Annotated in this window: 50 protein-coding genes (1 of these 50 running past the window's edge); 24 read left to right on the forward strand and 26 right to left on the reverse strand. The window is 69.4% G+C overall.

What is annotated here, in order from left to right:
• Positions 1-102 precede the first annotated feature (102 nt).
• Genes ACYVGI_RS17250 through ACYVGI_RS17260 form a run of 3 tightly spaced genes read right to left on the reverse strand, consistent with a single transcriptional unit; the run spans position 103 to position 2,200 of the window.
• A complete protein-coding gene (locus tag ACYVGI_RS17250) occupies positions 103-1,335 on the reverse strand; it encodes a UDP-N-acetylmuramate dehydrogenase (RefSeq protein WP_460633820.1) in 1,233 nt (410 codons plus the stop codon).
• The gene (locus tag ACYVGI_RS17255; protein WP_460633821.1) at positions 1,335-1,754 is read right to left on the reverse strand and encodes a MaoC family dehydratase; all 420 of its coding nucleotides are present in this window, start codon (positions 1,752-1,754) and stop codon (positions 1,335-1,337) included. The genes ACYVGI_RS17250 and ACYVGI_RS17255 overlap by 1 nt, the downstream gene beginning before the upstream one ends.
• Positions 1,754-2,200 (reverse strand): FAS1-like dehydratase domain-containing protein, encoded by a 447-nt coding sequence (locus tag ACYVGI_RS17260; protein WP_460633822.1) that lies wholly within the window; start codon positions 2,198-2,200, stop codon positions 1,754-1,756. Before ACYVGI_RS17260 ends, ACYVGI_RS17255 begins: the two co-directional genes overlap by 1 nt.
• Positions 2,201-2,688: 488 nt before the next feature.
• On the opposite strand from ACYVGI_RS17260, the gene ACYVGI_RS17265 reads away from it, so the two are divergent.
• A complete protein-coding gene (locus ACYVGI_RS17265) occupies positions 2,689-3,483 on the forward strand; it encodes a tyrosine-protein phosphatase (RefSeq protein ID WP_460633823.1) in 795 nt (264 codons plus the stop codon).
• Between the two features lie 58 nt (positions 3,484-3,541).
• Here ACYVGI_RS17265 and ACYVGI_RS17270 read toward each other — a convergent pair whose 3' ends face one another.
• The gene (locus ACYVGI_RS17270) at positions 3,542-4,273 is read right to left on the reverse strand and encodes a MarR family transcriptional regulator (RefSeq protein WP_460633824.1); all 732 of its coding nucleotides are present in this window, start codon (positions 4,271-4,273) and stop codon (positions 3,542-3,544) included.
• 236 nt (positions 4,274-4,509) lie between these two features.
• Between ACYVGI_RS17270 and ACYVGI_RS17275 the strand changes: the two genes are divergently transcribed.
• A complete protein-coding gene (locus ACYVGI_RS17275) occupies positions 4,510-5,172 on the forward strand; it encodes a DUF4097 family beta strand repeat-containing protein (protein ID WP_460634154.1) in 663 nt (220 codons plus the stop codon).
• Positions 5,173-5,229: 57 nt separating this feature from the next.
• Positions 5,230-6,045, forward strand: coding sequence for an alpha/beta fold hydrolase (locus ACYVGI_RS17280; protein ID WP_460633825.1), 816 nt, complete (start codon positions 5,230-5,232; stop codon positions 6,043-6,045).
• A 110-nt stretch (positions 6,046-6,155) separates the two neighbouring features.
• On the opposite strand, the gene gap is transcribed toward ACYVGI_RS17280, so the two are convergent.
• From gap to ACYVGI_RS17295, 3 genes are all read right to left on the reverse strand, one after another.
• Positions 6,156-7,151, reverse strand: coding sequence for a type I glyceraldehyde-3-phosphate dehydrogenase (gap, locus tag ACYVGI_RS17285; RefSeq protein WP_460633826.1), 996 nt, complete (start codon positions 7,149-7,151; stop codon positions 6,156-6,158).
• Positions 7,152-7,329: 178 nt separating this feature from the next.
• Positions 7,330-8,265 carry a GlxA family transcriptional regulator gene (locus ACYVGI_RS17290; RefSeq protein WP_460634155.1) on the reverse strand — a complete coding sequence of 312 codons (936 nt, stop codon included), beginning with the start codon at positions 8,263-8,265 and terminating at the stop codon, positions 7,330-7,332.
• Between the two features lie 97 nt (positions 8,266-8,362).
• Entirely contained in the window at positions 8,363-9,376 is a 1,014-nt protein-coding gene (locus ACYVGI_RS17295; RefSeq protein ID WP_460633827.1) for an alpha/beta fold hydrolase, read from the reverse strand.
• Positions 9,377-9,546: 170 nt separating this feature from the next.
• Here ACYVGI_RS17295 and ACYVGI_RS17300 point away from each other — a divergent pair, with 170 nt between their 5' ends.
• Together ACYVGI_RS17300 and ACYVGI_RS17305 are read left to right on the forward strand one after the other, a co-directional pair.
• A complete protein-coding gene (locus ACYVGI_RS17300) occupies positions 9,547-10,275 on the forward strand; it encodes a FadR/GntR family transcriptional regulator (RefSeq protein WP_460633828.1) in 729 nt (242 codons plus the stop codon).
• 10 nt (positions 10,276-10,285) lie between these two features.
• Positions 10,286-11,548 carry an alpha-hydroxy acid oxidase gene (locus ACYVGI_RS17305; RefSeq protein WP_460633829.1) on the forward strand — a complete coding sequence of 421 codons (1,263 nt, stop codon included), beginning with the start codon at positions 10,286-10,288 and terminating at the stop codon, positions 11,546-11,548.
• Between the two features lie 85 nt (positions 11,549-11,633).
• Here ACYVGI_RS17305 and ACYVGI_RS17310 read toward each other — a convergent pair whose 3' ends face one another.
• The 3 genes from ACYVGI_RS17310 to ACYVGI_RS17320 form a co-directional block, all read right to left on the reverse strand.
• Positions 11,634-12,164: a hypothetical protein gene (locus ACYVGI_RS17310; RefSeq protein WP_460633830.1), complete on the reverse strand. Its 531-nt coding sequence runs from the start codon at positions 12,162-12,164 to the stop codon at positions 11,634-11,636.
• 22 nt (positions 12,165-12,186) lie between these two features.
• Positions 12,187-12,759, reverse strand: a complete 573-nt coding sequence (locus tag ACYVGI_RS17315) for a hypothetical protein (RefSeq protein ID WP_460633831.1) — start codon at positions 12,757-12,759, stop codon at positions 12,187-12,189.
• Between the two features lie 162 nt (positions 12,760-12,921).
• Positions 12,922-14,436: an MFS transporter gene (locus ACYVGI_RS17320; protein WP_460633832.1), complete on the reverse strand. Its 1,515-nt coding sequence runs from the start codon at positions 14,434-14,436 to the stop codon at positions 12,922-12,924.
• Between the two features lie 138 nt (positions 14,437-14,574).
• On the opposite strand from ACYVGI_RS17320, the gene ACYVGI_RS17325 reads away from it, so the two are divergent.
• The 4 genes from ACYVGI_RS17325 (at position 14,575) to ACYVGI_RS17340 (ending at position 18,940) form a co-directional block, all read left to right on the forward strand.
• Positions 14,575-15,138 (forward strand): TetR/AcrR family transcriptional regulator, encoded by a 564-nt coding sequence (locus tag ACYVGI_RS17325; protein WP_460633833.1) that lies wholly within the window; start codon positions 14,575-14,577, stop codon positions 15,136-15,138.
• A 62-nt stretch (positions 15,139-15,200) separates the two neighbouring features.
• Positions 15,201-16,940: a cation:proton antiporter gene (locus ACYVGI_RS17330; RefSeq protein ID WP_460633834.1), complete on the forward strand. Its 1,740-nt coding sequence runs from the start codon at positions 15,201-15,203 to the stop codon at positions 16,938-16,940.
• A gap of 46 nt (positions 16,941-16,986) precedes the next feature.
• The gene (locus ACYVGI_RS17335; protein WP_460633835.1) at positions 16,987-17,433 is read left to right on the forward strand and encodes a Fur family transcriptional regulator; all 447 of its coding nucleotides are present in this window, start codon (positions 16,987-16,989) and stop codon (positions 17,431-17,433) included.
• A gap of 13 nt (positions 17,434-17,446) precedes the next feature.
• Positions 17,447-18,940 (forward strand): catalase, encoded by a 1,494-nt coding sequence (locus tag ACYVGI_RS17340; RefSeq protein ID WP_460633836.1) that lies wholly within the window; start codon positions 17,447-17,449, stop codon positions 18,938-18,940.
• Positions 18,941-19,065: 125 nt separating this feature from the next.
• Here the strand turns inward: ACYVGI_RS17340 and ACYVGI_RS17345 are convergent, their stop codons facing one another.
• Positions 19,066-19,962 (reverse strand): Vgb family protein, encoded by an 897-nt coding sequence (locus ACYVGI_RS17345; RefSeq protein WP_460633837.1) that lies wholly within the window; start codon positions 19,960-19,962, stop codon positions 19,066-19,068.
• Positions 19,959-20,666, reverse strand: coding sequence for a PhzF family phenazine biosynthesis protein (locus tag ACYVGI_RS17350; protein ID WP_460633838.1), 708 nt, complete (start codon positions 20,664-20,666; stop codon positions 19,959-19,961). The genes ACYVGI_RS17345 and ACYVGI_RS17350 overlap by 4 nt, the downstream gene beginning before the upstream one ends.
• A gap of 94 nt (positions 20,667-20,760) precedes the next feature.
• On the opposite strand from ACYVGI_RS17350, the gene ACYVGI_RS17355 reads away from it, so the two are divergent.
• Positions 20,761-21,864 carry a LacI family DNA-binding transcriptional regulator gene (locus ACYVGI_RS17355; protein ID WP_460633839.1) on the forward strand — a complete coding sequence of 368 codons (1,104 nt, stop codon included), beginning with the start codon at positions 20,761-20,763 and terminating at the stop codon, positions 21,862-21,864.
• Positions 21,865-22,280: 416 nt separating this feature from the next.
• On the opposite strand, the gene ACYVGI_RS17360 is transcribed toward ACYVGI_RS17355, so the two are convergent.
• On the reverse strand, positions 22,281-22,712 hold the full coding sequence (locus tag ACYVGI_RS17360; RefSeq protein ID WP_460633840.1) for a hypothetical protein: 432 nt from the start codon (positions 22,710-22,712) through the stop codon (positions 22,281-22,283).
• A 295-nt stretch (positions 22,713-23,007) separates the two neighbouring features.
• On the opposite strand from ACYVGI_RS17360, the gene ACYVGI_RS17365 reads away from it, so the two are divergent.
• Genes ACYVGI_RS17365 through ACYVGI_RS17390 form a run of 6 tightly spaced genes read left to right on the forward strand, consistent with a single transcriptional unit; the run spans position 23,008 to position 30,348 of the window.
• Positions 23,008-24,675: an ABC transporter substrate-binding protein gene (locus ACYVGI_RS17365; protein WP_460633841.1), complete on the forward strand. Its 1,668-nt coding sequence runs from the start codon at positions 23,008-23,010 to the stop codon at positions 24,673-24,675.
• A gap of 4 nt (positions 24,676-24,679) precedes the next feature.
• Positions 24,680-25,660: an ABC transporter permease gene (locus tag ACYVGI_RS17370; RefSeq protein WP_055889970.1), complete on the forward strand. Its 981-nt coding sequence runs from the start codon at positions 24,680-24,682 to the stop codon at positions 25,658-25,660.
• On the forward strand, positions 25,657-26,607 hold the full coding sequence (locus tag ACYVGI_RS17375) for an ABC transporter permease (protein WP_460633842.1): 951 nt from the start codon (positions 25,657-25,659) through the stop codon (positions 26,605-26,607). Before ACYVGI_RS17370 ends, ACYVGI_RS17375 begins: the two co-directional genes overlap by 4 nt.
• Positions 26,604-28,295, forward strand: a complete 1,692-nt coding sequence (locus ACYVGI_RS17380; protein WP_460633843.1) for an ABC transporter ATP-binding protein — start codon at positions 26,604-26,606, stop codon at positions 28,293-28,295. Before ACYVGI_RS17375 ends, ACYVGI_RS17380 begins: the two co-directional genes overlap by 4 nt.
• A complete protein-coding gene (locus tag ACYVGI_RS17385) occupies positions 28,292-29,158 on the forward strand; it encodes an alpha/beta fold hydrolase (protein WP_460633844.1) in 867 nt (288 codons plus the stop codon). Before ACYVGI_RS17380 ends, ACYVGI_RS17385 begins: the two co-directional genes overlap by 4 nt.
• A gap of 17 nt (positions 29,159-29,175) precedes the next feature.
• The gene (locus ACYVGI_RS17390) at positions 29,176-30,348 is read left to right on the forward strand and encodes a glycoside hydrolase family 1 protein (RefSeq protein WP_460633845.1); all 1,173 of its coding nucleotides are present in this window, start codon (positions 29,176-29,178) and stop codon (positions 30,346-30,348) included.
• A gap of 73 nt (positions 30,349-30,421) precedes the next feature.
• Here ACYVGI_RS17390 and ACYVGI_RS17395 read toward each other — a convergent pair whose 3' ends face one another.
• Together ACYVGI_RS17395 and gabT are read right to left on the reverse strand one after the other, a co-directional pair.
• Positions 30,422-31,915 (reverse strand): NAD-dependent succinate-semialdehyde dehydrogenase, encoded by a 1,494-nt coding sequence (locus tag ACYVGI_RS17395; protein WP_460633846.1) that lies wholly within the window; start codon positions 31,913-31,915, stop codon positions 30,422-30,424.
• Positions 31,912-33,267, reverse strand: coding sequence for a 4-aminobutyrate--2-oxoglutarate transaminase (gene gabT, locus ACYVGI_RS17400; protein WP_460633847.1), 1,356 nt, complete (start codon positions 33,265-33,267; stop codon positions 31,912-31,914). Before gabT ends, ACYVGI_RS17395 begins: the two co-directional genes overlap by 4 nt.
• 94 nt (positions 33,268-33,361) lie before the next feature.
• On the opposite strand from gabT, the gene ACYVGI_RS17405 reads away from it, so the two are divergent.
• On the forward strand, positions 33,362-34,963 hold the full coding sequence (locus tag ACYVGI_RS17405) for a PucR family transcriptional regulator (RefSeq protein WP_460633848.1): 1,602 nt from the start codon (positions 33,362-33,364) through the stop codon (positions 34,961-34,963).
• A gap of 120 nt (positions 34,964-35,083) precedes the next feature.
• Here the strand turns inward: ACYVGI_RS17405 and ACYVGI_RS17410 are convergent, their stop codons facing one another.
• Entirely contained in the window at positions 35,084-39,793 is a 4,710-nt protein-coding gene (locus tag ACYVGI_RS17410) for an SdrD B-like domain-containing protein (RefSeq protein WP_460633849.1), read from the reverse strand.
• Positions 39,794-39,916: 123 nt separating this feature from the next.
• Between ACYVGI_RS17410 and ACYVGI_RS17415 the strand changes: the two genes are divergently transcribed.
• Entirely contained in the window at positions 39,917-40,840 is a 924-nt protein-coding gene (locus ACYVGI_RS17415; RefSeq protein WP_460633850.1) for an aldose 1-epimerase family protein, read from the forward strand.
• Positions 40,841-41,138: 298 nt separating this feature from the next.
• Here ACYVGI_RS17415 and ACYVGI_RS17420 read toward each other — a convergent pair whose 3' ends face one another.
• Positions 41,139-41,759, reverse strand: coding sequence for a TetR/AcrR family transcriptional regulator C-terminal domain-containing protein (locus ACYVGI_RS17420; RefSeq protein WP_460633851.1), 621 nt, complete (start codon positions 41,757-41,759; stop codon positions 41,139-41,141).
• 87 nt (positions 41,760-41,846) lie between these two features.
• On the opposite strand from ACYVGI_RS17420, the gene ACYVGI_RS17425 reads away from it, so the two are divergent.
• On the forward strand, positions 41,847-42,842 hold the full coding sequence (locus tag ACYVGI_RS17425) for a nitrilase-related carbon-nitrogen hydrolase (RefSeq protein ID WP_460633852.1): 996 nt from the start codon (positions 41,847-41,849) through the stop codon (positions 42,840-42,842).
• Positions 42,839-43,858: an agmatine deiminase family protein gene (locus ACYVGI_RS17430; protein ID WP_460633853.1), complete on the forward strand. Its 1,020-nt coding sequence runs from the start codon at positions 42,839-42,841 to the stop codon at positions 43,856-43,858. Before ACYVGI_RS17425 ends, ACYVGI_RS17430 begins: the two co-directional genes overlap by 4 nt.
• A gap of 156 nt (positions 43,859-44,014) precedes the next feature.
• Here the strand turns inward: ACYVGI_RS17430 and ACYVGI_RS17435 are convergent, their stop codons facing one another.
• From ACYVGI_RS17435 to ACYVGI_RS17445, 3 genes are all read right to left on the reverse strand, one after another.
• The gene (locus ACYVGI_RS17435) at positions 44,015-45,367 is read right to left on the reverse strand and encodes a flavin monoamine oxidase family protein (RefSeq protein WP_460633854.1); all 1,353 of its coding nucleotides are present in this window, start codon (positions 45,365-45,367) and stop codon (positions 44,015-44,017) included.
• A 127-nt stretch (positions 45,368-45,494) separates the two neighbouring features.
• On the reverse strand, positions 45,495-46,745 hold the full coding sequence (locus ACYVGI_RS17440; RefSeq protein WP_460633855.1) for a low temperature requirement protein A: 1,251 nt from the start codon (positions 46,743-46,745) through the stop codon (positions 45,495-45,497).
• Between the two features lie 116 nt (positions 46,746-46,861).
• Positions 46,862-47,713: a helix-turn-helix transcriptional regulator gene (locus ACYVGI_RS17445; RefSeq protein WP_460633856.1), complete on the reverse strand. Its 852-nt coding sequence runs from the start codon at positions 47,711-47,713 to the stop codon at positions 46,862-46,864.
• Positions 47,714-47,794: 81 nt separating this feature from the next.
• Between ACYVGI_RS17445 and hxlB the strand changes: the two genes are divergently transcribed.
• Both hxlB and hxlA read left to right on the forward strand, forming a co-directional pair.
• The gene (hxlB, locus tag ACYVGI_RS17450; protein WP_460633857.1) at positions 47,795-48,397 is read left to right on the forward strand and encodes a 6-phospho-3-hexuloisomerase; all 603 of its coding nucleotides are present in this window, start codon (positions 47,795-47,797) and stop codon (positions 48,395-48,397) included.
• Between the two features lie 57 nt (positions 48,398-48,454).
• The gene (gene hxlA, locus ACYVGI_RS17455) at positions 48,455-49,078 is read left to right on the forward strand and encodes a 3-hexulose-6-phosphate synthase (RefSeq protein ID WP_460633858.1); all 624 of its coding nucleotides are present in this window, start codon (positions 48,455-48,457) and stop codon (positions 49,076-49,078) included.
• A gap of 77 nt (positions 49,079-49,155) precedes the next feature.
• On the opposite strand, the gene ACYVGI_RS17460 is transcribed toward hxlA, so the two are convergent.
• The 6 genes from ACYVGI_RS17460 to ACYVGI_RS17485 are packed head-to-tail and all read right to left on the reverse strand — an operon-like array spanning position 49,156 to position 55,296.
• The gene (locus ACYVGI_RS17460) at positions 49,156-49,824 is read right to left on the reverse strand and encodes a hypothetical protein (RefSeq protein WP_460633859.1); all 669 of its coding nucleotides are present in this window, start codon (positions 49,822-49,824) and stop codon (positions 49,156-49,158) included.
• A complete protein-coding gene (locus ACYVGI_RS17465) occupies positions 49,821-50,822 on the reverse strand; it encodes a TIGR03557 family F420-dependent LLM class oxidoreductase (protein ID WP_460633860.1) in 1,002 nt (333 codons plus the stop codon). The genes ACYVGI_RS17460 and ACYVGI_RS17465 overlap by 4 nt, the downstream gene beginning before the upstream one ends.
• Positions 50,819-51,757 (reverse strand): ribokinase, encoded by a 939-nt coding sequence (locus tag ACYVGI_RS17470; RefSeq protein ID WP_460633861.1) that lies wholly within the window; start codon positions 51,755-51,757, stop codon positions 50,819-50,821. Before ACYVGI_RS17470 ends, ACYVGI_RS17465 begins: the two co-directional genes overlap by 4 nt.
• The gene (locus ACYVGI_RS17475; protein ID WP_460633862.1) at positions 51,754-52,767 is read right to left on the reverse strand and encodes a zinc-dependent alcohol dehydrogenase family protein; all 1,014 of its coding nucleotides are present in this window, start codon (positions 52,765-52,767) and stop codon (positions 51,754-51,756) included. Before ACYVGI_RS17475 ends, ACYVGI_RS17470 begins: the two co-directional genes overlap by 4 nt.
• A gap of 35 nt (positions 52,768-52,802) precedes the next feature.
• Positions 52,803-54,242 (reverse strand): amidohydrolase family protein, encoded by a 1,440-nt coding sequence (locus tag ACYVGI_RS17480; RefSeq protein ID WP_460633863.1) that lies wholly within the window; start codon positions 54,240-54,242, stop codon positions 52,803-52,805.
• Positions 54,235-55,296, reverse strand: coding sequence for an LLM class flavin-dependent oxidoreductase (locus ACYVGI_RS17485; protein ID WP_460633864.1), 1,062 nt, complete (start codon positions 55,294-55,296; stop codon positions 54,235-54,237). The genes ACYVGI_RS17480 and ACYVGI_RS17485 overlap by 8 nt, the downstream gene beginning before the upstream one ends.
• Positions 55,297-55,412: 116 nt before the next feature.
• On the opposite strand from ACYVGI_RS17485, the gene ACYVGI_RS17490 reads away from it, so the two are divergent.
• Together ACYVGI_RS17490 and rbsD are read left to right on the forward strand one after the other, a co-directional pair.
• A complete protein-coding gene (locus tag ACYVGI_RS17490) occupies positions 55,413-56,432 on the forward strand; it encodes a LacI family DNA-binding transcriptional regulator (RefSeq protein WP_460633865.1) in 1,020 nt (339 codons plus the stop codon).
• A 72-nt stretch (positions 56,433-56,504) separates the two neighbouring features.
• Positions 56,505-56,804, forward strand: partial view of a D-ribose pyranase gene (rbsD, locus tag ACYVGI_RS17495; protein WP_460633866.1) — the 5' portion only. It continues 126 nt past the right edge of the window; 300 of the gene's 426 nt are visible here — the first part of the coding sequence; the start codon lies at positions 56,505-56,507; its stop codon lies beyond the right edge, outside the window.

Below are 56,804 nucleotides of genomic sequence, written 5' to 3' on the forward strand. Positions count from 1 at the left end.
CGGGCGGCGCGTTCGGCAGGAGATTTCGCCAGATTCGCGGCTGTTCTCCGTTCGTACGGAGACGGCGCAGGCGTGTCGCGCAGAATCTCCTGCCGAAACGGGTCAGAGAGTGATGCCGAGCAGCACGGGTTCCGGGTGGAGGATGACGCCGAACTCGGACTGCACGCGGGCCTGAACGTACGAGGCGAGCTGCGTGACGTCGGCCGCGGTCGCCCCTCCGCGGTTCGTGATCGCGAGCGTGTGCTTGTCCGAGATCGCCGCGCCGGAACCCGGCAGGGAGAAGCCGCGGCGGATGCCGGACTGCTCGATCAGCCAGGCGGCGCTGAGCTTCACCGAGTACGGGCCCCCCGCCAGGCTCGGGATGTCGCCCGGCCACACGCCACCGGCCTCCAGGCCGAGCACACGATCGGGTTCCGGTGGAGTCACCGACCACCGCGGCGCCGTGGCGGGAAGCGAGCGGGCGAAGTTCTCGGAGACGATCGGGTTGGTGAAGAACGAGCCGGCGCTCACGGAGTCCTGGTCGTCGGGGTCGAGCACCATCCCCTTCGACGCGCGCAGACCGATGACCGCGCGACGCAGTTCGGCGACAGGCACCCGGGAGCCGAGCGCGACGCCCAGCGTGTCGGCGAGCTGCGCGTACGCGATGGGTGCGCTGAGCGGCGCTCCGAGGCCGCCAGGCTGGTTGCCGTCCACGAGCTCGAGGTCGACGGACAGCACGACACCCCGCATCCCCTGCTTGAGCACGGAGGTGCGGTAGCCGAGGCGCAGGTCGGCGCGCGACATGCTGCGCAGCTCCCCCGCTCCGGCGTCGAGGAACTCGATGCCGAGCAGCGCCGACTCCAGCTCTTGCCCGTACGCACCGATGTTCTGCACCGGTGCAGCGCCGGTCGATCCGGGGATGCCCGACAGCGCCTCGATGCCGGACCAGCCGTTGCGCACGGTGTGGGCGACGAGCGCATCCCACGGCTCGCCCGCCTGCACCCGCAACCGGATGCGTCCGGCCGGCGCGTCGAGGCGTTCGATGCCGCGCGTGACCACATGGATGATCGTGCCATCGAACCCGTCGTCGCTCGCGACGGTGTTCGAGCCCCCGCCGAGGAGCGCCCACTCGCCTCCCTCGTCCCACACGCCGCGTGCGGCCGCGACCAGGTCGTCGCGCGTGAACGGTTCGAGCAGGCGCTCTGGCACACCGCCGACCTGCATCGTGGTCAGCGTCGACAGCGCAGGCGTGTGCGAAGTCTGCAGCGCTGGCGTTTGCGAGGTCTGCGGCGCTGGCGTGTGCGCCGGGTTGGAAGCGGCCGCCGGGGCTGGGTTCTGCGGGGTGTCGTCGGCCATCAGGCGAACGTGACGCGGACCTGCGCCTTGCCGAGCACCGTCGCGTCGGCGAAAGTCACCGTGAGGTCGATGCGGGCGGCACGAGCGTCCGCATCCACCTGGCCGACCTTGGCGACGACGGACACGTCCGCACCCTCTGCCGGGTCGACGACCACCGGGCGGGTGAAGCGCACCTGGTAGTCGGCGACGCGTGCGGGGTCGCCTGCCCAGTCGACGACCGGCTGCACGGCGAGACCCATCGTGAGCATCCCGTGGGCGATGACGCCGGGGAGGCCGACAGCCGTCGCGATGTCGTCGCGGTAGTGGATGGGGTTGAAGTCGCCGGATGCTCCGGCGTAGCGCACGAGGGTGTCGCGCGTGAGGTGGTAGCCCTGCTCGGCGACGACGTCACCGACGGCGAGGGTGTCGAACTCGGGCATCACTCGTCTCCTCGAACGACCAGGGTGGACACGGCGGTGACGACATGCTCGCCGTCCGCGCCGACGATGACGGACTCCGCCGTGACCATCGCGTGCGCGCCGAGAGACTTGACGCTGGTGACGGTGAGGGTCGCGGTGAGCTCGTCGCCCGCGACGACGGGACGCGTGTAGCTGAACCGCTGGTCGCCGTGCACCACGCGGGTGAAGTCGATGCCCGCATCCGGTTCGGCCAGCAGTTGTGCGAGTGTCTGCTCCTGAACGACCACCGGGAACGTCGGCGGCGCCACCAGGTCGGCGTGTCCGGCCGCCTGCGCAGCCTCGACGTCGAAGCTGATCGGGTTGGTGGCGAGGACGGCCCGCGCGAATTCGCGGATCTTCTCCCGCCCGACGAGATAAGGACTGGTCGGGGCGAACGTCCGCCCCTGCAACTCTGGGTTCACTGCCACCCGCCCATTCTACGGATGCGCCCGAGCGCTCGAGCCCAGGGTTTCTCACCTTTAGAGCGCGCAATAGGGTGAAAAACCCTGTGCTCGATTGCGGCGGACGGGAGCGAGCGGAGGCAAAGAAGAACCCCGGCGGCCGAAGCCACCGGGGTTCTCGTGCTGGTGCTACTGCCTACTGGCAGCTATCGCACTGCAGCAGGTCCATGGGGTCGACGGGAACCGAGTAGCCGCCAACACTGTCGCTTTCGTAGTCCATGATGGCCTCCCCTAGAAGTCTCGTTGTGCTCCGCGTCTTGCGGTGTTCACCCACTATATAACCCGAATGACACGATTGTCATTCCACTACATGTAGTGTTTTCAAACTTTTTTGGCGATACCTCGATTTTATGCGGAACCACCGACATCCGGCCCGTGTCGCGACGCGCCGTACCTGCCATGATCGTCGGAAACGCACCCGCACCCGCATCCACGATGTTCGAGAGAGGCGACGAATGAGCGACCAGTACGGCAGGAAGGTCTCGATCCCGACCGCACCGAACCTGCGCGACCTCGGGGGGCTTCCCGCCGCGAGCGGTCAGCTCCGGCGAGGCGTCGTCTATCGCTCCGCCACCCTCTCCTCGCTGAGCGACGCCGACATCCCGCAGTTCGCCGGGCTCGGCATCGAGACGGTGTACGACCTGCGCACCGTCGACGAAGTCGCCGCCTCTCCCGACCGGCTGCCGGAGGGGACGCGCAGCGTCGAACTGGATGTGCTCGCCGACAGCTCACTGAGCGTCGCTGCACGCTTGGGCGACCTCTCCGCAGACCCGCAGGCGTTCGCCGCGACGCTCGGCGACGGCAAGGCTGAGCGGCTGTTCGAGGAGACGTATCGCGACATCGTCCGGCTGCCGTCCGCGCTCGCGTCGTATCGCGCGCTGTTCCTGGGCATCCTCGACGAGAGCCGGGAGGGAACCGCCCTCTTCCACTGCACCACCGGCAAGGACCGCACGGGGTGGGCAGCGGCGTCCATCCTCACGCTGCTCGGAGTGGACGAGACGGCCGTCTACGAGGACTACCTGCAGACCAACACCGACCTGCTGCCAGCGCTCGAACCGGTGCTCCAGCGAGCAGAGGCTGCCGGTGTCGACAGAGACGTTCTCCTGCCGGTGCTCGGGGTCCGCGAGAACTACCTGCACGCCGCCTTCGACCAACTCGACGAACAGTTCGGCACGATCGAGCGGTACGCGAAGGACGGCCTCGGGCTGACCGCATCCGACATCGAACGATTCCGGGCGCTCTTCGCCTGACGAGAACCCGGAGCGACCCGCGCCGTCGCCCGCAGGGGTCTTCCGCTAGCGCCGCCCGTCACCGCTCCCGCGGCGCATCCACCTCTCGTCCCGTGCCGAGCAGCCCACGAGCCTGCTCGGCTGCGCGGGCGATGCTCTCGCCGACGAAGTCCATGAAGCGAGCCATGTTCTCGAGGCGCACCCCGGCCGGGCTGTCCGGGCCGAGCAGGCGCACGCCGTCGCGCGCCGTCGCGGCGATCTGAGCGTTCGATCTGGCGGCGGCGATCATCGACTGGTACCAGACGTCGGCGTCGGCGATGTAGCGCTCCCTGCGTCCGTCGCCACGCTCCCGGATGACCAATCCTTGGCTCTCCAGCAGCGCGATGGCCTTCGAGATGGATGCGGGGCTCACCTCGAGCCGTCTGACCAGCTCGGCCGCGGTGAGGCTTCCGGCGTCCGTCGTGTACAGACTGGTGAGGATGCCGGCCGCCACGCGCGGCAGTCCAGACTGCATGAAGAGCGTGGTGAACGTCTCCTCGTACTCGCGCACGGCCGGTGCGTCGCGCCCGTCCGACCGTTCGTCGCGTCGCGCGCCTGGCGCCGTCGCGCGACGCTGGTGCGCGCGCTGCTCCGTCGCCCTCTGGGCGAGGTCGGCGCGGTATCCGCCTGGCCCGCCGTTGCGCATGACCTCGCGGGTGACCGTCGACGTCGGGCGGTCGAGGCGGCGGGCGATCTCGGCGTATGCGAGGTCGTCGGCGAGGCCGAGCGCGATCTGATGGCGTTCCTGCCGGGTGAGCCTGCCTGCTGGCATCGGGTCGCCTCTCTCTCTCGCGATGGGACGAGCGTAGCGTTCAGCGACACGTCAGTGCAACGCATCCACCTCGCGCAATTGCGTTAGATTCTGGATCAGTGCAACGATTTATAGCTTTTGGTCTGCGTTTTTACTCTTATAACGCAATCTTGTTGTTCCCAAATCACTGAACGCAACGTAGCGTTTCCACTATCAGAAACATTCACCGGCACCAACGAGCACAGGAGTTGAGCACAATGCAGACCTTCGACACCCCGACCCCCGTCACCACCGTCATCGACGTCCCTGCCGGCCACCTGCGGTTCATCGCAGCCGACCGTGCGGACACCCGCATCGAGGTCAACCCCGTCGACGCATCCACGGCCCGCGACGTCGCAGCCGCCGACCGCACCACGATCGATTTCGCCGACGGCGTCCTCCGCGTCGCGACGCCGGAGAGGCACGCGGCCTTCGGCCCCAGCGGCTCCGTCGAGGTGACGGTGCAGCTTCCGGCCGGGTCGAACATCCGGGCGAACGGCAGCGCGGAGCTGCGCGGAGCCGGCAGCCTCGGCGACGTGGCCGTCGACGGATCGTTCGGCCCGATCAAGCTCGACGAGGCGACGGCCGTCCGCATCAGCGCTCTCGACGGCGATGTCGTCATCGGCCGCCTCACGGGCCCAGGCGAGATCACCACCGCCAGGGGCGACGTGCGGATCGCGGAGGCCCACCGAGGCGACGTGGTCGTCAGCACGCAGCTCGGCAACGTGTCGGTCGGCGTTCCCTCCGGCGTCACGGCCGGACTCGACGCGGGGACGCCGTTCGGCCGCATCAGCAACACCATCGCGAACAGCGGCGGCGCTCCCGTGCTGCAGATCCGCGCGACCACCGCATCCGGCGACATCGACGCGCACACCGTCTGACCGGCGCGCACCTCACCGACGAAGCCCACCACCGCCCAGCAGAACCAGGAGAAGATCATGACGAAGAGCAGCGCCACCTCGACCAGCGCGCCCTGGACCGGCATGGTGCCGGTCGACGACACAGCCCTCGCGGTCACCGACACCGGCGGCTCCGGAACCCCCGTCGTCTACCTCAACGGCCAGTTCGCCACCCAGGGATACTGGCGCAGGGTGATCGCCGACCTCGGACCGGCCTGGCGGCACATCACCTACGACGAGCGGGCGCGCGGCAGGAAATCCGGCACCTCCGCCGACTACTCCTTCGAGGCCGCCGTACGGGATGTGGATGCGGTGCTCGCTGCACGCGGCGTCGACCGTGCGCTCGTGGTCGGCTGGTCGTACGGTGCGTACGTCGCTGCGCACTGGGCCAACCGCAACCCGGCCCGCACGATCGGGGCCGTGCTGGTCGACGGCGCCCAGCCGTACGACTGGCTGGACGCCGCTATGGAGGACCGCATCCGCACGCTGTTCCGCCGAATGGGCTGGTTCACTCCGCTGCTGCGTCCCACCGGGCTCACGCCGCGGATGAGCGCAGCTCAGCAGGCGGAGAGCAACATCGAGCTCGGCAGGCTCGGCAGCACGAGCGAGCTCGGCCCTGTGCTGGACGGCATCGTGGTGCCGACCAGGCACGTCGTGGCCTCCGGAACCTCGCTCGGCAGTCGCGGCGACGAGCAGGAGGTCATCCGCGCCGGACTCGACGCTGTGGTCGCGCGCAACCCGCACATCGCGATCAGCGCGAAGGTGCCGAGCAACCACGGCGCGATCCTGCGGAAGGATCACGCGGCGGTCGCTGCGGCCGTGCGTGAGGTCGCGGCGCTCGGCGGAGCGGAGTGACTGCCCACCGCAGCGGAACTGCCATCACGAAGGAGGGCCGCATCCCGCGTCGTATCGGACGCCGGCTGCGGTCCTCCTTCGCGCGCGGACGGTGTGGGCGCTGCCCGACCTCAGGATGCGAGCAGCTCCAGCGTGTCGACGACGCGGTTCGAGAAGCCCCACTCGTTGTCGTACCAGGCCACGACCTTGACGTGCTTCCCGCTCACCCTGGTCAGTGCGGCGTCGAAGATCGAGGATGCGGGCTGGCCGGCGATGTCGGAGGACACCAGCGGCTCGTCCGCGTACTCCAGCACGCCGTTCAGCGGACCAGCCGCCGCGTCCCGGTATGCGGAGAGCACCTCGTCGAGCGTGACCTCGCGCGACACCGTCGTGTTCAGCTCGACGATCGAGCCGACAGGCACCGGCACGCGGATGGAGTCGCCGGAGAGCTTGCCGTCGAGGTTCGGAAGCACCAGGCCGATCGCCTTGGCTGCGCCGGTGGTGGTCGGCACGATGTTGACGCCGGCGGCGCGTGCTCGGCGGAGGTCGCGGTGCGGACCGTCCTGCAGGTTCTGCTCCTGGGTGTACGCGTGCACCGTGGTCATGAAGCCGTGCTCGATCCCGGCCAGGTCGTCCAGCACCGAGGCCAGAGGCGCGAGGGCGTTGGTCGTGCACGAGGCGTTCGAGACGATGAGGTGGGTCTCCGGGTCGTACGCGTCGGTGTTCACGCCGTACGCCAGGGTGACGTCCGCGCCGTCGGAGGGGGCGCTGACCAGGACGCGCTTCGCACCGGCGCGGAGGTGCGCTCGGGCGGCGTCCGCCGAGGTGAAGCGGCCGGTTGATTCGAGCACGATGTCCACCCCGAGCTCCGCCCATGGCAGGTCGGCCGGCTCGCGCTCCGCCAGCACCCGGATGCGGCGGCCGTCGACCACGAGGTCGGTCCCGTCCACCTCGACCGCGCGGCCGAGACGTCCGAGGGTGCTGTCGTACTTCAGCAGGTGGGCGAGCGTCTCCGGGGCGGTGAGGTCGTTGACGGCGACGACTTCGAGGTCGCTTCCCCGCTCCAGGAGAGCGCGGAGCGTGTTGCGTCCGATGCGGCCGAAACCGTTGATGGCGATGCGGGTCATGGGAGTGGGATTCCTTTCGTTCCGCATCCCATGCTGCGAGCGCCGCGGCGCGCGGAACAGTGGCGTGCACGACACGGTGCGCAAGGATCTCGCCGCGTTGAATGCCAGCGGTCGCAAGGATCGCGCCACGCGCTCCCTCCGCATCCACCCGCATCCACCCGCATCCAGGTGGCCGGTGTCAGGCCGAGAACGTGTGCCGGTACTCGGTCGGCGACGTGCCCAGGATGCGCTGGAAGTGCAGCCGCAGGTTCGCCCCGCTGCCCAGGCCCACCCGGGCGGCGATCTGCTCGACACCGAGGTCGCTGCGTTCCAGCAGCTCGCGCGCCAGGTCGACGCGGGCACGCAGCACCCACTGCATCGGCGTGTAGCCGGTGTCCTCGACGAAGCGCCGCGAGAACGTCCTCGCTGAGACGTTCGCGTTGCGCGCCAACTGCTCCAGGGTGAGCGGCTCCGCGAGGTGCTCGAGCGCCCACGCGCGCGTTCCGGCGAACAGGTCGCCCAGCGGCTCCGGCACGCTGCGCGGAACGTACTGCGCCTGTCCCCCGCTGCGGTACGGCGCCGCGACCAGCCGCCTGGCGACGCGGTTGGAGAGCGCGACGCCGTGGTCGCGGCGCACCAGGTGCAGGCACAGATCGATCCCGGATGCGGCGCCCGCCGAGGTCAGCACGTCGCCCTCGTCGACGAACAGCACGTTCTCGTCCACCCGCACCAGCGGATGCCGCCGGGCGAGCGCCCTGGTGTAGTGCCAGTGCGTCGTCGCCCTCTTCCCGTCGAGCAGTCCCGCTGCGGCGAGCGCGAACGCCCCGGTGGAGATGGCGGCGAGCCGCGCGCCGCGCTGGTGGACGGCCCGCAGTGCGGCGACCACCGCAGCAGGCGGCTCGGTGGTCGCCGGCTCCCGGTAGCCGGGCACGAACACGGTGTCCGCATCGTCGAGGGCGGCGAGCCCGTCGGCCACGTGGTAGGACAGCCCGTCGCCCCCGGTGACGAGCCCGGGCGCCGCGCCGCAGACCCGCACCTCGTACGGCATACTCGGCCGGTGCGAGAACACCTGCGCCGGGATGCCGACGTCGAGCGGTTTCGCGCCGTCGAGCACGAGCACGGCGACCCGGTGGATGCTGTCGGTCACGGTGGCCTCCGGTTGCGATGGGATCTGCGGCGATGGATGCGTGGCGGTGCGATGCACTATCGCAAGCATCCTGCCACCAACGGCGCTATCCCGCGGCCAGGAACGCCTCGGTCGTCGCCGCGATCTCCGCAGACTTCGTGTGGTGGAGGTAGTGCCCTGCCTTCAGCCGCACGAGCTCACTCCGGTCTGAGGCGGCCGCCTGCTCCTCGTGCAGCGCCAGCCAGCCCGGCACGTCGGTGTTGTCGTCCTGGACGAACAGCAGGAGCGGCAGGTCCTTGGGGAACGACAGCTTCTGCGCATCCCGGAAGTTGGCGGCGAAGTGCTCCATCTCGTTCGCGTATGTCGCCGTGAAGCCGTTGCGCAGCGACAGGATGCCCATCTGCCTCTTCTGGTCGTCGGTGAACGGGAGACCGTCGTACGGATCGCCCGGCGCCGCGGCGAGCACTCTGATCAGGCCGAGGGACTTCGCCGTGCGCAGCGCGTCGATCGGGAACTCCTGGTCCATCCCCGGCTGGGTGGGCACGCTGCTGTCGATGCCGACGAACGCCGTGACTTCGTCGCGGTAGCTGTTCACGTACTCCAGGCCGTAGATGCCGGCGATGGAGTGCCCCATCAGCACGTACCTGTCGATCGACAGCCGCTGCAGCGCCTCGTGCACCTCGCTGGCGATGTTCGCGCTGGTCCGCGCCTTGTCGGTCTCGTCGCTCAGGCCGTAGCCGAACGGCTCGACCACGACCACGCGGTAGTGCGGCTTCAGCTCGGCGACCAGCGGGGCGAAGTCGAGCACAGGGGATGCGGTGCCGAAGCCGGGCAGGAGCACGACCGTCTGGTCGCCGCTGCCCTGCACATCCACGTTCATCTTCTTGCCGTCGACGTCGACCAGGCGGCCGTACCGTTCGATGTCGTTCGCCTCGGAGGCGCTGGCGATGGCGTTGACGGTCGTGGTGCCGATCAGCCCGACCACCACGACGGCGAGAATCCCGCCGAGGGACAGCAGGGTGACCTTCCACCCCTTCCTCCTGCGTCGGGTCTTCGTGGGTTCCTGGGGCGGTGGCGTGCTGTCGGCTGCCGGGGTGGATGCGGTCGGGCTGTTGCTCATGCTTCGACGCTACGGGCGGCAGTGGCGCCGGCGGATCGCGCGGCGGTCCCACGGGCATCAGACCGTGGGACCATCCGTTCGCCGCGCGTCCTGGACAGGGTGGCGCGCGCACGTTACTGTGGACTGACCACATGGTCTGACCACATGGCAGACCCACACGAGGGAGTGAGATGACGACCGAACCCCGCGCCTGGGAGGGCGTGCTCGCGTCGATCGAGGGCCGCCTCGTCGACGGCGACCTGCGGCTCGGCGACCACCTCCCGCCCGAGCGTGCGCTCGCGGCCGACCTCGGCGTCGCCCGGTCGAGTGTTCGCGAGGCGATCCGCGTTCTCGAAGCAATGGGGCTCGTCCGCACGCAGACCGGGTCAGGACCGAGCTCCGGCGCGATCATCGTCGCCAGGCCGGTCGGCGGGATGCAGGCCCTCATGCGACTGCAGGTCGCGGCCAGCGGGTTCCCCGTCGCCGACGTGGTGCGCACCCGTCTGCTGCTGGAGACCTCCGTTGCCGTCGACCTGGCCGAGCGGCCGGACGACGTCGACCTCGCAGAGGCGGCTCAGCTCCTCGACGCGATGGACGTCCAGAGCCTCACCCCGCAGGAGTTCCTGGCGCTCGACGCCCGCTTCCATCTCGCGCTGGCCGAAGCCTCAGGCAACACGGTGGTCGCGGCGATGATGGCCGGGCTGCGCAGCTCCATCGAGAGCTATGTGATCGGCGGAGCGGAACGCATCCCGGACTGGCCGGCGATGGCGGACCGGCTGCGGCAGGAGCACCGAGGAATCCTCACCGCGATCGGCGCCGGCGACCCGGCGGGATCGCAGACCCTCGTCCACGACCACATCAGCGGTTACTACCGGGACGCCTCCCCCGCGGCGTCCACCATCCACCACGAGACGCGTTAGGCAGCACAGTATGGTCACTCGCCAGGTTCCCAAGCCCGCCGAGCTCCTCGAGCTCATGAAGTTCAAGAAGCCGGAGCTCGACGCCAAGAAGCGCAGACTCCAGGGCGCGCTCACCATCGACGATCTGCGCAGGATCGCCAAGCGCCGCACCCCGAAAGCCGCGTTCGACTACACCGAGGGCGCTGCAGAGGGCGAGCTCTCGCTGGCGCGCGCGAGGCAGGCGTTCGAGGACATCGAGTTCCACCCGTCGATCCTCCGCGACGTGTCCACCGTGGACACCTCGTGTTCGATCTGGGGCGGTCCGTCGGCGCTGCCGTTCGGGATCGCGCCGACCGGGTTCACGCGGCTGATGCAGACGGAGGGCGAGACGGCCGGGGCAGGGGCGGCGGCCGCGGCGGGCATCCCGTTCACGCTGTCGACGCTGGGGACCACCTCCATCGAGGATGTGAAAGCCGCCAACCCCGCCGGCCGCAACTGGTTCCAGCTCTACGTGATGCGCGACCGCGAGATCTCATACGAGCTGGTCCGCCGCGCCGCGGCCAACGGCTTCGACACCCTGTTCTTCACCGTCGACACCCCCGTCGCCGGAGCCAGGCTCCGCGACAAGCGCAACGGCTTCTCCATCCCGCCGCAGCTCACCCTCGGCACGATCGTGAACGCGATCCCTCGCCCGTGGTGGTGGTACGACTTCCTCACCACCCCGAAGCTCGAGTTCGCGTCGCTCTCCGCGACAGGCGGCACGGTCGGCGATCTCCTCAACGCGGCGATGGACCCGTCGATCAGCTTCGACGACCTGGCGATCATCCGCGACCTGTTCCCCGGCAAAATCGTGGTGAAGGGCGTCCAGAACGTCGAGGACTCCCGCCGCCTGGTCGACCTCGGCGTCGACGGCATCGTCCTCTCCAACCACGGCGGACGCCAGCTCGATCGCGCCCCCATCCCGTTCCATCTGCTCCCCCAGGTGGTGCGCGAGGTCGGCGCCGACACCGAGATCGCGATCGACACCGGCATCATGAACGGCGCAGACATCGTGGCCGCGTACGCTCTCGGCGCGAAATTCACGCTGATCGGGCGCGCGTACCTCTACGGCCTGATGGCGGGAGGCCGCGCCGGCGTCGACCGCACGATCGAGATCCTGCGCGACCAGATCGTGCGCACAATGCAGCTGCTGGAGGTCGCGAGCCTGGACGAACTGAGCCCGAAGCACGTGACGCAGTTGCAGCGGCTGGTGCCGGTGGTGCAGGGGCACCCGGTGGATGCGGGGGTGCGGTAACGGCGAGAGATACCAGTAACTGCGGCTGAATCGCGCAGTTTCGGCGCAGTTACTGGTATCTCGCGGTGGCGCGCCTCGTGCGCCGTTACCGCCGCAGCGCGGCGGGACGCGGCAAGCCGAGCTCTTCGAGCAGGTCGCCGAGCATCCGGTCGAGTTCGTAGCCCGCCTGGGTGATCTTGTTGTTCCCGAGGCTGACGAGCTGCGAGCTCGGCTGGTCGACGGTGAGGATGGTGCCCCCGTTTCGGCCCGCGTGCAGCTCGATCCTGGTCGGCGTGTAGAGCATCGCTGCCGGATCGTGCCGAAACACTCTGGACGCAGTCACGTAGTCGCCGATCAGATAGCTCGCGCTCGGGATGTCCGCCCCACCGATCCGCATGATCGGCGTCGGGTAGTGCCGCCAGAACGCGACGAACCGGTGGATGCCGTCGCCCTCCGCCTCCTGCGCGAATCGCTTCCACTCCGCACCGTCTGCCACGAGTTGCTCGAACCGGGCTGCATCGACCAGCGGCACCTCCGCCTCGAACGTGCGCCGCAGCGTCTCGAACGGAACGTGAGCCTCGATCTCGATCCGGTTCACCGTCACCGGCACGAGCCGGTCGGAGGCGTGGAAGGTCATGCGTCCATTCTCCGGCAGGGTGTCACCGGCGCCGCTTGCGCACAGTGCGGGCGCGGCGGAGGGACGCGAGGTCGCGACGGAGCGCATCCAGTCGTTGCGGCTTGCCAGGGTCGTCCCCTCCCACCGACTGGATGCGGACGGTCTCCTCCACCACGCCCGACAGCTCCCGCCACGCATCCAGCCGGGACTCCTCGACGATTCCGGCGAGATAGTCGGCGTCGGTCGCGCGCTCACGGAGGGCTGCCGCCGTCGCCCTGGCGAGGGCCTCCCGCCGGCGGAGGTTGAGGGTGTCGGCGGTGCGGTAGTCGTGGGTGTGCTCAGCGCGGCCGTCCTGCACTTCTGCCCAGGCCTGCTCGCGCACGATGCGAGCCTCGGACGCGTCCGCCTCGTCGGCCAGCCGCAGCACGGCCGCAGCCGCGACCTCGGCGAAGTGGGCGGCGTCGAACGCGCTGTCTGTGGTGAGCAGTTCGGTCATCATCCGGTTGCGCACCGCCATGCGCACGGCGTAGTCCGCGATCAGCAGTCCTTCTTCGAGGGCGTGCGCGAGCGTCGTCGGCTTCGGGGAGTCCAGCGCGCTGCCGTCGAATGGGCGCATGTGCGCCCTGCGCGACCGACGCCCGCGGCCGAAGATCCCCATCCTGGCCCCCTTCTCTCACCGCATCCAGTGTCGCACCGCGCCTCCGACGCAATCGAGCCCGCAGTTATTCACCGCAAAACGCGTTCTAAAGTTGAAAAACTGCGGGCTCGATGGCGTCGGTCAGGCGACGGGGGCGAGGTCGGGGGCGGGGGCGGGCTCGGGCTCGGCCGCGAGGGCGAGCGCAGCCGCAGGCGCGGGCACAGGCGCGGGCGCGACCGCAGGCTCGGCCGCAGCCGCAGGCTCAGGCGCGGCCGCCGCGCGCGGAGCGCGCATCAGCACCATCGCCGCCACGGTCACCACGAGCGCTCCGGCCGACAGTAGCCCGGCCACCACGAAGCCCTCGCTGTAGCCCGCCTCGGTCGGCAGCCCGTCCGCAGCGGTGGAACCGGTGACGAGCGCCGTCATCACGGCCGCCCCGATCGCCGAGCCGACCGTGCGGAGGTTGGCGTTCATCCCGCTGGCCACGCCGGTCTGCGTGGCTGGAACGCTCTGCACCACCACGCTGGTGATGGCTGCGTAGACCAGGCCGAGGCCGATTCCGAACACTCCGGATGCGGTGGCCACCTCCGCGAGGGTGCCGTGCAGCAGCCCGAGCGAGATCGCGGCGAGCGCCATCAGCGCCGCGGCGAGCACGATCTGGGTGCGGAAGCTCACCCAGCGGGCGAGCGGTCCGCTGAGGAACCCGGTGACGGCCATCGTGACGAGCATGGGGAGCATCAGCATCCCGGATTCGGCGACCGATGCGCCCAGCCCGTACCCGGTGGAGACCGGCGTCTGCACGAAGCGAGGGAAGAACGCGAACACAGCGAACATCGACGCTCCGACGAACACCGCCGCCGCGTTCATCGACCACACGCCCGGCTCGCGCATCAGCCGCATGTCGACCAGCGGAGTGCGGGAGCGCAGTTCCACGACGATCCAGGCGGCGAGCAGCAGCGCCGCGGCCGCGAACAGGCAGACGACGACGGGCGACCCCCAGCCCCACTGCGCGCCCGTGCTGAGCGGGAGCAGGAGGGCGACGAGCCAGCCGGAGAGAAGCACGGCCGACCATGGGTTGACCCCGCCGACGGCGCGCGTCGGGGATTCGGGGATGACGAGCAGCGCGAGCACCGCTCCGGCGACCGTGAACACGGCGGGCACGAGGAACAGTCCTCGCCAGCTGAGCACGTCGGCGAGCGGCCCGGCGAGGACTGTGCCGAGTCCGCTGCCGATGGCGATGATGGATGCGATGGCGCCGATCGCGGACGGCAGGCGGTGCGCGGGGAACTCGTCGCGGATGATGCCGAACGCGAGCGGGAACATGGCTCCGCCGAGTCCCTGGATGATGCGGGCGCCGATCAGGACGCCGATGGTCGGCGCGACGGCGGCGACGACGCTGCCCAGTGCGACGGCAAGGAGGGCGAGCACCAGGATGCGGCGCTTGCCGACCATGTCGCCGACACGGCCGAGCAGCGGCGTGGCGACGGCGGCGGAGATGAGCCACGCGGTCATGGTCCAGGTGACACCGGCTGTCGTGGTGCCGAGGTCGGTCTGGATGACGGGAAGGACGGGGACGACGAGGGATTGCAGAGTGGCGAAGGAGCCTGCGCTCAACGCCAGGACGGCGAAGGTGAGGCCTGGGCGGGTTCGAGACATTGAGTTCTTCCGTTCTCGAGGGGTGTGGCCGATGCAGAATTCGGCTAGAATGGAGGCTGGCTCCGATCGGAGGTTGCCTCCGCTTTCAATACAGTAGCGGAGGGTGCCTCCACTTTGCAACCCCTTCCGGAGGAGAAATTGGCCAGCACCGCCCCGACCGCCGTCTCGACCCGCCCGCAGCGGGCAGACGCGAGACGCAACTTCGACGCGCTGCTCGGCGCGGCACGGGAGGCGTTCGCCACCAACGGCACCAGTGCATCCCTGGAGGACATCGCCCGCCGCGCGGGAGTGGGGATCGGCACGCTCTACCGCAACTTCCCCACCCGCGACGCTCTCGTCGAGGCGGTCTATGTCGACGAAGTGGATGCGGTGGTCAAGGCGGCCGACGCAGCGCTGTCCCTCGAACCGTGGGCCGGTTTCGAGACCTGGGTGCGCCGCTTCGTCAGCTACATCGGCACCAAGAAGGCCCTGGTCGACGGCCTCAACAAAGACTCCCCCGTGCTCCTCACCTGCCGCACGTCGCTCTACGACGCCGGCGAGCCCCTGCTCGACAGGGCGAAGGCCGCCGGCGAGATGCGCGAGGACGCGGAGATCCAGGATGTGGTCCGCATGATCTCGGGCATCGCCAGCGTGGCGTTCGACGACGACGAGCAGCGCGACCGCGTGATCGCCATCGCGATGGACGGACTCCGCGCCCACTGATGCCGTCGCCGAGCGACATCCCACGACCGCGCATCAGCACGTAGCCCTCTAGGATTGGATATATGGAACTCGGTTTTTACGCGGTGATCGCCATCTCAGTGATCGTCGCCGTGGCCGCGTTCTCGAGAAAGCTCGGCGTCGCAGCCCCGATCATCCTGGTGCTCGTGGGGGTGGGGCTCTCCTATCTTCCGGGCGTCCCGGAGATCGAGGTGCCGCACGAGATCATCCTCGACGGCCTCCTGCCGCCCATCCTCTACGCGGCAGCCATCAGCGTTCCGCTCACCGATTTCCGCCGCAACCTCGCGCCGATCGCCGGCCTCTCGGTCATCCTCGTGATCATCACCGCGTTCGCGTCCGGTTTCCTGCTGTACATGATCCTGCCGGACCTCAACCTCGCGGCGGCCGTCGCTCTCGGCGCGATCATCAGCCCTCCGGATGCGGTGGCCGCGACCTCGATCGGCCGCAAGCTAGGCCTCCCTCCGCGCCTTCTGACCGTGCTGGAGGGCGAGGGCCTGGTCAACGACGCGACAGCCCTGGTGCTGCTGCGCACAGCCATCGCGGCCGCTGTCGGAGCGCTGGCGACGCCGTGGGCGGGCGTGTTCGACTTCTTCTACGCCGTTGTGATCGCCCTCGGGATCGGACTGGCGGCCGGCATCGTCTCGGTCTGGGTCCGCTCGAAGCTGAACGACCCCGTCCTCGACACGGCCCTGTCGATCGCCGTGCCGTTCGCCGCGTTCATGCCGACAGAGGCGGCGCACGGCTCCGGCGTCCTTGCCGTCGTGATCGCGGGGCTCTACACCGGGCACGCCGCGCCGAAGCACTTCACGGCGCAGGCAAGGATCACCGACCGCATCAACTGGCGCACCATCCAGTTCCTGCTCGAGAACGGCGTCTTCCTCCTGATCGGCCTGGAGATCCGCACGCTCGTCGCCGACGTCGAGCACCCGGAGATCCTCAGCGTCTGGGATGCGGTCGGAATCGGCCTGCTGGCCACGCTCGCCCTCGTCATCATCCGGTTCGTCCTCATCGGTCCCCTCGTGCTCGCCCTCCGACAACGCGCGCGGCTGGCGGAGAACGCCACCTTCCGGGAGTGGCTGATGATCAGCTACTTCCGAGACCATCCGGTTCGCACCAGACGCGAAGCGTTCCGCAAGCAACGGCTCGAGGTCCGGTATGCGCGGCGCCGCGCCGACCTGGAACAGCTCCGGCACGAGGACATCGACTGGCGAGGCGGCGTCGTCCTCGGCTGGTCGGGGATGCGCGGGGTCGTCACGCTCGCGGCGGCCCAGTCCCTGCCGGACGACGGCAGCATCCCGTACCGTCCGCAGCTCATCCTGATCGCGTTCACGGTCGCCGTGGTCAGCCTCGTGGTGCAGGGCGGAACGCTGCCCTGGCTGATCCGCGTGCTCAAGATCGAGGGCATCGACACCAGGTCGGACAGGCAGCAGCTCGCCCGCCTCCTCGACGACCTCAGCAACGACGGCCTCGCCGTGCTCGACGACCCGGAGGGCGCGGCCGGCGTCTCGGACCCTGTCGACCCCGAGGTGGTCGAGCGGGTGCGCCAGTCGTCGTATCTGCGGGCCGAGTCCGCCTGGGAGCGCATCCTGCTCAACGACGTGCCGGCCGACAGCAGGCCGCACCAGCTCTACCGCACGCTGCGCCTGGCGGTGGTCAACGCGGAGCGCGACCGCCTGCTGGAGGAACGCACGCGCGGCGCATACCCCTCCCGCATCCTGGAGGAGGCGGAGTCGATGCTCGACCTGGAGGAGACCAGGCTGCAGTCGCGCAACGTGCGGCACTGATTGCCTGCATTTTTTGAATCATTCAAAACAGGCTAGGCTCGTCCCCATGGACACGGCACAGCTCGATGGCGCACTGCGCGCCGCAGGGCTCAGGGTCACGGCGGGCCGCATCGCGGTGCTCGAGACCCTTGCCACGCATCCCCACGCGAACGCCGACGCGGTCTTCCGCAGTGTGATCGACGCCCTGCCGGGCACCTCGATCCAGAACGTGCACAACGTCCTGGGCGATCTGACCGGCGCAGGCCTCGTGCGGCGCATCGAGCCGGCAGGCTCCCCCGCGCTCTACGAGCGACGCATCGGCGACAACCACCATCACGTCGTCTGCACGTCGTGCGGCGCCGTGGCGGACGTGGACTGCGTCGTCGGCCACGCGCCGTGCATCACCCCGTCGGACGCGTCCGGCTTCTCGGTGAACACGGCCGAGGTGACGTTCTGGGGGCTGTGCCCGTCCTGCCAGGAGCGCGCGGCGAAAGCCCCGTCGCGCGTCGAGTGACGAAGGAGACTGAATGTCGGAGAACTACACGACCACCCAGACCGGTACCCCGGTCGGCAGCGACGCCCACTCGCTGACCGCAGGAGAGAACGGCGTCACCGCACTGCACGACCGCTACCTGGTGGAGAAGCTCGCGCAGTTCAACCGCGAGCGCATCCCGGAGCGGATCGTCCACGCCAAGGGCGGCGGCGCCTTCGGCACGTTCGTCGTGACCGGCGACGTCTCGCAGTACACGAAGGCCGCGGTGTTCCAGCCCGGCACCACCACCGAGACGCTGCAGCGGTTCTCGTCGGTCGCGGGAGAGCAGGGCTCCCCTGACACCTGGCGCGACGTCCGCGGCTTCTCGGTGAAGTTCTACACCTCCGAGGGCAACTACGACATCGTCGGGAACAACACCCCGGTGTTCTTCATCCGCGACGGCATCAAGTTCCCCGACTTCATCCACTCGCAGAAGCGCCTGCCGGGCTCCGGCCTGCGGGACGCGGACATGCAGTGGGACTTCTGGACCCTCTCCCCGGAGTCCGCACACCAGGTCACCTACCTGATGGGCGACCGCGGCATCCCGCGCTCGTGGCGGCACATGCCCGGCTACGGTTCGCACACCTACCAGTGGATCAACGCGGCCGGAGAGAAGTTCTGGGTGAAGTACCACTTCCACGCCACCCAGGGCAACGAGGAGATGCACGGCGCGGAGGCGGAGGCCATCGCAGGCGCCGACGCCGACTACTACCGTCGCGACCTCTACGAGGCGATCGAGCGCGGCGAGTTCCCCGCGTGGAAGGTCTCCGTGCAGGTCATGCCGTACGAGGACGCGAAAACGTACCGCTTCAACCCGTTCGACCTCACGAAGGTGTGGCCGCACAGCGACTACCCGCTGATCGAGGTCGGCGTGCACACGCTGAACAAGAACCCGGAGAACTTCTTCGCTCAGATCGAGCAGGCGGCGTTCTCCCCGGCCAACACCGTCCCCGGCATCGACATCAGCCCGGACAAGATGCTGATGGCGCGCGTGTTCTCCTACCCGGACGCCCAGCGATACCGTGTCGGCACCAACTACAACGAGCTGCCGGTCAACGCGCCGAACGCACCGGTTCACAACTACTCGCAGGATGGCGCAGGCCGTCACGGCTTCAAGCCGGCCACCGCCCCGGTCTATGCTCCCAACTCGAAGGGCGGACCCGTGGCTGACGCCGCCCGCGCCGGTGAGGGCTCGTGGGAGTCGGACGGCGCCCTCGTGCGCTCGGCGGCGACCCTGCACGCCGAGGACTCCGACTTCGGCCAGGCAGGAACGCTCTACCGCGACGTCTACGACGCCGCAGCCAAGGAGCGCTTCCTCGAGACGATCACCGGAGCGGTCGGCGGCGTGAAGAACGCCGAGATCCGCGAGCGCGCCATCCAGTACTGGACGAACGTGGATGCGACGCTCGGCGCCGCCCTCCGCGCCAGCCTCGCAGACGGCGCGTCCACCCCGGACGAGTCGGCGGAGTTCGTCGGCGTCGCCGGCTAGTCCGCGCATCCATCGAGTGGTCCCGAATTGCCGCGCCGCCAACGGCGCGCACGGCAATTCGGGACCACTCGTGTTTGTGGCGGGTCGGGCAGGCGGGTCGGGCGGGCGGGGTCAGGCGGGCGGGGTCAGGCGGGCGTGACCTCGGCGAGGGCGCCAGACTCGAGGGCGACCCAGACGGTTCCGTCGGCGGCGATAGCGAGGCCGTGCGGCTCCGACTCCGGCGTCGGCAGGTCGTGCAAGGTCAGGTCGCCATCGGCGGTCGCGTGCGCGAGCTGGTTCGCACCCCAGAGGGTCGCCCAGACGCCGCCGTCGCTGTCGGCGGCGACCGCGTGCGGCTTCGCGCCTGACACCAGCGGCACCTCGGAGACCGTGCCCCTGTGGATGCGCGCGAGCGCGTCGCCGAGGATCTGCGCCACCCACACGCCGCCGTCCGCTGCGACAGCGATGCCGACAGGGCCGGACGGGTCGCCCGGCAGCTCGGTGAACGCGATCGCCGCATCCCCTCCGCGCACGTGTCCGACGAGTCCGGCCGCGTTGAGGGTGAACCAGAGGCTGTCGCCGGTGGTCGCGATCATGGACACGAACGAACCTGCGCGCCCGACCGGGTATTCCTCCACCCTGCCGAGGATGTCGATGCGGCCGAGCGCGTCCGCGCCGAGCTCGGTGAACCAGGCGGTGCCGTCGTCGAGCGCGACGACGCCGAACGGCTGTGCGTCCGGCGTCGGGACGGCGACCTCGCCGATCAGGTCGATCACCGCATCCCGCAGCCCGAGGTGAACGAGGCGGTTGCCTGTGCTGTCCGTCACCCACACCGTCGACTCGGTCGCGGCGGCGAGCAGCGACGGCTGCGAGCCGTCGCCGAGAGACAGGTACGCCACGGTGCCGTCCGGCGACAACCGGCCGACGCGTCCTCCGTGCACGAGGGTGAACCACACCCCGCCGTCGCGGGTGACCGCGACGCCGTACGGGCCTTCGCCAGGCTCGCCGACGGGATGCTCGACGATCCGCACGTCCGCCGTCACAGGGTCGCGCTGATCGTGCGGTCGTACACCGTGCGGCCACCGACCCCGATGCGCTCGTCGCCCTCGATGGACGTCAGCAGCTCGGAGCCCTCGCCCTGGCTGATCCGCAGGTCGCGGCCGAGTCGCGCGGTCAGGGCGATCGCAGCGGCACCCGTCGCCTCATCCTCGACGATGCCCATCGCCGGGGCGAACATGCGGGAGCGCAGGTGCGCGACCGACTCGTCGATCCAGGCGTATGCGTAGTGCTGGCCCTCGGTGAACGCGTACGGGTCGAGCGCATCCACGTCGGCGGGAGACTCGAGCGGCAGCCACTGGAACGTCGGCGCCCATTCGGCCTCCGCCGTGATCCAGGTGGGCTCGTCCTCCGAGCCGTATGTCACATCGACCACGCCCGCCTTCTCACGCAGCATCGTGATCGGGGTGCCCTGCTCCGCCAGCCACCACGCCGTGCCGACGCTGGGATGCCCTGCGAACGGCAGCTCTGCCGCGGGGGTGAAGATGCGGATGGTCGCGACGCGCCCGAGTTCGCCGTCTTCGCTGAGCGCGTCGAGGAACACCGTCTCGCTGAATCCGAGCGCCGAGGCGATCGCCTGCTCCCGCCCGGCCGTCGCCGTGGAGCTGCGCACGATGCCCAGCTCGTTGCCGTTCGCGCCCCGGTCGTCCGTGAAGACGCGGACCACCACTACTTCGATCGTTTCGTCCATGCTGCCAGCCTCCCACGAACCCGGCGTCCGCGGATGCCTGTGCGGATGCGCCTGCGTATAGTGGGGGTGCTCGAAGCAAGAAGGAAGCGCATACATGGGCCGGAATCCGACCGTCTACGACGTCGCGACGCACGCCGGTGTGTCGATTGCGACGGTCTCCCGCGTGTTCAGCCGCCCGGAGACCGTCAAAGAGGCGACGCGCGAGCGTGTGCAGGCGTCGGTGGATGCGCTCGGCTACGTGCCGAGCGGAGCCGCCCGCGGCCTCGCGGCCCGCAAGACCGGCGTGCTCGGACTGTTCTTCCCCGGCCTCGACGCGATGGACGACATCTCCGACGTGCCACTGAACGCACAGGACGAGGCCGGCAGCCGCACCACGATCATCCGCGACGTCGGGGGAACCGCGGACACGCGCCCGTTGAACCTGTACTTCGACGAGGTGCTGCGCGGCAGCGAGCTTGAGGCTTGGCGCAACGGCTTCGTCCTGCTCGTCGGGGTGGGCAGAGGGGCGACGTCGACGGAGACCGTCCGGGAGATGGCCGGGCGCGTCGACGGCCTGGTGGTGCTGGCGGGGAGTGCGAGCGACGACGAGCTCGCGCAGCTCGCCCGCCGCATCCCCGTGGTCGTGATGGCGGGAGCCAGGGGCGGCGACGAACTCGACCACGTCTCGGTCAGCAACGACGAGGGGATGCGCGCCCTCGCCGGACACCTGGTCGACGATCTGGGCGTGCGCGACCTCGCATACGTCGCCGGAAGCCTGGACTCCCCCGACGACGCAGAGCGCTGGGCCGGTTTCCGCGCCGCTCTCGCCGAGCGCGGCCTCCCCGTTCCGGAGACGCCGGAGCACAGGGGCGACTTCACCCGCGACGGCGGCCGCAGGGTGGGCCGTGAACTGCTCGCAACAAGGACGCTGCCGCGTGCGGTCGTGTGCGCCAACGACCAGATGGCTCTCGGCGTGATCGACGCCGCCCGGATCGGCGGTGTGGATGTGCCAGGCGACCTGATCGTGACCGGCTTCGACGGCATCGACGCCGGACGCCTCTCCACCCCGCGGCTCACCACGGTGAAGCAGCCGATGGAACTGCTCGGACGCGCGGCGGTCCAACTGCTCGTGCGGCGCCTGGCCGACCCGGATCGCCCAGCGGGCTCCGTGCGCCTCCCCGTCGAGGTCTACCTGCGGGAGAGTTCAGAGCCCGCCTGACGCACGCGCTCCGCCCGGCTCTGCCCCACTACCTCTGCCCCGCCAGCCCCGCCAGCTCGACTCCCACAGGAGAACCCGCCCGACACGCCGCCCAATCCTCCGTCCCACAGGAGAACCCGGCCAAACCGAACCCAATTCTCCGTCCCCCATGAGCCCCCGCCCCGCCGCCGCCTAGCCCGCGTTCCGCAGGAGAATCCGGCCCGCCCGCGCCGCCGCACCCGCGTTTCCGCAGGAGAAGTCGCCCGGACGCGCCGGTTTCTCCTTCGGGACGGAGGGACGCGCCGCGGCGCTCGGCGAAACTCCTGCGCTCAGGCGGCCAGCGGAACGCGCTCGGGGCTCGCGCCTCAGGCGGCCAGCGGAACGCGCTCGGGGCTCGCGCCTCAGGCGGCCAGCGGAACGCGCTCGGGGCTCGCGCCTCAGGCGGCCAGCGTGACGCGCTCGCGGAGCAGGTCGACGACGGTGTGCGGCTCGCGGCCGCCGACGCAGACGAAGAAGACGAAGTCTTCTGGCGCGTCGACGGTGATCACCGCATCCACTGCGTGCCACGCGTCGTCGGGGACGGCGGTGAGGCTCAGCATGTCGAAAATGCGGCGCTCGGCGTCCCGCGCGGTGCCCTGCACCGTGTAGAACGCGTCGATGCTCGCGTCGTCTGCAGGGTCGGCGAGCCAGCCGATGAGGGGGGTGGCCGTCGCAGCGCTGATCGGGAGGACGCCGAAGAGAGCGGCGGTGAGCCGTTCGACGGTGGCGCCGCTCGCGAGTCCGACGCTGCGGGAGGCGTCGAGCGATGAGATGGCGATCCAGCGGCCGGGGGCGACGTTGTCGACCACGGTCAGAAGGGGTGCGGGCATAGGTGTGTCAGTGATAGTGGACATGGAAGTCGGGTACTTTCCATACATACACGCCCGAAGAACGGGTCACGGAGACGCTTCCCTAGCACGTTCCCCCATGCACCGCGTCGACAGGCGAAGCGGGTAAACGCTCTCGACGGTGCCGAGAGGACTCCGCCGGCTTTTCGGGAAGCCGACGGCGTACCCCGACTATACCGGTCTGTCCTCCATCCGGGGGACCCCATTTTGGGGGTCATCTTGCAAAAGTGAATGTATGCGCTTACAGTGGTCCGCGTACCAAGCAAGGATGGTGGCAATGACGCACACGAAACACACCGGCACCCGACGCCGGGGACTCGCGATGCTCGCGACGCTGGCTGCGGCCGCTCTCGCCCTCTCGGGCTGCAGCATCAAGATCCAGAGCCAGCAGGACCCGTCGATCCCGGCGGACACGATGCTGCTCGCCGCAGACAAAGGCACTCCGATGATGGAGCGCAACTTCAATCCGTACCTCGTCAACAAGCGAGCGGCGGCGAGCTACATCTACGAGCCGCTCGTGGTCATCAACGTGCTCGACGGCAAGGGCACCCCCTGGCTGGCCTCGAAGATCGAGCTTCCAGACCCGCAGACGATCGACTACACCATTCGCAGCGGAGCCACCTGGTCGGACGGCACTCCGTTCACCGTGCAGGACGTGAAATTCACGCTCGACCTCATCAAGAAGTTCCCGACGCTCGACCTCAAGGGCGCCTGGCAGCACATCAAGACCCTCGAGGTGAAGGGCGACCACCTGATCGTGCACCTCAAGGAGGCGGACGCCCCCGCGTCCGACATCATCTCCCAGACGCTCATCGTCCCCCAGCACATCTGGAAGGACGTCAAGAACCCGGACACCTGGCGCGACCCCGACCCGGTCGGCACAGGCCCGTACACGCTCGGCAACTTCTCCTCGCAGCAGTACACGATGGACAAGAACGAGTCGTACTGGCAGGCCGACAAGGTGCAGGTCAAGCACCTGGTGCTCCCCTCCGCCACCAGCGAGCTCGACATCGCCACCAAGGGCTTCGACTGGGCGTACGCCTTCATGAGCGACGTGCAGGGCACCTGGGTCTCCGCCAACAAGAACAACAAGTACTGGTTCCCGCCGGGCGGCGTGATCAGCCTCATGCCCAACCTCACGGTCAAGCCGTTCGACAACCTGGATGTGCGCCGCGGCATCTCGCTCGCGCTCGACAAGGACAAGATCGCCGACGCGGCCACCGAGGGCTACATGACCGCCGCCGGTCAGACCGGGCTCATGCTTCCCAACCAGAAGGACGAGCTCGACCCGAGCATCCCGGATCAGGGCATCATCACGCAGAACACCGCCGCAGCTCTCGACGCGTTCGCCGCTGCCGGGTACACCAAGCAGGGCGACAAGCTGGTGGATGCGAACGGCAAGCAGTTCTCGTTCTCCATCACCACGGCCAACGGGTACTCCGACTGGCTCCGCGCCGTGCAGGAGGTCCGCAAGGAGCTCGGTGCCATCGGCATCGACGTGTCGATCAAGCAGCCGCAGCCGCCCGGGTATCAGGCGGCCATCCAGAACGGCGACTTCCAGGTCGCGATGGGCGGCATGGGAGGCGGCATCATCTTCCAGGCATACAACGGGCTGCTCTCCAGCGAGTTCGCCACCCCGATGGGCAAGGCGACCGCCAGCAACTTCGGCCGCTACAGCGATCCGGCGACCGACGAACTGCTGCAGGAGTACAAGGTCACCACGGACGAATCCACGCGGCTTCAGCTCAGCCACGAGTTGCAGCGCGTCGTCTACGACCAGTTCCCCGTGATCGGCCTCTACTACGGCGGCCTCTGGGGTCTCTACAACGATGCGAAGTTCACCGGCTGGCCGGATGCGAAAGACCCGTATGCGCCCCCGCAGACCTACGACCAGACCCCGCTGCTCGTGTTCACGCATCTCAAGCTCAGGAAGGACGGTGAGTAGGCCGATGGCGTACGCGCTCCGTAAACTCGGCCTGTTCGTCCTCACTCTGTGGGCGGCGGTCACGCTGAACTTCATCCTGCCGAGGCTCATGCCAGGCTCCCCCACCGACGCCGCCATCGCGAAGCTGTCGCAGAACGGACCGGTCACGGCCGCCACCCGCGCGGCCATCGAGGCCCAGCTCGGCGTGCCGGGCGGCAACCTGTGGGACCAGTACGTCAGCTACCTGCACCAGGTGGTCACGTTCGACTTCGGCGTCTCGTACACCTTCTATCCGCAGACGGTGTCCGAGCTGGTCGGTCAGGCCTTCCCGTACACGATCGTGCTGCTCGGCATCGTGACCATCGTCGCGTTCGTGCTCGGGACGCTGCTCGGTGTGCTCGCCGCCTGGCGCCGCAACACCTGGCTCGACTCGCTGCCGACGCTGACCGGCACCTTCGCCAGCACATTCCCGTATTTCTGGACGGCGCTGCTGCTGCTGTTCTTCCTCGGCTACGTGCTGCACTGGTTCCCCACCTCCGGTGCGTTCGGCCCGACGGCGACGCCGTCGTGGAGCTGGGACTTCATCGTCGACGTGGCTTACCACGCGATCCTCCCGGCCGTCACCATCCTGATCACCTCGATCGGCGGCTGGATCCTCGGGATGCGCAACGCCATGATCAACACGCTCGGCGACGACTACGTGACCTTCGCGGAGGCCAACGGCCTCAAGGGCCGCACCGTCGCCATGAAGTACGCCGCCCGCAACGCGATCCTGCCGAACCTCACCGGCTTCGGCCTCGCCCTCGGCGGCGTGGTCGGCGGCTCCATCCTGGTGGAGCAGGTGTTCGGCTACCCGGGAATCGGCTTCCTGCTGTTCAACGCGGTGATCGGCCAGGACTACCCACTGATGCAGGCGCTGTTCCTCCTCATCACCGTCAGCGTTCTCGTCGCCAACTTCCTCGTCGACATTCTGTACGGCGTACTCGACCCAAGGACCCGCCGATGACCACGACACAGAGTTTCAAGTCCATTTCAACGGATGCCTCGGCCTCGGGAGGGGCGAAGCCGCCGCACCGGCTCGCGTTCATCGGACGTGCAGCATCCACCCTGTGGTCGAACTGGAAGTCCAGGCTCGGCCTCATCATCCTGGCGTTCTTCGTGCTCGTAGCGATCTTCGCACCGTTGCTCGCCCCGTACGGCGCCACGCAGGACGGTTTCCCGCGCAACGCCGATTCGAGCCCCGAGCACTGGTTCGGCACCACCGCCGCCGGCGAGGACGTGCTCAGCCAGCTCATCTACGGCGCGCGCGTGAGCGTGGCGGTCGGCTTCATCGCCGGTCTGCTCTCCACGGTCGTCGCCGTGCTGATCGGTCTGAGCTGGGGATACATCCGGGGCTTCGGCGCCGAGGTGGTCAACTTCTTCGTGAACCTGTTCCTCGTCATCCCCGGCCTGCCGCTGATGATCGTGATCGCCGCCTACCTGCAGAACGGCGGACTGTTCATGATCGTGACCGTCATCGTGATCACCGGATGGGCGTGGGGCGCCCGCGTGCTGCGCAGCCAGACCCAGTCGCTCCGGTCGCGCGACTTCGTCACAGCGGCCCGCTTCTCCGGCGACCGGCCGTTCCGGATCGTGTTCAACGAGATCCTGCCCAACATGACCTCGCTCATCACCGGCAGCTTCTTCGGCGCAGCGACCGCCGCGATCCTCGCGGAGGCCGGCCTGGAGTTCCTCGGCCTCGGCGACTCGTCGATCGTGAGCTGGGGAACCATCCTCTACTGGGCGCAGAACTCGAACGCCCTCCTCACCGGGCAGTGGATCCTCCTGTTCGCCCCCGGTCTCTGCATCGCGCTGCTGGCGATGAGCCTCACACTCATCAACTTCGGCGTCGACGCGATCAGCAACCCGCGCCTCCGAGAAGGACGCCCTGCGAAAGAAAAGAGCGCACGATGAGCGAGATGCTCGAGGTCCGCGACCTCTCCGTCATCTACGAGTCCGCCGGTCAGACGCCGGTGCAGGCCGTCGACCACGTGTCGTTCACGGTCGGCGCAGGCGAGTTCATCGGCCTGGTCGGCGAGTCCGGCTCCGGCAAGTCCACCCTCGGCTTCGCACTCACCCGGCTGCAGAAGCCGCCCGCGCGCACCAATGGAGGCGAGATCCTGTTCGGCGGCCAGGACATCCGGGAGCTCGGCGACGAGGAACTGCGCCGCCAGCGCCAGGGCGGCTTCGCGATGGTGCTGCAGTCCGGGATGAACGCCCTCAACCCTGTGCGGACCATCCGCAAGCACTTCGCCGACATCTTCCACGCCCACGGGCACGTTGCGAAGGAACGCTGGGACGACAGGATGCGCGAGCTCGTCGGCAAGGTCGGCCTCACAGAGCAGGTGCTCGCCCGCTTCCCCGGTGAGCTCTCCGGCGGGATGCGCCAGCGCGTCTCGATCGCGCTCGCCCTGTCGCTCGAACCCCGCCTGATGGTGTTCGACGAGCCGACCACCGCGCTCGACGTGCTCGTGCAGCACGCGATCATGGACACGATCACCGAGCTGCAGCAGTCGGAGGGCTTCACGGCCATTCTGATCAGCCACGACCTCGGCGTCGTGCTCGAAGCGACGCAGCGCGTGCTCGTGATGCACGACGGCCGCATCGTCGAGGACGCGTCGAGCAGGCAGATCCTCGAGGCGCCGCAGCACGAGTACACGCGGATGCTGCTGAGTCACTACGCCGACCCGCGGGCCGAGGTGGTGGAGCTGCCGGGGTTCCCGGCGCGACGCGAGGGCGCGAGCGGCGCTGCGGCATCCGGCACGGCCACCGCCGTGCGCGAGCGCGAGGGCCGCGCTGCGCAGGCGGCCATCGTCGTCGACGGCGTCTCGAAGGTGTACCCGGCACCGCGTCGCGGCGAGAGCGAGGTGACCGCGGTCGACACCGTGTCGTTCACGCTGGAGCCCGGCCAGTCCCTCGCGCTGGTCGGCGCATCCGGATCGGGCAAGTCGACCATCGCGAAGCTGCTGACCGGCGTCGAGAAGCCGACCTCCGGCACGGTTCGCTTCGGCGACGCCGACGTGGCGAAGCTGAACAGGCGCGGTATCCGCGACCTGCACAAGAACGTGCAGATGGTGTTCCAGGACCCGTATGCCGCCCTCAACCCGCTGCACACCGTCGAGTACGCGCTCACCCGCCCGGTGGTCAACTTCACCGGCCTCCGCGGCAAGGATGCGCGCCATCGGGTGCTCGAACTGCTGGAGACTGTCGGGCTCACCCCGGTGGAGCAGTTCGCGTCCAAGCTCCCGCACCAGCTCTCCGGCGGTCAGCGCCAGCGCGTCGTCATCGCGCGCGCTCTGGCGAGCGATCCGCAGGTGCTCATCGCCGACGAGCCGGTCTCGATGCTCGACGTGACGCTGCGCGCAGGGGTGCTCGCCCTGCTGGAGGACCTGCGCGAGCGGTGGGGCGTCTCGCTCCTCTACATCACGCACGACCTGCTCTCTGCGCGGCTCGTCACCGACGACATCATGGTCCTGAACTCGGGACGCGTCGTCGAGCGCGGGAGGACAGCCGACGTGCTGCGCCACCCGTCCGACCCGTACACGATCGAACTGCTCGATGCCGTGCCCAACCCGGCCCGCGCGAGGGAGGCCCTGGCATGACCGCGTTCGCCTCGGTCGCGCCGTTCGGGGCGCTGCCCGTTCCCGCAGGCGTCGAGGTGGTCGGCATCCCCGCGGCGGTGGGCACGCTGACCGCCCTGCACGCTCCGGCGACGGGTGCGCGGGATGCGCGGGGCACGGTCCTCTTCGTGCCGGGCTTCACCGGCTCCAAGGAGGACTTCCGCACCTTCCTTCCGCTGCTCGCCGCCGAGGGCTGGGACGTCTGGGCGTACAGCCAGCGCGGTCAGGCGGACTCCGCAGCACCCTCCGGTGTGGAAAGCTACCGGCTCGACGCTCTCGCCGCAGACACGGTCGAGGTGGCCCGCCTGATCGGCGACGGTCAGGCTGTGCACCTCATCGGGCACAGCCTCGGAGGCGTCGTGGCGCGGGAAGCGACCATTGCGGCTCCGGATGCGTTCGCCTCCTTCACCATGCTCTGCTCCGGCCCGACCGGCTGGCCCGGTCGCCACCAGCAGACCACGGACACGGTGTCGGAGTCCGGCTCGATCGGCCTGTGGAACCGCGACAACCCGCACACCGTCGGGCAGTCGGACTCCGCCCTCACACCCGACGAGGCGTTCCTCCGCCTGCGCGCCGAGCGCACGTCGAGCGACAACCTCCTCGCCGGGGCCGAGATCCTCCGCGCCGACCACGACACGACCGACGCGCTCCGCGCATCCGGAGTCCCCGTGCTGGTCGCGCACGGCGAGTTCGACGACGCCTGGCCCATCCCGATGCAGCAGCACATGGCGGAACGCCTCGGCGCGAGCTACGCGGTGATCGAGGGCGGCCACCACTCCCCCCAGCTCGAAGCGCCGGAGGCAACGGTCTCCGCCCTCACCACCTTCCTTTCGACCATCCACTGAAACACCACAGGAGTAACGTGCTCACCTTCCCCGAGGGATTCCTCTGGGGCGCTGCCACCGCCGCGCACCAGATCGAAGGCAACAACATCAACAGCAACTGGTGGGTGCACGAGCACACGCCTGGCACCTCCATCGTCGAACCGTCTGGTGACGCGATGGACAGCTATCACCGCTACCGCGAGGACATGAAGCTGCTGGCGGACGCCGGACTCAACACCTACCGGTTCAGCGTCGAGTGGGCGCGCATCGAGCCGGAGCGCGGATTCGTCTCGCGCGCCGAGATCGACCACTACCGCCGAATGGTGGATGCGGCGCACGAGTTCGGGCTCAACCCTGTCGTGACGCTGATGCACTTCACCGTGCCGCGCTGGTTCGAGCGCGACGGGTTCTGGCGGGCACCGGATGCGCCAGACCTGTTCGCGCGCTACACCGAGCTGGCGCTGCCGATCGTCTCCGACGGCGTCGACCACGTCTGCACGATCAACGAGCCGAACATCGCGGCGATGCTCGCGGGCGGAGAGGACGCGGCCAACCTGGTCGCCTACGGCCTGCCGAATCCCGACCTCGGTGTCGCGGATGCGCTGCTCGCCTCGCACAAGCGCTCGCGCGAGGTGCTGTCGCAGGTGTCAGGGCTCAAGTCGGGCTGGACAATCGCTACGCAGGCGTTCCGCTCGAACGGCGAGCCAGGCTCGGAGGAGAAGCTGCGCGAGTACGGCTACCCGCGCGACGACTGGTATCTGGAGCAGTCCGCCGGCGACGACTTCGTCGGCGTGCAGGCGTACACGCGCACGTTCATCGGCCCGAACGGCCCTCTGCCGGTGGCCGACGACGTCGAGACAACGCTGACCGGCTGGGAATTCTACCCGCCCGCCGCCGCCGAGGGTGTGCGCAGCGCGTGGGAGCTCTCCGGAGGGGTTCCGGTCATGATCACCGAGAACGGGATCGCGACCAGCGACGACGAGCGACGGATCGCATACACGGATGCTGCCCTGCGGGAGCTGCACGCCACCATCCAGGACGGCGTTCAGCTCGAGGGCTACCTGCACTGGAGCGCGCTCGACAACTACGAGTGGGCGAGCGGATACCGCCCGACCTTCGGTCTGATCGCGGTCGACCGCGAGACCTTCGTGCGCACCCCCAAGCCGTCCCTCGCCTGGCTCGGCGCGATCGCGCGCGCGAACGGCCTCTGACGCGCGCACGAGTCGTGCGAAAAGGGCGGTCCGGGATGCCCGGACCGCCCTTTTTGCACGAGGCGTGCCGCCGCTAGCTCGCGGGAATCAGCGTGTACTTGGTCGACAGGTACTCGTGAATGCCCTCTGCACCGCCCTCGCGACCGAGACCGGACTGCTTGATGCCGCCGAACGGCGCCGCTGCGTTGGAGACGAGGCCCGTGTTCAGGCCCATCATGCCCGTGGCGATGCGGTCGATCATGCGCTGACCGCGCGCCAGATCCTCGGTGAAGACGTAGCCGACCAGACCGTACTCGGTCTCGTTGGCGCGGGCGACGCCCTCGTCCTCGGTGGCGAACGTCGTGATCGCGAGCACCGGCCCGAAGATCTCCTCGGCCAGGATCGTGCTGCCAGGCTGCACATCGACCAGGACGGTCGGCTCGAAGAAGAAGCCGTCGCCCTCCGGCGCGTTCCCGCCGGTGAGCACGCGGGCGCCGCGGGAGACCGCATCCCCCACCAGCTCGACCATGGATGCGACCGCCTTGGCGTCGATGAGCGGACCGATGGTCACGCCCTCCTCCGTGCCAGGGCCGAGCCGCAGCGCCTTCACGCGCGCGGTGACCTTCTCCGCGAACTCCTCAGCGACGGACTCGTGCACGATGAACCGGTTGGCCGCCGTGCACGCCTGGCCGATGTTGCGGAACTTCGCGAGCATCGCGCCCTCGACCGCCTTGTCGACATCCGCGTCGTCGAAGACGACGAACGGCGCGTTGCCGCCGAGCTCCATCGAGGTGCGCAGCACGTTCTGCGCCGCCTGGGCGATCAGCCGCTGCCCGACGGGCGTCGAGCCCGTGAAGGACAGCTTCCGGAGCCGCGGGTCGGCGATGATCGGCCCGGACACGGTGCTCGACGTGCTGGTCTGGATCACGTTGACGACACCGGCGGGAACTCCGGCGTCCTCCAGCAGCTTCGCGAAGAACAGCGTGGTGAGCGGCGTGAGCTCTGCGGGCTTCACGACCACCGTGCATCCCGCTGCCAGCGCGGGAGCGATCTTGCGGGTCGCCATCGCCAGCGGGAAGTTCCACGGCGTGATGAGGAAGCACGGACCGACCGGCCGCTGCGAGACCACCATGGTGCCTGTGCCCTCCGGGTTCTGCCCGTAGCGACCGCCGATGCGCACGGCCTCCTCGCTGAACCAGCGCAGGAACTCGCCGCCGTATGTGACCTCGCCGTTGGCCTCGGCCAGCGGCTTGCCCATCTCCAGCGTCATCAGCAGCGCGAAGTCGTCGCGGCGCTCCTGCAGCAGGTCGAACGCCTTCCGCAGGATCTCGGCGCGGGTGCGGGGCGGGGTCGCCGCCCACGCCTCCGCTGCTGCGTCTGCCGCGTCGAGTGCCCGGATGCCGTCCTCCGGGGTGGCGTTGGCGATGCGCTTGATGACGCGGCCGGTGGCCGGGTCGATGACCTCGATGGGGTCGCGCGTGCCGGCCTCCCAGCGGCCGTCGATGTACAGGCCGTCCGGCACGCGGGAGAGCAGGTCGCTCTCGCGCTCGGTCAGTGCGGCCGGTGCGGTCTCTTCTGCGATGCTCATGCGTTCACCAGTGCTTCCGTAACGATGTCGAGTCCTTCGACGAGGAGGTGGTCCGGGATGCTCAGGGGCGGCAGGAACCGGATGACGTTGCCGTACGTGCCGCAGGTGAGCAGCACGACGCCCGCGGCGTGCACAGCCGCGGCGACTTTGGAGGTGAGAGCGGCATCCGGTTCGCCGTTCTCGTCGACGAGCTCGATGGCGACCATCGCGCCGAGGCCGCGGACCTCTGCGACGCGGGGGTCGGCGTCGCGCAGGGCGCCGAGCTTGTCGAACAGGATCGCGCCGATCGCGCGGGCACGGGCGGCGAGGTCCTCGGTCTCGTAGGTCTCGATCGCGGCGAGGGCGGCGACGCAGGCGAGCGGGTTGCCGCCGTAGGTTCCGCCGAGACCGCCGAGCTGCGGCGCATCCATGATCTCGGCACGACCGGTGACGGCGGAGAGCGGAAGGCCGCCCGCGATCCCTTTGGCGGTGACGATGAGGTCGGGAACGATGCCGAACTGCTCGGAGGCGAACATCGTGCCGGTGCGCGCGAAGCCGGTCTGCACCTCGTCGGCGATGAAGACGACGTCGTTCGCGGCCGCCCAGTCGGCGAGCGCTGGGAGGAAGCCGTCCGCCGGGACGATGAAGCCGCCCTCGCCCTGGATCGGCTCGATGATGATCGCCGCGAGGTTGGCCGCGCCGATCTGCTTCTCGATCATGGTGATGGAGCGCTTGGCCGCCTCGGCGCCGGACAGTCCGCCGTCGCGCAGCGGGTAGCTGAGCGGGGCGCGGTAGATCTCGGGGGCGAACGGGCCGAAGCCGTTCTTGTACGGCTGGTTCTTCGCCGTGAGGCCCATCGTGAGGTTGGTGCGGCCGTGGTAGGCGTGGTCGAACGCGACGACGGCCTGCTTGCCGGTGTAGTGCCTGGCGATCTTGACCGCGTTCTCCACGGCCTCCGCACCCGAGTTGAACAGAGCGCTGCGCTTGGCGTGGTCGCCGGGGGTCAGCCGGTTGAGCGCCTCTGCCACGTCGACGTACGAGTCGTACGGCGCGATGGTGAAGCAGGTGTGCGTGAACGCGGCGACCTGCGCGGTGACGGCCTCGACGACGCGCGGGGCCGAGTTGCCGACGCCGGTCACGGCGATGCCGGAGCCGAAGTCGATCAGCGAGTTGCCGTCGACGTCGACGATCACGCCGCCGCCGGCTGCGACCGTGTAGACGGGGAGGGTGGTGCCGACGCCCGCGGCGACGGCCTGCGCCTTGCGCTCCGCGCGCTTGCGCGACTCGGGGCCGGGAATGGCGGTGACGAGCCTGCGCTCCTGCGGGAGGGCAGGGCCGCCGGTGACGGTGGGTGAGGAGTCGAGGATGGTCATGGGGGAATCGTATGGAGGCTGGCCCCACCGTCAATTAGCCACCGTGTACAATCTGTTCGCCAGCGCTGGACAGCCTGGCGGATCGGAGTGGATCGTGCCCGCCACCATCGCGCAGTTGCTCGCCCGGCCGGATCTGGGCCTGCGCCTGCTCACGCCGAACGTGTCTGCCGCACTGGATGCGCGCATCCAGTGGGCACACAGCTCCGACATCGACGATCCGACGCCGTTTCTCGCTCCTGGCCAGGTGCTTCTCATCACGCGCGAGCCCGGGGAGGTGGAGCCGTACGTCTCCCGCCTGGTCGAGCACGGCATCGCCGGACTCGGTTTCGGCACCGAGGTGGTGCGCGCCGGGACTCCGGATGCGCTGATCGAGGCGTGCACCAGGCTCGGCCTCCCGCTGTTCGAGGTGCCGTACCGAACGCCGTTCATCGCCATCGCCCGCTTCGTGGCCGATCGGGTGGCGGCGGACACCTACGCCCGCAACACCTGGGCGCTCCGCGCATCCAGGGCCATCTCTCTGGCGGCGTTGCGACCGGATGCGCTCGGCGCGGTGCTCGCGGAACTCGCCCGCCAGATCGAGCGGCCCGTCGCGCTGGTCGGGGCGGACGGAGAACTGGACAGGGCGTATCCCTCCGGCGCCCTGTCGGCCGTCGACCGGGCCGCGATCACGACGGCCGCCGAGCCGCTGCTGCGCGCCCGCCGCCGGGCTGCCGGCACAGCAGGGGGAGGACGGACCGGCGGCGTCGGCGCCGACGGCGGAGCCGACGTCGACGGCGGAGGGACCACAGAAGGGAGAGGGAGCACCGACGGGAGAGGGAGCACCGACGGGAGAGGGAGCACCGACGGGAGAGGGACAGACGGCAGCGAGACGTTCGCGCTGCAGACCCTCGGCGCCGCCGGACGCCTGCGCGGGGTGCTCGCTGTCGGCTCGTCTGGGCTCGACCAGGCGGCGCAGCAGGTGGTCACAGGCGTCGTGGCTCTGGCCGGGCTCGCGCTCGAACAGAGCAGGGCGACGGATGCGGCGCGCACCCGCCTGCGCACGGCCGTGTGGCGCGCGCTTCTCTCCGGTGACCGCGCACTGGCGGAGACCGTTGCCGAGCCGGTGCTCGGCGCTCTGCCCTCCGGACCGGTGCGCGTCGCCGTGCTCGGCGGTATCGCCATCGCCTCGGCGGCGGACGTTCTGGAGACGAGGCCTGGCCTGTTCTTCGCCCGTGACGGACACGACCTGGTCATCCTCGAAGAGGACGCCGCCCCGTCAGGACTGCCGGAGCTCGCAGCCCGGTTCGACCTGCGTGGCGGCATCTCCGCCGCCGGTCCCCTGACCGAGCTGCCGTCCGCCCTCGCGCAGGCGTCGGCGGCACGCGAGCGTGCCGACGCCGACCGGCCGCTCCGCGGCTTCGACGACATCGCAGGCGGCGGGATGCTCGCCCTTCTGGACACCCCGGACGCCCGCGCCGTCGCGACGGCGGCCATCGCCCCGCTTGCGAACGCCGACCAGGACCTGCCCCGCGCGCTGCGCGTCTGGCTCGACCACAACGGCGTCTACGACGTGGCCGCCCGCGAGCTCGGGATGCACCGGCACACGCTCCGCACGCGCGTCGCCGACGCCGAGCGCATCCTGGGTGTCGACCTGGGCAGCTTCGCCGCCCGCGCCGACCTGTACGCCGCGCTGCGCGCCGCCGCAACGCCCGGCTGAACGAGCCCCCGGCTGAGCCAGCGCCCGACTGAGCAAGAGCACGACTGAGCAAGAGCACGACTGAGCGGGGTGGACGGCTCAACGTCCACCCCGCTCAGGGTCTCTCTGGCGCAGGAGCGCCTACCGCGCTCCGTCCGCCTTCCTGCGACGGATCAGCACCAGCACGGCACCCGCGAGAAGGAGCAGCGCACCGATCCATCCCGCCAGCGTCGCGACGGTCGAGCCGGTGTTCGCCAGGCCGTCCTTCTGCGTCGCGGTGGTGGTGTCGCCCGCGCCGCCGGTGGTCGAGGAATCGCTTCCCGCGCCCGTGTTCGCGTTGGCGCCGGTTCCTGCGCCGTTCGATCCGGCGTTCGCCGAATCGGTGGGCGTCACACTCGGCGGTGTCGGTGTGGAGGTCGCGGGGACAGATGGCGTCGGCGTCGGCGTCGGGCTGCCGTCTTCGCCGTCTCCTTCTTCGACCGACGGATCGAGCTTCGGCCCCGTGGGCGGGGCGTAGAACGTGTCCGTGTCCGTCGAACTGCACTGATCGTCGCCCGCGCATCCCTGCTCGGTGGTCACCGTCGCCGTGTTGACGATGGGGTCACCGTCCGTGAGGCCGGCGACGACCTTGGCCGTCACGCTGACGACGCGCTCACTGTCGCCGTCGAGCGTTCCGAGCTCCCAGGTGACGGTGCGCGTCTCGTCGTCGTACACGCCGTCGTCCGTCGCGGAGACGAACTCGACACCCTCGGGCAGTATGTCAGTCACCACGGTGAGCGGCGCACCCCAGGCGGCGTTGTTCGTCACGGTCAGGTCGTACGTGAGCTCCTGATCGACCTCCACGAACTCTTCGTGATCGTCCTTCGCGATCGAGACGTCGGGGGTGTGGTCGACGTCCTCGGTGCGGCAGTCGTCATCCACGATGCAGCCCTCCGTCGTCGCGACCGTCGCCGTGTTCGCGATGGTGGCACCGACGGGGGTCGCGGCGCCGACCGTCGCGTGGACCTGCACCACCCGACCGCTGCCAGGAGCGAGGTCGCCCAGCGACCAGGTGATGGTCCGCGCGTCCTCGTCGTACACGCCGTCGTCCGTCGCGCCGACGAACTCGAGGTGCTCCGGAAGGGTGTCGACCACGGTCACACCGGTCGCTGAGGCGGCCGCCGAGTGGTTCTCCACGAACAGGTCGTAGCGGAGGGCTTCCCCGTTGCCGACCGTCGTCTGGTGGTCGTCCTTCACGATCGTCACGCGCGGGGGCGTGCGATCGGTGTCGGTGGCCGCGCACGCCGTCAGGCAGTCCAGCGTTCCGGTGATCGTCGCCACGTTGGCGATCGCGGTGTCCATCTCGATGCCGTCTCCGACCGTCGCCGTGATCTCGAGGACGCGCGTCTCGCCCGGCGCCAGCTCGCCCAGCGTCCAGGTGACGACGCTGTTGTCCTCGTCGAACTCTCCGCCGCCGGTCGCGCTGACGAACAGCAGCTCCTTCGGCAGGGCGTCGGCGACGACCACCGCCTCGGCGACGGCGGTCGCCGCAGTGTTGGTCACGGTGATCGCATACGTGGTCGACTCACCGGGCAGGACGATGGACAGGCCGTCGTCCTTCGCGATGGTGACTCCTGCGCGCACCAGACCGGCGTCGAGCGTCGTGTCGACGTTCGCGCCTTCGCCGTTCCTGACGGGGTCGGCGACGGTCACCGGAGCGGTGGCAGCACCGATGGCAGTGAAGTCGGAGTCGACCGAGCCATCGGAACCCGCGAGCGGTGCCGTGAGCTCGTACTGCGCCGGCAGTCCGACGATCGCGACGCTCCACGTGCCGAGCGGCACGGTGAACAGGTAGTCGCCGTTGCCGTCGGTGACCGTGCGCACGGGCGTGCCGTCCGCGCCGTTCACCTGCTGGCCGTTCGCGTCCCTGAGTTCCAGGTTGACGCCGGAGACGCCGACCTCCCCCGTGGACTGGATGCCGTCGCGGTCGGCGTCGAGCCAGACGCGGTCGCCGACCTGACCCGCGGCCCGTCGCGCACCGACGACCGGCGCCTCCGATGCCAGCAGCGCTGCGGTGGACCCAGCGCTCGTGACGCGCGAGGTCTGCCACGCGACGTTGTTGTTGGCGACGGCAGCGGGGTCGGTGATCGCGAGGTCGTCCGCGCCGCTCAGCGCCGGCGCGATCGTCCGGTACTCGATGTACTCGGGATCGAGCGTGGGCGCCAGGTCGGCGAAGACGATCCTGAGCGCCTTCACGCTCGCCGGGTCGGCCGGCTGTGCCGCCGACCAGTCGGCGTCGCATCCGGCAGGCAGTTCCCGCCCGGACGGCCGGTCGAACAGTTCGGGGCGGCACGGGTTGTACGACATCGAGTACTCGATTGTCGCGCCCGCCGGCTTCGAGAGGATCGAGTCGAACGTCACGTTCCACGCGCTTCCGCGCTTCGCGCCGGCCAGCACGCCGCTGATCGCGGTGTCGCCGACGTGCGGAAGAACGTCGTAGATGACGAGGTCTTTCAGCGCCGTGTTGTTCGGGTCGGACACGGCGAGACGGTAGTCGACGTGCGCGCCGGAGCCGTCGAACGTCGCGTTCGTCAAACCGTCCCTGCTCCAGTCGGCGTCGAGCGCTCCCTTGACCGTCTTCGCGATCGTGGCGCCAGAACTCGCGAGGACGGTCCAGCCGACCGTGCTCTCCGAGACCAGCTCGTCGGTGTTTCCGTCGCCGTTCAGGTCGTCGACATCGGTCGCCTCACCCGTTCCGCTGCTCGTGAGGGTGTGGTTCATATCGAACAGGACGGCCCGCTGCGCGTCGCGGTTGGCGTGCGCGCCTTCGGTCGCGGCGAGGGTGACATCCGTGTCGAACGTGACGGTCGGGCGCGGGTCGTCGACGCCGAGTTCTGTGCCGACCGGCCACGTCCAGGTCAGGGTGGCGTGCGTCGTGCCGTCGATCTCCACGGTGCTCTGCTTCAGGGTCGGCTGGCCGACCGCATCCAGGTTCGTCCAGCGGATGGAGGAGACGATCGGTTCGAGACCGACGGGCAGCACGTCGACGAGCATCGGACGCAGTGGGACCTTGCCGTTCGCGCCGTTGGCGAGGGCGATCTGCCAGGTGGCGGACACACCGGGCCGCAGCGCGTCGACGTTCGAGGCCGCGGTCTTGACGACCTGCGGGTCCGGCTGCGGGGTTGCGAAGAACTCGAGTGCCGTGCGAGGGGCCGCCGCGCCGGCGATTCCTGCCGTCTGCGCGGCACCCGGCGCGTATTCCATGCCGTAGAACGGCACGTAGGTGTTGGCCATCGTCAGCAGGCCGGAGTCGGCGAACGCCTGCGTGTTGACCGCACGCACTGCCCACCAGTCGGCCACGTTGTCCTCGCTCACGCTGACGATGCGGATGTCCGTGACGATCTCGTTGGCAGGAAGGCCGAGGGACTCTTCATACGATGCACCGGCCGGGCGGTGGATGTTCAGACGGAAGGGCTCGACCTTGTCGACCGGCTTGACGTAGCGGTGCGTCTGCGGCATCACGCCGTTCCAGGTGACGACCTCGACCTGCACGAGGTGCTTTACGGTCTTCTCGTCGAAGCGGAACTGTTCGGTGCTCGACGCCGGGTTCGTGCACTGGCCGGCGGGGATGCTGATCTGACCGGGGAACGCCATGGCCAAAGCGTCGGTCTTCGGCATGGCGGGCGAGACGGCCTTGCCGTTCACCATGCACGGCACACGATCGACGACGACGGTGGGGCGCAGGTTTCCGGAATCGTAGCCGGGGATGCTCCCGTGCCAGTGCGACAGGATGCTCCACTGGTACTCGCTGGTCGTGTCGGTGTGCAGGTAGCTGTTGTTCGACGCCGTCTTGCTCGCCAGGTAGTTGGTCTGGCCTTCGGCGTTCGGCGACACGAACGTGTGGTGCCGCTGATCGAACGCGGTGAGCTGCTGTCCGTCAAGTCCGACCGCCGCGGCGTTGAGCTTGTTCTGGAACGCGTTGATCGACTCGCCGGCGGGGATGGACTGGACGAACGCGGCGTCCGAGTAGACAACTGTCAGCTCGTGCACCTGAGACGGGTTCGTGCAGTCGTCACGGGCGGGAGACGCTGTCGTCCAGGTCACCGTCTCGGCGACGGAGTCGTACACGCCGCCGTTCGAGGCCGACACGAACGTCGCCCCCTTCGGCAGTGTGTCGACCAGCACCAGGTCGGTGTAGTCGAGAGCGCCGAGGCTCGCGGCGTTCGGGTTGCATCCGTAGATCCGGTACGTCACGGGCTCGTCCGGCCGCACCAGGGTCTCGCGAACAGGCTTCATCATCTGCTTGATCGCGGTGAGTGCCGACGTCGCGTCGACCGTGACCGGCGTCGGCGTTGTGACCGTCGTGGTCGCCCGCCCGCCGGGGGCTGCGTCGTCTGCGTAGCTCAGCTCGACCGTCGTCGGGAACGTCGTGCCTGGCAGTGTCGTGAAGTTCGGGACGGGCCAGGAGAGCGTGAACTCCCCTGATTCGCCAGGACCGAGGTCTCGCAGCGCGATGACGAGAGGCGATCCTGAGGAGGACACGATGTCGCCTCCGCCGTGCAGGACGGGCTGTCCGGCGAGCGTGACGGGCTGGCCGTCCGGTCCGGTTCCTTCGGGTGCGGTCGCCGTGAATGTCGGCGCGACGCAACTGTCGAAGGTCAGGTTGGAGCACTGGTAAACGACGCGGTACACCGCTTGGCCGCCGGACTTGACCGTCTCGTCGATGGCGACGACCGTTGCCGCCATCGCGGCCGACGCCGCTGCAGCGGGAAGGGAGGGAAGGGAGGCGCCGAGCAGCGCGCCGAGAGCGAGCACCGCCCACCCGGCCCGCTTCTTCCGCTCCCCTGGCCCCGAAGAATGTTTCACGTTCATGAGGTATTACTACCACATTGTAGTTACATATATTTCACGTGTTCTAGTGTTTAAGAGCATAATTCCTGGTGTGGCGACCCCGCCGAGTATACGGCGACGCATCCCGTGCAACAGAATGGGCGGATGACCACACCCATCTCCGGAACCCACTTCGGCCTGACCGCTGGCGACTACCACGCCACGATCGCGTCCGTCGGCGCGTCGCTGCGCACCCTCGAATACAAGGGCCGCCCGCTCGTCGTCCCCTTCGACGCAGACGAGGTGCGACCCGCCTATCGCGGCGCGACGCTCGCCCCGTGGCCGAATCGCGTGGTCGACGGGACGTACACGTTCGCCGGCGTCGAACAGCAGCTCCCGCTCACGGAACCGAACCGTGGTCACGCGCTGCACGGCCTCGCGAGCTGGCTGGACTTCGCCGCCGTTGCGCGGTCGGGAAGCGGCGTCACCTTCTCCGCCACGATCGAAGCGCAAGCGGGATATCCGCACCGCATCGACGTCGTCGTGACGTTCGAGCTCGACGAGGACGGCCTGCACACCTCCGTCACGGCGACCAACACGGGACACGACGATGCGCCCTGGGGCACGGGTCCGCATCCCTATCTGGTCGCGGGCGATGGCCGGGTCGACGACTGGACCCTCACCCTTCCCGCGTCGACGGTGCTCACCGTCACCGAAGACCGCCTCATCCCCATCGGTCTCGCCGACGTGGCGACGGAGGGCGACGGGGTGTTCGACTTCCGCGAGCCGCGCACGATCGGCGACACCTTCATCGACCACGCGTTCACCGGACTGCAGCGGGACGGGTCCGACACCGCGACGGTCTGGCTGCACGCAGCGGATGGCAGCGGCGTCTCGATGAGCTGGGACGGCGCGTGCCCGTGGGTCCAGGTGCACACCGCGGACACCGACGATCGGGCGACCGACCGCATCGGCCTCGCCGTCGAGCCGATGACCTGCCCGCCCGACGCCTTCAACTCGGGCACAGACCTCGTCGTCCTGACCCCCGGCGCCTCCAGCACGGCGGGCTGGACGATCCGCGCCGTCTGATCCAATCCGGAAGACCATCGAGCCCGAACGCGATCAGGTGCGCCGCGGCGTACTCACGAAGACGTTCGGACTCGTTCATTGAGTGCGGGCGGAGAGATGCCCCCAGTTGAACCCGAAACAACTGGGGGCATCGACGCGGCGCGCTAGGACGCACGCGCAATCCGGACGGCGCCTGTACCCGTTCAGGCGATCCGTCCGCACGAGATGCCGGAAATACTCACGGCCTCGTTTGGTCCATCCTACATGCTGGATGCCAAATGTTAGCAATCTCGTGGCGTTATGAAAGCGTTTCCAGGCCTTAATCCCCCGCGCCGCAATGCGCTGCCAGACGCACACGCAGAGCCGAGATCAGCAGCTCGACGCCGAGGTCGAACGCCCGGTCGGCACGGACGCTCCCCGGCTCCCCTCCGGCGACGAGACGGGCGAGCGCGGTGCCCGGCCGCGCGCGCCACACGTCGGGTGGGGCGGACAGGTCGAGCCCGGAGCCAAGCGCGAACGCATCCAGGATCGCCACGATCACCAGCACATCCCCGTCAGGGAAACCGGCGCCGAGCAGTGCTTCGGCGAGCGCCTCGTAATATCCGAGCACGGTCGCATCGGTGACCGGCTTGCCGACGAGCAGCGGCAGGACCAGTGGATGCGCGGCGAACATCGCACGCTGCTCCCGCACCACGTACTCGACCACCGCATCCCAGGCCAAGCCCGAGGGAACGACGATGGCCGCGCGCTCGGCGAGGCGTCCGCGCATCAGCTCGACGATCGCATCCCGGCCGTCGACGTGGTTGTAGAGGGACGACGGCGTGACGCCCAGTTGCCGCGCGAGAGCGTTGACCCCGAACGGCTTGCCGGCGTCGACGAGGTCGACGGCGGCGTCAGCTATCCGGTCGGCGCTCAGGATCGGCGATGTTGGTCGCGGCATCTCGGCTTCCCCTCTTCCCTCATTCACGTCTCCTGTGCATAATAAACGAACACTATTCGTTTTAGCACCTGTTCCCCGAGAAACCGGATGGCCACGATGACCTTCGCCCTCGTCCGCGCGACGACCCCGCCCACCTCCCTCGCCCGTGTGCACGGCAGCCGCGACGATGCCGCTCCCCTGCGCATCGGCGTCGTCCAGCACGCCTGGCAGCCCGACATCGCCGCGCTCGAAGCAGAGCTCGACGGAGCGGTCGCCCTGGCAGCGACGGAGGGCGCGCAGATCGTCTTCCTCCCCGAGCTGACCCTCTCCCGCTACCCTGCGGACACGCTGCCGGAGGGCCGCGCCGACGTGCTCGCCGAAGACCTGGAGACCGGCCCGACCCGCGCGTGGGCCGCACGTGCCGCCGCAGCCGGCGGCGTCTACGTGCACGCGTCGCTCTTCCAGCGCACCGGCGACGAGGACGGCCGCGGCCTCAACACGGCGATCATCGTCGCCCCGAGCGGGGAGATCGTCGCCACCACGCACAAGCTGCACATCCCGGTCACCGCCGGCTACTACGAGGACAAGTACTTCCGGGCCGGACCGGCCGAACAGCCGTACCCCGTGCACGAAGTCGCCGGGATCCCCGCCCGCCTCGGCCTGCCGACCTGCTGGGACGAGTGGTTCCCCGAGGTCGCCCGCGCGTACAGCCTGCAGGGCGCCGACGTGCTGGTCTACCCGACCGCGATCGGCTCGGAGCCCGACCACCCCGAGTTCGACACGCAACCGCTCTGGCGGCAGGTGATCGTGGGAAACGGCATCGCGAACGGCACGTTCATGGTCGTGCCGAACCGCACCGGCTCCGAGACCCGGCCGGACGGCACCCCCGGCAACACGTTCTACGGCTCGTCGTTCGTGAGCGACCCGTACGGCCGCATCCTGGCGGAGGCGCCGCGCGACGAGAAGGCGGTGCTGGTCGTCGACCTCGACCTGCCGCAGCGCGGCGACTGGCTCGAGCTGTTCCCGTTCCTCGCCACGCGCCGTCCTGACACGTACGGCGTACTGGGCGAAGGCGGCCGACTCGGCGCGGAGGCCACGCGATGAGCTGGCGGATGCCGCACGAGGGCGCCAGGCACGAACGCACCTGGCTCGCCTTCCCCACCGCCGGGTACACGCTCGGCGACACGGCGGAGGACGCAGAGGAGGCGCGCAGCACCTGGGCGGCCGTGGCGAACGCGGTCGCCGAGTTCGAGCCGGTCTCCGTGGTGATCGACCCGCGCGACCGCACCATCGCCCCGCGGTACCTGTCGTCGGCGATCGACGTGCACGAGGCGCCGCTCAACGACGCGTGGATGCGCGACATGGGCCCGACGTTCGTCGTCGGCGACGGCGGAGAGCTGGGCGCCGTCGACTGGGTGTTCAACGGCTGGGGCGCGCAGGACTGGGCCCAGTGGGACCTGGACGCGCGGATCGGCGCGGTCGTCGGCGAGCTGGCCGGCGCATCCATCGTCGGGAGCGCACTGGTGAACGAGGGCGGCGGCATCCACGTCGACGGAGAGGGCACCGTGCTCGCGACCGAGACCGTCCAGCTCGACCCTGGGCGCAACCCCGCTCTCACCCGCGCCGACGTCGAGGCGGAGTTCGAGCGCACCATCGGCGCGACCACGACCATCTGGCTGCCGCGCGGCCTCACCAGGGACTCCGAGCGCTTCGGAACCCGGGGACACGTCGACATCGTCGCCGCGTTCGCCCGCCCCGGTGTCGTGCTGCTGCACACGCAGCGCGACCAGGCGCATCCGGACTTCGCGGTGTCGCGCCAGATCCGCGAGACGCTCGAAGCGGCACGGGATGCGGCCGGCCGCGCCCTCGAAATCGTCGAGGTCCCTGCCCCGGCGACGCTCCGCGACGCAGACGGCTGGACGGACTGCAGCTACATCAACCACCTGCTCGTGAACGACGGCGTCGTCGCCTGCAGCTTCGGCGACGAGCGCGACGATGAGGCTGCGGCGATCCTCGCGGACGCCTACCCCGGCCGACGCGTCGTGACGGTGGATGCGCGCCCCCTGTTCGCCCGCGGCGGCGGCATCCACTGCATCACCCAGCAGCAGCCGGCGGTCTGACCGGCGGCGACATCCTGCAGCGTGACGATGACCGGACCCGTTTCCACCCGGTCGGTCTAGGTCGCGTCCCGTCCGCGAACGGACGGGACGCGACCGGTGCGGGCGCGGCACTCCACGACGGGCCGCGCCCGGCTCAGGGGCGAAGGACAGCCGGAGCTACGCCTTCGCGATGATGGCCGCAGCGGTCTCGCGACCGACGCGGATGGCGCCGTCGACGTGCTGGTAGCCCTTGCCAGCCATGTCGCTGCAGGAGAAGTGGATGGGGCCGACCGGCGTGCGCAGATCGGCGCCGTAGCGCGCGAGCCCACCCATGTCGAAACTCGCCGCGTATGCGCCGCGGGTCCACTCCTCGCTGCCCCAGTCGCTCTCGTAGTAGACCACGGTGTCGAGCGCCTTGGGCCCGTAGTAGTGCGACAGAGACTCCAGGATGCGCGCCTTGCGCTCCTCGGGCGAAAGGCGGAAGACCTCATCCGCCGCCTCATCGGAGACGAAGCCGACGAGGGTGCCGCGGGGGTCGCCGTCGTAGCAGTTGTCGTACGCCTCGTGCACGAGCTCGTACGGGCTGAACGCCGTTCCCGAGTATCCGTCCTCGCGCCAGAACGGCGTCTCGTACACAGCGTGCACCTTGATGACGAAGCCCATCGACAGGTGCTGGTGCAACTGCTGCTGACGGCGGGGAAGCGGCGGCTCATAGGAGATGCGGCTGATCAGCACGGGAGGAAGGGCGAGGATCGCGAACCGTGCCTTCACCTCGACGCCGTCCGCCACGGCGGTCACGCCGGAGTCGTCCCAGCGCAGCACCCGGACAGGGGCGTTCAGGTGCAGGTCGTCGCCGAGGCGTTCTGCGAGCAGCAGCGGCACCTGCTGCAGGCCGCCCTTCACCCGCTTGTCCAGGATGAAGTCTGCGTCGACCAGGTTGGAGAAGCTTCCGGCCGATGCAGCCATCAGCAGCGCCTGCAGTGCGGAGAACGAGTGCGCCGGCTTGGTGAGCATGGCGCCGGCGATGAACATCCCGATGTTGAGGCGCGCCTCTTCGTCGTCGGTCTGGGTCTCCAGCCAGCGGCGGAACGAGATCTCGTCGAGCTCTTCCGCGCGCGGGTGCTCCCAGGGCCGGTCGGGGTCGATCTCCGCCACCAGCGCGTCCAGCTTGTCGATCAGACTGACGATCTCGTGCTCGGTCTTGGGCGGGACGGGAAAGATCTCGCCGTCGAAGGTGCGGCGCTCTCCTGTCGGGCTGATGTAGATGTTGGTGCCCTCGCGGTAGCGCTCGTACGTCTCGAGGCCGAGCTCGTCGAGAGTGCCGATGAGCGCATCCTGATCGGGTGAGACCCACTGGCCGCCGATCTCGAGGGTGACGCCGTCCACATCCCCTGTCCAGAGCCGACCGCCGACGCGGTCGCGCGCTTCGAGCACGGCGACGCTGAGCCCGGCCTTCTTCAGTTCGGTGGCCGCTGTCAGACCGGAGGCGCCGGCGCCCACGATCACCACGTCACGTTCGATGCTGCTCATAGTCCGTCTTCCGTTCCGTTCAGTCGGTGTTGTTCGTTCTTCGACTCAGGGCGATCGTAGGTGTGACCGAGATCGCCGGGGCTATACGCACTGTATAGAGCGCCGAGGCGATTTCGACACGGTGGCTCTATCCGGCCTGCCGGGCGAGGGCCGCGGCCTGGTGTCGGTGCCCGACCAGCTCGTAGCCGACGACCACGACGGCGGGCGAGAGCGTGATCAGCACGAGGCTCACCCCGATCGGCCCGCCGACGGCGGCGACGAGGACGGCGGCGGCGAGCATCCCGACCGTCCCGGCGAACAGTCCGATGTGGAACGGGTCCCCCTCGTGCATCAGGTAGGTGTAGAGCAGGAACAGCACGATCGAGAACACGAGCACGGGGATCGCGACGCTGAGGATGGCGCCGGTCTCGCCGATCGTCGCCTCCCCCTCCACCAGGTAGGCGACGACATGCAACCCGGCGCCGGTCGCCGCGATCGACGCGTACAGGACGATGTGGCTGTACCCCCACCCGACCGCGCGCCGTCGATGGCGGCGCAGCACCTGCGCAGACGGCACGATGAAGTACGACCACCACAGTCCGAATGTCAGCCCGACCCCGGCGACCACGACGAGCACGGCGTCGACACTCCACCCCTGCTTTTCCACCAGGGCGGCCACCGACGTGACGGTGCCGAACAGCACCTCCCCCAGCGCGATGATCGTCAGCAGCCCATACCGCTCTGCGATGTGGGATGCGTTCCACGGCGTCCCGCCGAGCCGCACCTCGGCGATGATCGGCCCGCCGAGCTCGACGACGAACAGCAGCGGAGCCAGGATGAGGACAGTGCCGAACGGCACGGCGGCGAACGCCAGCAGCACCCAGCCGATCTGCGCCGCGGTCACGAAGCCCGCGTAGGTGAGCGCGACGCTCCTCCTGCTCTCGTCCTGCGCGGCCGCCCGCAACCACTGCGCCACCATCGCGATCCGCATCACGACATACCCGGCGACCATCACCCCGTTGTCGAACGCGTCGCCGTGCTCCACGGACGCGAACATCGCGGGCAAGCCGAGCGCCAGCACGATCACGCCGATCATCTGCACCATCGTGGTGACGCGGTAGAACCAGTCGTCGGTGTCGTACGCTGACGCGAACCAGGAGAAGTTGATCCAGGCCCAGCAGATCGCGAACATCGCGAACGAGAACGCCCCCAGCCCCGGCAGCACGTTCCCACCGGCGACGAGGTGCGAGAGCTGATCGCCCGCCTGCCCGAAGGCGACCACGAAGGTCAGATCGAAAAGCAGTTCGAGCGGAGTGGCGGCCCGATGACTCTCCTCCGGATCGCGGCCGCGCATCCTGACCAGCCGATGGCTGAGACCCGACGACGTGAGCTCGGACATGGGTCCATTGTTGCGCGCCGCGACCGTGGAGTGCATCCGGACGTCGTGGGTGGAGGAGGCGGCGATCGTGCACCTACCGAAAGCAGACGCATTGACCGCGGCCGAGGTCGCGCGGGTCAGAGCCCTCGGGTAGTCGGAGGCCAACGACTGTCGTCGCCGCGCGCCGCGGACGACCGCACGTCGGTCATGCCTGCGCGCGCCACCAGCTCTGCTCGGGAGGACGCCCCAACTTTGCTGAGCAGGTTCGAGACATGAAACTTCACAGTGTTCTCGCTGATCGCAAGCTGGCGGCCGATCGCGCGATTCCGGGCCCCGGATGCGACCAGTTGGAGGACTTCGCGCTCGCGGTTGGTCAGTGCGGTCGCGGTCATCAAGGGCTCTCGTATCGCGGGCGGGTCGAGCGGAAGCCGAACGGAGAGGATGGAGCCCCAACCGGGCGTCGATCTCACCGTGACCGTCCCGTTCAGCGCCGAAGCGCGCTCCAGAATAGACGCCACCGAGTCGTCGGAAACCGCCAGCTCGCCGCGCCCGTCGTCCCTGATCTCGATGAGAAGATTGAGGCCGTCGCAGTCCCACTCGACGCGGACGCGCCCGGTCTCCTCCTGGTCGATGAAGACGAGGATGGCGCTCTGTACGATTGCCCGTCCTGCCTGGGCGACCTCGCCGGGCAGGGCGCGCCCCGTAGCGGGCGGCTCTACGAACTGGATGTCCAGGTCGCCGTGGCGTGCGAGCGGCCTCAGGTCGTTTCGCAGCCGGCTGAACGCGCCAACTACCGGTTCCAGCACCGACGTGCGCTGGTGATGTCGCAGCGTGTGGACGCCCGCCAGAGCCATTGCCGCCGTGTCGGTGGCCAGGGCGCGCGCTGTGCGGTCGTCGAGCTGAATCGACCGCAGCACGGCGAGCACCGACTCCAGACTCACCGCCTGGCCGTCCGCCCGCTCTGCCATCCCCCGCATCTCATCGGTCACTCTGCCCACCTACCCGAACCGGTAGGTGGGGTGAGCCTTCCGCAGGGCGCGGCGCGCGGACGGAATCGGGACGATGGGATCATGGACTTCTCCGATCCTCCGGTGGGCGCTTCGCTGCGCCTCCTCCGCGACGAGCTCGACGGCTTGGTCGAGGCGCTCCCCGCTGCTCAGCTCGGGGAGGACGAGACCGACCGGCTCGCATCCCTCGACCGTTTCACGGAGCTCATGACGGACGCGCGACGCGTGTTTGTCCACGGCGCCGGACGCTCGGGGCTCGCCCTGAGGATGACCGCCATGCGCCTCATGCACCTCGGGCTCGACGTTCATGTGGTCGGTGAGGTGACGGCACCGGCGATCGATGCCGGGGACGTCCTGCTCACGGCGAGCGGCTCCGGGGCGACGGCAGGGGTGGTGCGTGCCGCCCTGGCCGCGACGGACTCGGGTGCCAGAGTCGCGGCGATCACGACCGACCCGGCATCGCCGCTCGGGGAGATCGCCGCGGCCGTCGTCGTGGTCCCGGCAGCGCAGAAGCTCGACCGGTCCGGGGCGGCATCCGCCCAATACGCCGGCAGCCTCTTTGAGCAGGCCGTCGTCATCATCGGTGACGCGCTCTTCCACCACCTGTGGCAGAGCTCGGGCGTCACCGCCTCGGAGCTCTGGAAACGCCACGCGAACCTCGAGTAGCGCGGGCATCGGACGGTGCCCGAACCCGGGCACCCGGCAACAACACCAAGGAGAGAAATGAAACTGCAGTTCGCCATGGACACCCTCAGCACGGAGGCGGCCCTCGAGCTCGCGGCGGCAGCGGCGCCGCACGTCGACATCCTCGAGCTCGGCACACCGCTCATCAAGAGCGCGGGCCTCACCGCCATCACCGCCATCAAGCAGGCCCACCCGGACAAGATCGTCTTCGCCGATCTGAAGACGATGGACGCCGGAGAGCTCGAGGCCGACATCGCCTTCGCTGCCGGCGCAGACCTCGTCTCGGTCCTCGGTGCCGCTGGCGACAGCACCATCGCCGGCGCGGTGTCGGCCGCGAGGAAGCACGGCAAGGGCGTCGTCGTCGACCTCATCGGCGTACAGGACAAGCCGAAGCGCGCTCGTGAGGTAGTGGCACTCGGCGTCGACTTCGTCGAGATGCACGCCGGCCTCGACGAGCAGGCGGAGGAGGGGTTCACCTTCGCCGACCTGCTCAAGGACGGCGCCAGTTCGGGCGTGCCGTTCTCGGTCGCGGGCGGCGTCAACGCCGCGAGCATCCCGGATGTGCAGAAGTCCGGCGCTCAGGTCGCCGTAGCAGGCGGAGCGATCTACGGCGCGCCGGACGTCGGTGCGGCCGCCGCGGCGCTGCGTGCGGCGATCGCCTGACGCGGGCGCAGACGCAGCGGGGCCCGATTCGATGAATCGGGCCCCGCTCGCGCCTTGCACACCCACGAGTCGCGCTCCTAGAACCGAGCGCCCGAGGTGGCGGCCAGCAGCGCCAACTGCACCGAGGTCCTCGCCCCCGTCAAGCCGGCCCGCGCGAGGTGATCCCAGCCGTCGATGTCGCGGCGCAGCGTCGGCCCCGCGAAGGGGGTGAGGTCGATGTGACCGAGGTCGCGATGGCGCTGAAACGAAGCTCCTCCGAAGGCGGGCGAGACATCCGACTCCGGCTGCGCTGTGATCAGGACGGTGCCGACATCGTCGGAGTCCGCCACCGCGGCCAGCGCGATGCCCTCGGCCCGTTCCAGCACCGCGTCCAGCTCGGAGCTGTCCAGGCAGGGAAGGTCCGCCACCATCATCGCCACCGGGGATCCCGGCCAGCGCGAACGGCAATACAGCAGCCCGAACCGGACCGCCGGATTGAGTCCCTCCGGAGCGCCGGGAACGATGACGATCCGCCCGGGCGCGGCGAGCCCGGAGAGCGCGACACCGGCGCCCGCCCAATCGGTGACGACCACCGCGTGCGCCACGGTGGAGGCCGCGACGACGGCCGACACGGTGTCGACAGCGATCGCCTCCGCGAGCGCCGCACTGCGCCCGGTCAATCGCGTCTTGCCCTGCTGCGGCTCCTTGAGCGGCAGTACGACGTTCCACCGCGCTGTGCCCGGGCCGGGCTCGACCGGACTCGTCACCGGTGCAGCGCAGGAAGAACCTGCTGGCCGAACACGTCGATCCACTCCCGTTGGTTCCTGCCGACGTTGTGCAGGTAGATGCGGTCGAAGCCCAGGTCGAGGAAGCTCTGGATGTGCTTCCGATGCAGGTCGGGGTCCGCGGAGATCACCATGCGTCCGTCGAAGTCCTCCGGACGCACCAGCTTCGCGATCTGCTCCAACTCGTATGGTGAACGGATGTCGCCCTTCGGGAACTTCATCCCGCCGTTCGGCCACTCGACCATGGCGTTGTGCAGCGCTTCCTCATCGGTCGCGGCCCAAGACAAATGGAGCTGCAGGACCTTCGGTGCCCGTGAGCCATCGCGGCCGGACTCGCGCATCCCCTCGTCGAACCGGTCCATCAGGCCTGAAACCTTCTCCAGCGGAGCTCCCACCGTGATCAGGCCGTCCGCCGTGCGCCCCGCGCGCTTCGCGGTGACCGGTCCGGACGTGGCGATCAGGATCGGCGGAGCCTGTTCCGGCATCGTCCAGAGCCGCGCGGACTCCAGCTTGTAGTAGGTGCCGGTGTGCTTGACCTCACGGCCCGCCGCCGACGCGGCGAACAGCTTCTTGATGATGTCTACGGCTTCGAACATCCGGCTGATCCGCTCAGGGGTCTCCGGCCAGTAGACGCCGGTGAAGTGCTCGTTGAGCGCCTCGCCCGAGCCCAGTCCGAGCCAGTGACGACCCGGGTACATCGCCTCGAGCGTCGCGGAGGCTTGTGCGACCATCGCCGGGTGCCAGCGGAAGGTGGGCGCCGTCACGCCGGGTCCGATGTCGCCGACGGTGCGCTCGCCGAGAGCGGCGAGGACGTTCCAGACGAACGCGGACTGACCCTGAGCGGGCACCCAGGGCTGAAAGTGGTCGGCAGCCATGACGCCGCTGAACCCGGCCTTCTCGGCCGCCACCGAGAGCTCGACGGCGTCCCGGGGGTGGAACTGCTCGAGCATTGCCGAGTAGCCGATCGTGAAACCCTTCATCGTGTCCTCCATTCGACGGGAGCGAGATCGGACGCTCGCGGCAGTCCGTTGATGACGCCGGCGTGCCGGACGCTGTGCCCGGCGGCGCGATTGGCGAAGGAGACCGCATCTCCCACGTCCGCGCCGCGACCGACCGCGACGGCGAATGCGGCGGTGAAGGTGTCCCCCGCACCTGTCGTGTCGACTGCGCGCGCCGCGTCGACCCCGCGGTTCTCCACCGTGACGCCGTCACTGAACACGGCCCCCCGAGCACCCCGCGTGATGACGACGGTGGAGCCGGTGCGGCGGGCCAGCGCGCGAGCGACCTCGTCGGTGTCGCCAGGTCTGTCGTCGCCGGCGACCCCGAGCAGTGCCAGTGCCTCGTGCTCGTTCGGAAGCACGAAGTCGACCGCGTCCCAGACCCGCTCGTCGAGCTGGTCCGGCGCGTAGGCCGGCGCCGGGTTCAGGATGGTCGTCGCGCCGTTGCGCTTGGCCCGGCGTAGCACTTCCACGGTGTATTCCACGGGCGCCTCGTTCTGGACGACAGCGATCCATCCTGGGCCTGCAATGGCGTCGGCGACGGCGGCGTGGTCGGCGGTGAGCTCGGCCATGGCGCCGAGTCCGACCGTGATGCAGTTCTCCCCGTTGCGGTCGACGACGATCGCCCCCGACATGGTCGGCGAACTCGGGAACTCCTCGACGACCGCGACGACGCGCTCCCTGTGCCAGAGTGCCCGGGCGGAGTCGGCCGCATGATCGCGACCGAGGGCGGTCATGAACGTCACGTCAGCACCGAGCCGCGCGGCGGCGATCGCCTGGTTCGACCCTTTTCCTCCGTGATCGAGGGCGACGTGACCGGCCACCATGGTCTCCCCCGGCGCCGGCGCGCGGTCGACTACGTAGCGAGTGCTCAGCCCGTAGCTGCCGGCGACGAGGATCTTCGGCCCAGTGCTCACGGCGCGATCACCACCTTGTGCGCCGTCGGGTCCGTCGAGACGGTCGCGAGGGCTTCGCCGAACCGTTCGAGCGGAAAGCGGTGGGTGATGAGCCCACGGGTCAGGACCCGCCCGCTGCGCAGTGCGGCGAGCGCATCCGGGAACGACGAGATCTGGGCGAAGGAACCAGTGACCGTGATCTCGCGCCGGTAGACGTCGAAGGGGTTGATCGCCACCGACTCGTCGGGCGAGGTGACCCCGTAGATCAGCAGCGTCCCTCCGTCCCGCACGAGCGGGACGGCGCGCTCCGTGACGGCGGACGCCCCAGTGGCATCGACCACGACGTCGTAGCCCTCGGGAGCAGCCTCCCGCAGACGGTCGTACCCGCTTCCGTCCCGGCCGATCTTCACCGCGGCGTCGATGCCGAGCGTCAGCGCGAGGCGGAGCTTGTGGTCGGACGGGGCCGCCACGGTGACGTGGGCCGCTCCGCCCGTCGCCAGCAGCTGAGCCAGGATCAGGCCGGTGGGCCCGGCGCCGAAGACGAGAGCACGTGACCCGGGGGCGACCCGGAGTCGCTCGACGCCGTGGATCGCGCACGCGGTCGGCTCGGCGAGCACCGCGACCTCCGGCGTCAGGTCGGACGCGTCGAAGCACCACGCGGCAGGAGCCACCATGTACTCGGCGAAAGCGCCCGGCCCGGTGACGCCGAGTGCGATCAGGTTCGCGCAGAGCAACGGGCGGCCGCGCCTGCAGTTCGAGCAAGCGCCGCAGCCTCCCACCCCGGTCGCGACGATCCGCTGCCCGACCCGGAAGCCGTCGACCCCGTCGCCGACGGCGTCGACGATGCCGACCGGCTCGTGTCCCGGCGTCAGCGGGAAGGCCGCGAAGAACGAGCCGTCGTGGATGTGGTGGTCGGTGCCGCAGACGCCGGCGAGCTCGACGCGGAACCGGAGTTCGCCCGGTCCCGGCTCCGGAATCGGGATCTCGCGCGCTGCGAACGCCTCAGGGGCGTCGTAGACGATCGCTCTCATGCTGTGCCTCTCCTGTCTCATCTCGTCCGCCACCCTCAGACGCCCGGTCCGTCGAGCACGGTGCGGTCGAGCCTGCGCGGAAGCCATTGACCGTGATCGAGCGATCCCACCAGCCGGCCGTTCTCGACCACCACCTCGCCGCGGACGAGGGTCGTCACCGGCCAGCCGGTGCAGTCCCAGCCCTCCCAGATGCTGTAGTCGCCGTCGTGGTGGAGGTCGTTCATCGTGATCGACTTCTCGACACGCGGGTCCCAGAGCACGATGTCCGCGTCCGACCCGACCGCGATCGCTCCCTTGCGCGGGTACAGCCCGAGGACCTTGGCCGGACGCGTGGAGAACACGTCTACGAACGCGCGCAGCGACAGAGATCCGCCGATGACGCCCTCGGTGTAGGTGATCACCCCGCGGGTCTCGATGCCGGCGTGCCCGCCGCAGGCCGTCTCGACGGTGCGTCCGCCCACTTTGGTCGCGTAGTCGGTCGTGTACTCGTCGGTGGCGACGGTTGTCAGCGAGCCGTCGATGAGTCCCTTCCAGAGCGCCTCGCGGTCGGCCTCGGTCTTCAGCGCCGGGTACGTCTGGATCTTGCCGCCGTCCGGCTGCTTGTAGTCCTCCGCCGTGAAGCAGAGGTAGTTGTGCAGCACCTCGCCGTAGATCGGCTGGCCCGCCGCGCGCGCCTCTGCGATGACCCGGGCACCCGATTCCCCGGTGACATGCACGAAGTAGACGGCCGTGCCGTTCTCGCGTGCGAGCCGGCACACCTTCTGGAACGCCAGCTCCTCGGAGGTCGAGGAGTGGACCAGGTGGAGGTTGTACCACTGGTCGCGCTTCTCGCGCTTGAGCTTCGCCTCCATGTGCGTGACGAGCTCGTCGCACTCGGCGTGGACGAGCAGCATCCCGCCCGCGGCGCTCAGCTCACCCATGAGGTCGAGCATCGGACCGTCGTCCATCTTGACGCCCTCCTGCGCCGTGGTGACGCAGGTCGTGAACGCCTTGAACGTGGGGATGCCGGCATCGACAGCGCGACCGATATTCGCCAGCAGGGCGTCCGACGGGTTACCCACGACTCCGGGGTGGAAGGTGTAGTCGACGTACGATTTGCCGTCGAACAGGCCACGGCGTCGTTCGACCGCCGCGACCGGGTCGTCGGTGTTTTCGTCGTGCACGCCCAGGAAGGCGAACGAGGCGATGGTCGTCGTCCCTCCGAAGGCTGCGGCGCGGCTGGAGCCCTCCGGCCCCTGCAGCCAGACCTCTTCGCCCTTCGTCCAGCCGCGGTGGGCTGGCTCCAGGATGTGGGCGTGCGCCTCCACGCCGCCGGGTAGCACCTGCAACCCGGTCGCATCGATGCGTCGTCGCGCCTCGTGCTGCGACCCCGGCTCGATGAGCTCGACGATCCGGCCGTCCCTGATGCCGATGTCGAGGTGGCCCTCGGTCTCGGGAGTGACCACGTAACCGTTGCTGATCAGGACGTCAAACATGCGTATTCCTTTCGTGGAGCACGGTGTGCTCGTGAAGCAGTGGGAGGACACGGGAGGCCCAAGCGTTCGGGCGCCTGTGGAGGTCGCCCTGGGGCGAGTCGTTCGCGCAGTCGTGGTTGACCGCGCCGGTCTCGGCGGCGGCGAGGACCTGCGACGCGCACTCGGCCGGTGTCCCGGCGATGGTGTAGCGGGAGACGAGGTACTCGTCGATTCCGGTGCGGCGGGCGATACGCCGGTAGTCGTCCCGCTGTTCGCGTGACGGGGCGCCGTGGGAAAGCAGGTTGTAAGCCTCGCCCAGCTCCACGATGCCCGCGGCGTACCGCTCGGGGATGAACTTTCCGACCGTCCCTGAACGGCTGATGTGATGCGCGAGGCTGGCGACGTGCCAGAGGGCTGCGTCTCGCGCGGCGTCCCCGTCCTCATCGACGTACCAAGGGGCCGTGTACCAGGCATCCAGCAGGTCGGCGTCGCGGCCTGCCTCGCTCGCGCCCCGCTCGAGCATGGCGCGGCACGACGCGATGGTCTCCGGCGCGATCCCGAGCCCGAAGATCACACCGTCTCCGACGGCTCCCGCCACGCGGATCGCTCGCGCCCCGTGCGCCGCCACCCAGATCGGAATCGAATTGGCAGCAGGTCGCATCCGCAGTTCATTGCCCTCCCAGACGGCTCGCCCCTCGGTGAGCAGACCGCGGACCGCCCGGACGTACTCGCTGAGTCTGTCGAGGGGTGCCGCGCGTGCGGCGAGGTTGTAGACGCCGCTGTCGCCGGTACCGATGCCGATGATCACGCGGCCCGGTGCGAGCGCGTCGAGGGTGGCGGCGGCGCTCGCGGTCACGACGGGATGACGGGTCAGGGGGTTGGTGACCCAGGTGCCGATGCGCAGCTCCGACGTCGCCGAGGCGACGTCCGCGAGCGTGACCCACGGGTCGAGATAGAGCGCTGGGGAATCCCAGATCCCGACCCGGTCGTAACCGGCGGCCTCTGCGGCGCGGGCGACCGAGCGGACCTCGCCGAGGTCTGACGGGTTCATGCTGAACCCGAATCGTAGTTCCATGAGACTCCTCTGTCGTCACGGTGAGTAAAAACGTTTTTGCAAATGTACCCCCCAACACCGTGTTGGTCTAGTCTTTTTTTGCCTGGCCGCCAGCCCGGTTCGAGACGGGAGGACGCATGGCCGAAAACAAGCGGCCCACGATTGTCGACGTGGCCAGGGAGGCCGGGGTCTCGGTGTCCACGGCTTCCAACGCGCTAACCGGTGTACGCCGGGTCAAGCCGGAGACCCGTCGCCGCATCCGCAAGATCGCGGACCAGCTGGGGTACGAGCCGAACCTGGTCGCGCGCTCCCTGGTGAGCAAGCGCTCGGGCATGGTCGGCATCCTGATGCCCGACATCACCGACAACTTCCTCACGACCTTCATACGGGGCGTCGAGCGGGTTGTCGCGCCTCAGGGGCTCGGGCTGATGATCGGAGACTCGGGCAACGACTCCGGACGAGAGGAACGCTATCTCAAGGCGTTTCAGGAGAGGCGGGTGGAGGGCCTCCTGATCGTCCCGACGGCGGGCACAGATCTCGCCCAGGTCAACGCCATCGCCGACGAGATCCCCACCGTCGTCGTCGACCGCGAGATCTACGGCTGGACGGGCGACTTCGTCAGCTGCGACCATCGCAGGGGCGCCGAGATGATGGTGGACCACCTGGTCTCGCTCGGCCATACCAGGATCGCGCAGCTCGCGGGAGACCAGGAGCTCTCGAGCGCCAGGACCCGGCACGCGGCGACACGGGCCCGGCTGGCCGATCACGGACTGTTCAGCGTGACGGAGGGCTTCAGCAGCTTCACGACCGAGGACGCCAGGGATCAGGCCGCTCGCATCCTCGGCCAGATCGGCGACTTCACCGCCCTGATCGGCGGAGACGACCTCCTGGCCCTGGCGGCCTTGGGGGCGGCGCATCGGGCCGGCGTCTCGGTGCCTGACGATCTGAGCGTGGCCGGCTTCGACGACATCCCGTTCGCCGAGCTCGCCTGGCCGCCGTTGACCACCATCCGCCAACCTGTCGGGAGGATCGCCACGGAGGCGACCCGGCTGCTGCTCGAGCGCGAGGCCGGACCCGGCCGGCACGTGCTGCTGCAGCCGGAGCTCGTGGTGCGCGACTCCACCGGGACACCGGGCGGAGCTCCGGCTTCCGCCTGACGCTTGACATTCCCTGCCTCGGTCGGCTTCACTCTCAATCAGTGCAAAAACGTTTTTGAGAATGGAGCTTCCATGCGTGCCAACAGCAGCCTCTTCAACCAGCGTCTCGCGGCGGTGGTGACCGGACTCCGCTTCGACGAGCTCATCGTCATCGCAGACGCCGGTCTGCCCGTCCCCGCAGGGGTGGAGACCCTCGATCTCGCCCTCACCCACGGAAAGCCCTCGGTCGCCGACGTCCTCTCGGTGCTCGTCGACGAGCTCGTCATCAACGAGGTGATCGTGGCCGAGGAGACCGCCCGCGTCAACCCGACGGTGACGGCCGCGGTCGAACAGCTGACGGGCCCGGCCGGGATCGCCGTGCGGGCGGTGCCG

This window comes from Leifsonia lichenia (assembly GCF_054780215.1).

Coding starts and splice junctions, on each gene's coding strand:
- ACYVGI_RS17250 (WP_460633820.1), bottom strand. CDS start 1,335: ATGGCCGACGACACCCCGCAGAACCCAGCCCCGGCGGCCGCTTCCAAC.
- ACYVGI_RS17255 (WP_460633821.1), bottom strand. CDS start 1,754: ATGCCCGAGTTCGACACCCTCGCCGTCGGTGACGTCGTCGCCGAGCAG.
- ACYVGI_RS17265 (WP_460633823.1), top strand. CDS start 2,689: ATGAGCGACCAGTACGGCAGGAAGGTCTCGATCCCGACCGCACCGAAC.
- ACYVGI_RS17270 (WP_460633824.1), bottom strand. CDS start 4,273: ATGCCAGCAGGCAGGCTCACCCGGCAGGAACGCCATCAGATCGCGCTC.
- ACYVGI_RS17275 (WP_460634154.1), top strand. CDS start 4,510: ATGCAGACCTTCGACACCCCGACCCCCGTCACCACCGTCATCGACGTC.
- ACYVGI_RS17280 (WP_460633825.1), top strand. CDS start 5,230: ATGACGAAGAGCAGCGCCACCTCGACCAGCGCGCCCTGGACCGGCATG.
- gap (WP_460633826.1), bottom strand. CDS start 7,151: ATGACCCGCATCGCCATCAACGGTTTCGGCCGCATCGGACGCAACACG.
- ACYVGI_RS17295 (WP_460633827.1), bottom strand. CDS start 9,376: ATGAGCAACAGCCCGACCGCATCCACCCCGGCAGCCGACAGCACGCCA.
- ACYVGI_RS17300 (WP_460633828.1), top strand. CDS start 9,547: ATGACGACCGAACCCCGCGCCTGGGAGGGCGTGCTCGCGTCGATCGAG.
- ACYVGI_RS17305 (WP_460633829.1), top strand. CDS start 10,286: ATGGTCACTCGCCAGGTTCCCAAGCCCGCCGAGCTCCTCGAGCTCATG.
- ACYVGI_RS17310 (WP_460633830.1), bottom strand. CDS start 12,164: ATGACCTTCCACGCCTCCGACCGGCTCGTGCCGGTGACGGTGAACCGG.
- ACYVGI_RS17315 (WP_460633831.1), bottom strand. CDS start 12,759: ATGCGCCCATTCGACGGCAGCGCGCTGGACTCCCCGAAGCCGACGACG.
- ACYVGI_RS17320 (WP_460633832.1), bottom strand. CDS start 14,436: ATGTCTCGAACCCGCCCAGGCCTCACCTTCGCCGTCCTGGCGTTGAGC.
- ACYVGI_RS17330 (WP_460633834.1), top strand. CDS start 15,201: ATGGAACTCGGTTTTTACGCGGTGATCGCCATCTCAGTGATCGTCGCC.
- ACYVGI_RS17335 (WP_460633835.1), top strand. CDS start 16,987: ATGGACACGGCACAGCTCGATGGCGCACTGCGCGCCGCAGGGCTCAGG.
- ACYVGI_RS17340 (WP_460633836.1), top strand. CDS start 17,447: ATGTCGGAGAACTACACGACCACCCAGACCGGTACCCCGGTCGGCAGC.
- ACYVGI_RS17350 (WP_460633838.1), bottom strand. CDS start 20,666: ATGGACGAAACGATCGAAGTAGTGGTGGTCCGCGTCTTCACGGACGAC.
- ACYVGI_RS17355 (WP_460633839.1), top strand. CDS start 20,761: ATGGGCCGGAATCCGACCGTCTACGACGTCGCGACGCACGCCGGTGTG.
- ACYVGI_RS17360 (WP_460633840.1), bottom strand. CDS start 22,712: ATGCCCGCACCCCTTCTGACCGTGGTCGACAACGTCGCCCCCGGCCGC.
- ACYVGI_RS17365 (WP_460633841.1), top strand. CDS start 23,008: ATGACGCACACGAAACACACCGGCACCCGACGCCGGGGACTCGCGATG.
- ACYVGI_RS17370 (WP_055889970.1), top strand. CDS start 24,680: ATGGCGTACGCGCTCCGTAAACTCGGCCTGTTCGTCCTCACTCTGTGG.
- ACYVGI_RS17375 (WP_460633842.1), top strand. CDS start 25,657: ATGACCACGACACAGAGTTTCAAGTCCATTTCAACGGATGCCTCGGCC.
- ACYVGI_RS17380 (WP_460633843.1), top strand. CDS start 26,604: ATGAGCGAGATGCTCGAGGTCCGCGACCTCTCCGTCATCTACGAGTCC.
- ACYVGI_RS17385 (WP_460633844.1), top strand. CDS start 28,292: ATGACCGCGTTCGCCTCGGTCGCGCCGTTCGGGGCGCTGCCCGTTCCC.
- ACYVGI_RS17395 (WP_460633846.1), bottom strand. CDS start 31,915: ATGAGCATCGCAGAAGAGACCGCACCGGCCGCACTGACCGAGCGCGAG.
- gabT (WP_460633847.1), bottom strand. CDS start 33,267: ATGACCATCCTCGACTCCTCACCCACCGTCACCGGCGGCCCTGCCCTC.
- ACYVGI_RS17410 (WP_460633849.1), bottom strand. CDS start 39,793: ATGAACGTGAAACATTCTTCGGGGCCAGGGGAGCGGAAGAAGCGGGCC.
- ACYVGI_RS17415 (WP_460633850.1), top strand. CDS start 39,917: ATGACCACACCCATCTCCGGAACCCACTTCGGCCTGACCGCTGGCGAC.
- ACYVGI_RS17420 (WP_460633851.1), bottom strand. CDS start 41,759: ATGCCGCGACCAACATCGCCGATCCTGAGCGCCGACCGGATAGCTGAC.
- ACYVGI_RS17425 (WP_460633852.1), top strand. CDS start 41,847: ATGGCCACGATGACCTTCGCCCTCGTCCGCGCGACGACCCCGCCCACC.
- ACYVGI_RS17430 (WP_460633853.1), top strand. CDS start 42,839: ATGAGCTGGCGGATGCCGCACGAGGGCGCCAGGCACGAACGCACCTGG.
- ACYVGI_RS17435 (WP_460633854.1), bottom strand. CDS start 45,367: ATGAGCAGCATCGAACGTGACGTGGTGATCGTGGGCGCCGGCGCCTCC.
- ACYVGI_RS17440 (WP_460633855.1), bottom strand. CDS start 46,745: ATGTCCGAGCTCACGTCGTCGGGTCTCAGCCATCGGCTGGTCAGGATG.
- hxlB (WP_460633857.1), top strand. CDS start 47,795: ATGGACTTCTCCGATCCTCCGGTGGGCGCTTCGCTGCGCCTCCTCCGC.
- hxlA (WP_460633858.1), top strand. CDS start 48,455: ATGAAACTGCAGTTCGCCATGGACACCCTCAGCACGGAGGCGGCCCTC.
- ACYVGI_RS17465 (WP_460633860.1), bottom strand. CDS start 50,822: ATGAAGGGTTTCACGATCGGCTACTCGGCAATGCTCGAGCAGTTCCAC.
- ACYVGI_RS17475 (WP_460633862.1), bottom strand. CDS start 52,767: ATGAGAGCGATCGTCTACGACGCCCCTGAGGCGTTCGCAGCGCGCGAG.
- ACYVGI_RS17480 (WP_460633863.1), bottom strand. CDS start 54,242: ATGTTTGACGTCCTGATCAGCAACGGTTACGTGGTCACTCCCGAGACC.
- ACYVGI_RS17485 (WP_460633864.1), bottom strand. CDS start 55,296: ATGGAACTACGATTCGGGTTCAGCATGAACCCGTCAGACCTCGGCGAG.
- ACYVGI_RS17490 (WP_460633865.1), top strand. CDS start 55,413: ATGGCCGAAAACAAGCGGCCCACGATTGTCGACGTGGCCAGGGAGGCC.